Origin of the sequence: Paenibacillus polysaccharolyticus (assembly GCF_900102085.1) — a bacterium.
Lineage (GTDB): Bacteria > Bacillota > Bacilli > Paenibacillales > Paenibacillaceae > Paenibacillus > Paenibacillus polysaccharolyticus.
On sequence record NZ_FMVM01000015.1, the window covers coordinates 1 to 57671 of the forward strand.

Genomic DNA, 57671 nt, shown 5'->3' on the forward strand with positions numbered 1-57671 from the left:
TTTACGGACAAATCCGTCGCGTAAGTGTCTACTTTCTTGACATAGGTCCACAGGAGAGCTTATTTGGGCAAAATGAAGTGAGATCGGATGTTCTTATCGTATTTTCAGCAAAATAAGCTCCCTGGTGATCGTTACAATTTCAGAAAGCCCTATATCGTTCAAATAAGCTCATCTGAGATCGTTAGAATAATCAGGGTGAGGACAATGACCGTAACTACCTTCACCGGTATATAGGGGTGATCCGATATTCAGAAGGTGAGTCTCTTTATTTCCCACGCGCTTCCCGCGCACATAGAGTATAATAGGCAGGTATATGTTACATGTACGGTGCAATGCTGGTAAGTAAGATCATTCACATGGTTACCGAGACCAAAGTAACGTGAGCAGACTGCATTTCAAAACTAAACGCAAAAGAGGTAAACGATGAGTAAGCAGTATTTTAAAGATTATGGCTTGGGGGAAGAGATCGTCAAAGCACTGGACAGCCTGGGTTACGAGAATCCCACCGAAGTTCAGACCCGGGTTATTCCCGTTGCTCTTGAGAATCAGGATCTTGTGGTAAAATCACAGACGGGCAGCGGCAAAACAGCCGCATACGGTATTCCGCTCTGCGAGCTGGTAGACTGGAACGAGAATAAACCGCAGGCCCTGATTCTGACCCCCACACGGGAGCTGGCCCTGCAGGTCAACGAAGATATCACCAACATTGGTCGCTTTAAACGTATTAAAGCAACTGCGCTGTATGGACAATCTCCTTTTCACATTCAAAAAGCCGAGCTGAAACAACGGACCCATGTGGCTGTGGGCACACCAGGCCGAGTATTGGATCATATTGAACGGGGCACGCTGCCGCTGGATCGCATCGCATATCTGGTCATTGACGAAGCAGATGAGATGCTGAACATGGGCTTTATCGAGACGGTGCGAGCGATTATTCAGGCACTACCGCAGGAACGGACAACGATGCTGTTCTCCGCAACGTTCCCGGAAGATGTAGCGAAGCTTTCACGTCAATACATGGATACTCCTGTAGAGATCGAGATTAAAGCTAGCGGACTGACTACAGCAACGATTGAACATGCCGTGATTCGCACTTCGGAAGTGAACAAAACTGCACTGCTTCAGGACTTGTTGATTACAGAAAACCCAGACAGCTGTATTGTATTTTGCCGCACACAGGAGAATGTCGATAAGCTGTTCCGCGTGTTGGCTGATTTGGACTATCCGGCAGATCGTATCCATGGCGGTATGGAGCAAGATGAGCGAATTGAAGTAATGAATGCCTTCAGACGTGGACAATTCCGTTATCTGATCGCCACTGACGTTGCCGCACGTGGAATTGACATCACAAACATCACCCATGTCATCAATTATGATATCCCGCTTGAAAAAGAAAGCTATGTACACCGCACAGGCCGCACGGGCCGTGCAGGTAAAACAGGAAGAGCCTTCACCTTGGTCACGCCAAAGGATGGCAGACGTCTTGCGGAGATCGAATCCTACATTGGGTTTGAGATTCCTGTGGTCAAAGCCCCTTCAGAAGATGAGGTAGACCGCTGCCGGGAAGCATTCGAGAAACGCCTCAAGATCGCACCTGAACGCAAAAAGGACAAGCGTGAGCAGTTGAACCAGCAGATCATGAAGCTGAACTTCAACGGTGGTAAGAAGAAGAAACTTCGTGCAGTTGATTTTGTAGGTACAATTGCGAAGATTGAAGGGGTTAGCGCAGACGATATCGGGATTATCACGATTCTGGATAACGTGACGGATGTGGAAATTCTGAATGGTAAAGGTCCACTTGTCCTGGAAGTTATGCAGCATACTACGATCAAGCGTATGCAACTTAAGGTACGTAAAGGTCACAAAAATTAACGAAGAAGCAACGAAACAACGAACAACGAAAGAAGAAACAAATCCATTTCTTCGCTTATGAACTCAAATCAAAACCAGGGATAAAGACTTTTGAAGTCTGTCCCTGGTTTTTTATCTACATATAACAAATGCCATTCCATCTAGGACGGCTATAGATCTTAACTCATTTTTAAATCCCTACACCGTAATATTCAGATCTACTTTTTCTTCTTACGCACCGCTCCCTCGTGGATAAAATACCGAAACAGCTTATCCTCCGCGCTACCTTGATCATCCGTCACCTGAAAGGTCTCCGCATCCGCCGTCTTGTATACTCCTCCTGTCACAAAACTGAATACAGCCTGATCATCCTTGCCCCAATACCTGTTTAACATGACAAAAGATGCTCCATCGATGCCTTTTACGGTACGTTTGCCGTTCGCGTTATAGAGCCCCTTCCGGTCCTTGGCCCAGCTCTGGGGATCTGCTTCGAACAGATGAGTAAAGCTAGCACGATCTATCTTTTTATTGACTATGCCCCACAGATATACCTGATTCGCATCTGCAGCCCAACTCCCGGATGGTGTGAGCACTTCAAAAGTTGCCGCATCCGCTCCCTTGATTCGTTGAAGTACATCATCAGGATAACCGAAAGGCTGACTGGTACGTGCATACTGCGCATGATATACATGGTTCTGTTCTCTGGATAAACCCAGATGCTCCGTACCGCCTAACACTTCAAACGTTAGTGCATCTGCTCCCTCAACACGATACCCGTTGTAATACACATGCTGCTTGTCTCGACCAAATCGGCCTCCAAGTGACTCGAAGCTCTTCGGATCTGCTTCACGGATGATACGCCACTGAAAATAAACCCAATTCCGATCACGCGCAAACTGTTCGTCTAGCGGTTCAAATGAACTTCGATCCGCGCCGCGAACCAAATTAAAAGTTTCTTTAGCATCTCGCCTGTACCCACCGCCAGACTCTGTCCGATAGAATACGGAGGTAGCCGTGGCATACCAATCCCCCGTAAGCTGCATCGCATCATCTGCATGATGAGCGTAGTCAGCCTGCCACCAGCCCGGTATATCTGGATAATGCTCCCGGAGCCAATCTACGATCTCATGTTTATATTCATTGGCGTAACGAAGGCCGCTCGACAAGTGAAACAAATGATCCAGATCCGTACAGTAATCATGCTGCGCAATGGCTGAACTTGTATCCATTTCATCGAACACATGAAAATGCTGGCTGTCTTTGACGTATAGTTGATGTTTATCCTTTGCAAAATAAGGCGTCCCTGGCAACAGCTCGAAGCTGCCTGGATCGGAGGGAGAAACGGGCTTGTCCTCCAGATAGACATGCTGCGAATCAGAGCTGTAATCCTCGTGCACGACGCGGAACGCTTCCGTGTCCTGGCTGAACAAACTGGCCTTGTTCGTACGCGCATTGAACCACCATATACCCTGATGATCTTTTAGATAGGCAAATGTCAGCCAGCCTTTGGGGTAGGTCGATAAGACTTCGAAACCATCAGTAGTGATCCCGCCTTTGACCAGCACCGCGTCTCCGTCCTCTTTCTGCAAGACCACTAGAGCATTCGCATTGATCACAAAGCGATCCATAACCGTTCCTCCTTCAATCCATGGCTATATCGTCAGAAATTATAAATGTGAGCCACCACTGGCATCCAGACATTGTCCTGTCATCCAGCGACTATCCGCCGAGGCAAGAAATGCAGCGATATCAGCCACATCCTCGGGTTCTCCCCAGCGATTCATTACAGAGAGCCCGGCTGCATACGCCTGTCCCTGTGGGTTCGCAAGTGTTCCTTCATTCATCTCGGTGTTAATGATACCTGGTTGTATGGCGTTAACCCTGATCTGGCGGCTTCCCAGTTCTTTAGCTAGCAGCTTCGTGAACGTATCCATGGCCCCTTTGGTCATACTATAAGCAAACACTCCTGGTGAAGCTACGCGTGTAACAAAAGAGGATATATTGATGATACTCCCTCCATCCCGAAGCCTAGAGACGGCCTGCTGTGTCACAAATAGCGGTGCTTTTACATTAATTCTTATGACATCTTCAAAAGATTCTTCCGTCGTTTCCTCCAGGCTAAGGATCTGTCCTATGCCAGCGTTATTCACCAAAATATCCAACTTGCCTTCTTGCCCATGCTTCTGAACAGCAGCATCGATCTTGGAAAACAATGCATGAATGCCATCCAGCGTACTTAAATCCGCTCCGATGGCCTGCCCCTGTCCACCACGGTCTATGATGTGCCGCACCACACTCTCCGCTTCCGCCTGCCTTGTTGCAAAATGCACAAGAACGTATGCCCCCTCCTGTGCCAGACGGATCGCAATACTCCGGCCAATACTTCTGCTCGCACCTGTTACTACGGCTACTTGTCCTTCCAGTCTTCTGCATGTCTCGTTCATAACGTCATCCCCTTCAATGAATCATGTGACCTTCTCAAAGGCTCAGGACAGTTATATCACGAGACGACAATCACAATCTTGCTCTCTTATTCGAACGGAAATCCAATCATGCTTGCAGACCCATCCCGATGATGAAGCTGCTCGCGAATCTCTGTCTGATTGCTCACTTTAACGATCAGCGAAGGTGCGTACTGCTGCTGCATGATTTCAAAAGAAAACTCCGGACTGCACGATGAGGAAACCGTCTGAAACAACTGATAGAAATATAGGCCATTCGGTTCGTCTGAGCCTCTATACTTATACGGTGCCTGATAAATCAGGTAAGGTATTTGGGCCAGATCAGGCTTGTGAAATCCCTTTGTATCGTGATCCGACAGCAGATTTATCCATCGCGGGTCATCGACCATGTCCTCAATCAAGTTATAACGAGATGCCTCCATTTCCACATTCTCCAATATGAGTTCAGTCACATCGGCTGTACTCTCTCTCGCAAAACCATATACGTACCCTGCCTGACTCGGCTCCTCGCTATGATCGGTGCGGCTCAAACAGGCAAAGTACAACGCACGTAGCGGAGATGCTGTAAGTTCCAGCAAGTTCGTAGGCAGACCCTCATGGTGACACCAGGCTAACACATGCTCGCGCTCCCACTCTCCCGCTTGATCTGCCATTTCTCGGACATAATCATTTACTGCATCCACATAATATTCCGGGTTATCTCGAAGCAATCGCACTATTCCTGATCGAAGTAAAGACGAGGATTGAGTGGCATATCGCCTGTTTTCTCCGCGATAATAATACCCCTCCTGACCATTCGGTAACTCTTCAATCATCGCTATATAGTCTTTTATCGAATTTACCTCATAGTATACGGCATCATTCATAGCATCTAGCACCTCCAGCTCCTATATGTGTTTTATCCTTCATCTTCCTATAAACATACTACCATTTACATACGACTTCATCTGATCTTTGGCTTCATATCTTACAGAAAATTGAGGTAGAATTCATGCTCTTTCCGCTTATTCTCCATCAGATGTTGCTCTGTTCAGCAATTTCTGAATTGTTCACTTGCTAAATATTGTAAATCAACTACAATAGATTTGAAAACGCTTTAATTATTTTCGAATCTATATGGAGGTGTACGTAATGGGAAAACGTAAGACGGTCTGGCTTCTGGTTTTCACACTCGCATTAACGATGTTTGGTCTACATCCTGAACGAAGCAACGCGGCAAGTGTAGCAATTACCAATGGTACCGATTGGCTTGATACGGCTGGCAATCCCATTCACGCCAACAGCGGTAACATCCTGCAGGTGAGCTCAACGTATTACCTGTATGGTGAACACGCGGTAGGCGGTAAGTTTGACAGTGTGAACGTCTACACCTCAACGGACTTGAAAAATTGGACTTTTAGCAATGCCATCCTGACCAAAGACTCCGCGACGGAACTCGCCTCCAGCAAGATTGAACGTCCCAAAGTGATCTATAATGCCTCCACCAAGCAATATGTACTCTGGGCTCACTATGAGAACGGAACAGACTACAACCTCGGCCGCGTTGCGGTAGCCACAAGCAGTACACCCAACGGCAAATTTACGTATGAAGGCAGCTTCCGCCCGCTTGACTATGAATCTCGTGACATGACTGTTTTTGTGGACACGGACGGCACAGGTTATCTCGTAACGGCCTCCCGTAAAAACGGCGGTGCGAATGATACGATGGCTATTTTTAAGATGAATGCAAGTTATACAGGGATACAATCTTTCGAAGGATGGTTGTTCGAGAATGCATACCGCGAGGCCCCGGCTGTTGTGAAAAAAGGAAACCGCTACTACCTCTTCACCTCCCAGGCCGCTGGCTGGTATCCGAATCAGGGTGCGTATGCTACAGCTACGTCCATGACAGGGCCATGGACTGCACTTACGCCTTATGGCAACCCGTCTGCCTTCGGCTCCCAGATCCATGATATTGCCACGATTCAGGGCAGCAGCACCACTTCGTATATCTATATGGCGGATCGCTGGAATCCAATGAATCTGGGCGAGCACAAACATATCTGGTTGCCCCTCACGCTGAATGACGGCAATGGAACGGCATCACTGGAATGGTATACCACATGGAATATTGATGCAGCAACAGGTCAGATCACGTTACCTGCTCTCGTCAATCATGCCCAAGGCAAGACAGCCTCCGCTAGCTCGACAGCCTCTGGCTCGTCGCCTTCCCTTGTCAATGACGGTAACTATCAGACCTCGTGGGTGGCTTCTTCCAATAGTTGGCCTGCATGGTGGCAGGTCGATTTTGGAGCACCAAAGACCATTACGGAGATTAACACTTCGTGGTTTATGTATAAAGGTTCCGAGGGGTATTACAAATACAAAATCGAGATTAGCAACGATGGTGTAAACTACTCCACGCTGGATCGCACCAACAATCTGACATATGGTTTCACCACGGATGCTGTACATTTCACGGCACGCTATGTGCGAATCAATATGGTCAACGCCGTATTGTGGAACAATCCGGGCAATTGGTACACCCCAACACTGCATGAAGTCAAAATGCTGGGCCCATCCACGCCTGAAGCTACAGGCTACAGCCAGTTCGCTTCACACAATGTACCGGATCGCATGATCCGTCATGCCAACTATGTTGCTCGCATTGATGCAAATGTCACCCCCGCTCTGGATTCCCAGTTCCGCGTTGTACCGGGTCTTGCCAGCTCTACAGGTGTTTCGCTGGAGGCAATTAACTACCCTGGTTATTTCCTGAAGCGTAATGCGAGTAATAAAATTGTACTTGAAGCCTTCACAAACACCACTGCATATAAAGGCGATGCCACGTTCCTGATCAGCCCCGGCTGGGCAGACGGCACCAAAGTATCTTTGCAATCCTACAGCCAACCGGGATATTACATCCGACATTATGATTATGTGTTGCAACTGGATGCCGTGAATGCCGCCAGCAATACGACTACAAAAGCAGATGCTACGTTTGGGCGATTGAATTTCTAAGCAACAATGATGTTCAAATTCACCTTTCTCCATGCTCAGCAGACTATTTCCTTCACAAGAAATAGTCTGTATACCCATCAATTGAACCTATGATTCGAGAAACGAAAGATTAATTTGCGCCCATCCTCGTCTGCGGTCATGGCTACTTCTTCCTCGTACAAACCTTGCGTATAATTCGCTACCGTCTTGCGCCAGAAATGCTGACCCGTTTTGTTTTTCTCCCCTGGATTGGTGAATATCTCCCAGTTGCCCTTAAACATAGCGAAGATCATTACAGCCGCCTTCTCCGCGATACCCATTCCCCGATACGGCTGCAACAGGAAAAATTCATGCATGAAAAAATCGATGCCTGGCGCACAGTGAGGCGGTGTTGCCACCATTGCAAATCCAGCAGGTCTGTCCTCAGCCATGATCAGGAAGGGATAGAGACAGTCCGGCTTTTCCCACCATATATTTTGTACATCGTATTGGTCGTGTAATGTTCGGTAATCAGAACTCGCTTCGTAAATACCATGTACATTCGGTCGATGTGCCTCCTGCAACCCATAATGTCCAGACAGGTCATGCAGGTATAACGGATACATGTTTTTGATGATATATGCCTTATCCTGATTTGTCAGTTCCACTTGGATATTCATGTTTATCTAAATCACCGTTCCTTCCGTTGGTTACGCCCGCTTCCTTACTCTATATTAGTAAACGCGCTCTCTGGACTCTATTGTACGGATACTAGTGTCGGACAGATACGTAATATTCGTTTTCTAACCATTCCGTACATCTACATGTCCGCACATCAAAAATGCATAGTAAAAAGCCACATCCGATAGCTCGAATGTGACTTCCTTTTCATCCAATCTCAATTCATTTCTATTTCGCTTCGCTTTTTACAATATACAATTTTCTTAATACTCTCGATGGATAAACAATATTGCTCTGCAAGCTCATCGATCGTTGATCCCGTAGCAAACTTCTGGCATATCTCATTGTTCCGTTCCCGAATTAGTTGTCGACCGCCTGAATTCTCTCCCCATTTCTTATGGGTGTCCTTCGGCCTCGGAATATAGATTAATCCACCTGGGAGATGTCGCTGTATCTCTTCGAGCAATGCCTTCGGAAAGACGGCATCTGCATTCACATATTTCATCGTACTCCACTCCTTAAAAAGTTAATCTTTTAAGGTAGCAGAGCCTCACGAGGAAACTTCTGACTTCATCACGTCAATGATGGCGGAGATGGCTATTAGGCTCTATGCAAACAACCGCCGTTGTTCCTCGCTTGGACTCTGCATAGAGCGGGTGTTAAAACTTCTTATGAATCGAATCATGGTAGCCCCCCTTTCGCTGAATCGATATAAGATTACGTTAAGTCATGCCCCAGCATTTCGGGTAACACTTCTATATCTTCCATATGAGAAGCCAAAATCCTCTATTAATTCCTCTATTCGTTCCTATACTGCGCCAGACTTTGCTCTAACATCACACGAACCTGCTCCTGCAATTCCGGTGGCGATATCACCTTAACCTCGGGTCCATAGGAGAGTAGCCTACGCGCGGTAAAAGCAAACTCCGAATGCGGCACAATGCCGCACCACTTTTGCTCTGATACGGTCTTGAATAACGCATCCGATGCCGCTATTCTTGCCCCGAATGCTGTAAATTGCAGTACAACCTCTTCGCCATCTGTGTGCGCAGCCTGTTTCAGCCATGCTTTTAGTGTAGGGACAGATTCATCGATCTGATCCAGCACTGTAAGCTGCTTTATTCGATCCACACGATATAACAATACGCGATCGTTATGACGTGCAGGCATGTACCAATACCCCTGCTCATAATAGATGCCTATGGGATTTACGGTCATCTTTTTCCAGCCACTGCGAGCGTTGTACAAAAATGAAATCACTTTCTTCTCGACTGCGGCTGTTAACAGATCCGATGTAAGGGAATCGTGGTGATCACCCGGATGTTGCATAAAAGCTATGTGTTCCCGCAGCCCTACAATCCGTTCCTGTACATCCGAAGGCAGTGTAGAGAAATACTGTTCTGCCAGATGTCCACGAATCGAACCATACGGAAAATCAGGAACCATCTCCAAATATTCAAGCATCATAAACAAACCTAATGCTTCCTGCTGCGTCAGCTGCAGAGGTGGCAAAATGCGATTGGGCAGCACACGGTATCCACCGTTAACACCTACCTCCGTGTATAAGGGAAAGCCCATCGCCTGTAATGCATCCAGATCACGCTGGATGGTTCGAACCGATACTTCGAATCGTTCTGCCAGCTCCCGAGCCGTGAACTTATGTCTGGAATCCATGAGGCGCATCATCGCCAGCCTGCGTTGATTCATCATATCCCCACCTTAACTACGTCACTTTTTGTCATAGAAAAATTGTAACATATCCGAGCTATTCCACGAACGCGAAGACGTTATAGCATCCTTGAATGATTTTGCTTTGCAGGCAGGCTCTCCGCACATAGATGTAGAATATTAAGGCATCTACCATTAAATGTCGGGAGTTGAGACCAACAATGACCAGTAAAGAAATCTTTCCTGTAAATGTACGTGAGATTATTGATTACATAGAACATGGCGATGTATTGAAAAGGGCATATTTCCCCGTTACCGATTGCGTTACAACAGATGAAGACGCTTCTGAGGTACCAAATCCGTTTACGAATCTAGAGGAAGCCCTGCTATTTTACCAGGATCAAGATGTAGAACCACCTTATTATTTTCTATTAGACATCACCGCAGATGCCTCAGGAGATATTCCGCCCGCCTCTGGTGATCAGGAGAAGTCACTTGCCCGAGCGTTCATTATGTATGAAGAAGAGCAAGACTTCTACGGCATAATGAAGAAAAAATTAGAGGGACAGGCCCCGGAATTGGGACTGAAGCCTGATCAACTTAACCATCTCGCTGATATCATCAGCGGTGATCTATTTCAGATTGCGAGAGCCCGATTGTTATGCAAGGAGCCACATCCGTATTTTGAAGAGATGTTCAATGTCTATAAAAATCAAGGACTACCTGTGGGCTGGATCGGCAGCGAATCTGCCAGTGAAGGGCACTTCGTCATCTACACTCGTCCGAGACAGGAGAGATGATGTTGAGAGACCGGATTGCAGCCTTTCGAGGCTCCAGGCATTTTGAATTAAAATATGTCACGGATCACGTCATTGCGGCCATTGCGGTTCCAGGAACAGGATCATTAGGGAATGCAACCATCATTAATCTGGGCGATGCAACAATGGTCGTGGATACTTTCCTGACCCCGCAGGCCGCATCCGACCTGAAAGAAGCAGCCACTTCTATTACAGGGAAACCGGTAACCTACGTTGTAAATACACATTGGCACAGTGATCATACCTCTGGAAATCAAGTGTTTGTACCCGAAGCTCTCATCATCTCGACAACGGCTACCCGCGAGATTATGGATACCTTTTCAAGACAAAGAATAGCTCAATATCGGGAGAATACGGAGCAGATGAATCAGGCGATTCATCAACAAGAAATACAACTGCAGCAAGAGACCGATGAAAAGTTAAAACGAGAGATGGCCTGGGATAATGCCAGTGACCGTGAGTTTATGCAGATGCTCCCCGATCTGGTACATACCGTTCCCACGATAACCTTTGATCAACAGCTGGTGATTCACGGTAGTCAATGCAGCGTTCAGATCCTTACTTTGGGCGGGGGACATACCCAGAGTGACACGATCCTGTATATTCCTGAAGAGAAAATCGTTATTACAGGAGATCTGGTCCTGTCCAAACACCATCCGGTTTTGGCTAATGCCAACCCGCAGGAGTGGCGGCGTATATTGGAACAGATCGAGCAGCTTGGGGTGGAGACAATCATTCCCGGGCATGGAGATGTATGCTCTCTGCAAGAGCTTCATGATGTGAAAGGATATATTCAGGATATGCTGGCTCTGGTGACAGAAGCCGTGAAGACCAAACAATCTATAGATGATATTGAAGTACCACACAACTATAAGGAATGGTCGTTTACAACCTACTTCAAATCGAATTTAAGCAAAATTCACACGCTTATCACGGAGTCAGAAACATAAATAGTGTAGTTTATAAAATTTTGAAATTTGCATAAAATCAACATTGAATTATTTTCCATTACAGGGTATGGTTAAGAAGCTTAGCGATAAGCAAGTTCCTTACACGAAGGGAGAGGTTTTATATGGCTGCTACTTATATGAATATGGTGGTTCAGTATTAAAACCGAATAGCTGGCATATCTGAAAAAAGCGGGACGACTCCCGTATTCTTTGTTATGCCATCCAAAGTAACCTTTCGTGAATATTGCTGTTTGCAGATACGATGAAGGTCGTATCTTTTTTGCGTCCTGATGCCGCAGAACAGTAGCTTCTTAAGAGGCTGCTTGTTTGCGGCATTTTTGCGTCCAAAAACAACATTTAAAGGAGCTAACCTTATACCCATGATGAATTTAAAAACCTACGGATATATCGAAACAGAAGAGGTCCCCGATGGATTAATACCTGGAAGAATCACAGAACTTCGGCGGGAGCAATTCACGGTCATGACAGAGCTCGGTGAAGTCACCGCAGTATTGAAAGGTTCATTTTATTATCAGGCGGATATGCCAACCGACTTCCCTTGTGTGGGGGATTTTGTCCTGCTGCGCCACAACGATATCGGTGATTCCCTGATTGTTAAGGTGCTGCCCCGAAGGTCCAAATTCTCGCGTGCAGACTATGCAGGCCATGCTGCAGGCTATGCCAAAACGATATTGGAGCAGGTTGTCGCCACCAATTTCGATGTCGTATTTATCCTGACTTCGTTGAACCAAGATTTCAATGTGAATCGCATTCTGCGTTACCTGACACAAGCCAGACAAAGCGGTGGTAAACCGGTCATCATTTTGACCAAGGCAGACCTCGTTACAGAAGATCATGCCATGCTCACGGAAGTTAAACAAAGGATCTCCGATGTACCTGTTCACGTGATCAGCAGTCATACTCGCTTGGGGCTGAACGAACTGGACACTTATCTAGCACCAGGTCAAACCGTTGTATTTCTCGGCATGTCTGGCGTGGGTAAATCCTCTCTGCTCAATGCATTAATTGAAAATGACGTCATGAGAGTGCAGGCCATACGGGAGGACGACAGCCGTGGACGCCATACCACAACACATCGTCAACTCTTTATGTTGCCTTCGGGCGCAATGGTTATTGATACGCCTGGCATGCGTGAGCTTGGGCTTTTCGATGCTGACGAAGGTATTCATGCAAGCTTTGCCAATGTCGAAGCATTATTCGCTCAGTGCCGCTTTACTGATTGCCGCCATCAGACCGAGCCTGGATGTGCAGTTCTCTCAGCACTCGCGGACGGTTCATTACAGCATGAACGGTGGGAGAATTATATTTCCCAGCAGTCAGAGAACAAGTATGTACAACACAAAACGAACTACCTCATCGAAAAAAGAGCAAAAAACAAAATCAACAGGATTCAGAGTAAACAAACCAACAAAAGCGGAGGTCGGAAGAAATGAATAAGACGAAGATGACGAAAATAAAGATGCAAACGTTAACTCATGTTTTAAACCAATATTTTAAGAAGAACATTATTGTAGCGGACTATCATACAACCACTCTACATGGCGGAACTGTGGGTAACGTCAATCTGGTAACAGGAACAGCCGAAACCGAAGATGGCCAAAAGTTTCCTTACCAACTTGTACTGAAGGTTCAGAAACAATGGGAACGTTATAATGATCCCGGCTCCTGGCGCCGGGAATATGATCTGTACATGTCTGACCTCGAAAAAACATTCTCGGAAACCTTTCGCTGGCCCACATGTTATTACGCGGAGATGAATGCCGAGGAAAATGAATTTCAGCTGTGGCTGGAATATATCGATGGCGTATCTGGTCTTGATCTATCTGTTGACATGGTTGAACAGGCTGCGCTGGAATTAGGGCGTTATCAAGGTAAGCTATACGCAGAACAGCCCGCAGTGCTGAAGAGTCTGAACAACCTGAGCCATGCCGATCTCATGAAAAATACGTATCTGCACTATCGCTCATGGCCTGTCGTTTATGATTACATCCGTTCTGAAGACTGCGAATTCCCACTCCATATCCGGCAAATGTTGATCGATATGGATGAACACTCGGACGAAATGTTCGCTCGTATCGAACAGTTGCCACTTGTGTTAAACCATCGGGATTTCTGGGTGACCAATCTGATCTATGCCGATGGAAACATCGCACTCATCGATTGGGATACATCGGGGTGGGGATACTTTGGAGAGGATATCGCAAGCCTGGTTGCCGATGAGTGTGATATTGAGCATATGGTGGAATATTATCAGCGCTGTGTTCCTGCGTATTATAAGGGCTTTGCGGAATATGCCGATGCTCCCCCACTCGCCGATCACTGTGTACACGAGATGATTCTGTTCGTGTTCGGATACAGACTTGTCGAGGGTTATGTACATGCCGAGTCCGATGCGGCGAAGGAAGAAAACCTGCATATACTCCAGAAAATCTATGAAATGAAATATAGCCTGCTACAGGGATAAACGGTGCGGTAGTTCATTGCTTATCCATGCTTCCAGGCTCCCTCCTTGGCTGTACTTTAAGTAAATAAGCATTTAAACTACGTCAAGTATTGTCATAGTTATGGTGTATCTTACAGGTATCACAGGAAGGGAGCGATGAACGATGAATACTTCTAATTCAAAAACGATTCTTTACATTGCCATGAGCCTGGATGGATATATTGCCCGATTGGATGGTACGTTCGATTGGTTGCTTGATGTGGAAGGTGATGGCGGCGATAACGGCTATGCCACATTCTATGAAACGATTGGCAGTGTGGTTATGGGGCGTTCCTCGTACGAGGCAGTGCTTACCATGCCGGGAGACTTCCCTTATGCAGATCGTCCGACTTATGTGCTTTCTCGCTCAGAACAACCACCTGCACCGCATGTACAATTCACAACCGAGAGCGTAAAAACACTCATTCCCCAGCTGAAACAGTCTTTCGAGGGAGATGTTTGGATTTTAGGCGGAGGCCAGCTTGTTCAATCTGTGATCGAGCAGCAATTACTGGATGAGATTGAGGTGGCTATTATCCCGAAAGTACTGGGTGAAGGTATTCCCTTATTTCCAATGGGCACCGTACCGACCCTGCTGAAAACGATTCGTACCCAGACGCTTGGACAGATTATATCCATCCGTTATGAGGTGCAATGCCATCTTGCAACAGAGGGTTCATTAGAATTAAACGACCAGACTCGATAAAAACAACTCGAAGAAGACCGCACAGCGTCCTGCTGCGCGGTCTTTCTTCGTTACCCTTGGGTATATAACAACCATTGGGAGAATCTATATAAGTTGGAGAGTTCATTTACACAACTTGTATATTATAGAATTCGCCGAATGTACTCTGTTAAAACATCAGCCGACCGGCGATGTGATTGATCGCCAGGGTGTGACCTTGCGCCCATCGTTTCCTCGGTCGTATTTGGCAACTGAAGGATCGACACAGCATGATCTCTTGTTTGCCCGTGATAGGCATCCACCGCACGGTAGATGGCGGGAAGCAGAGAAGATCCAAGCATGCCATACGCCCAGATGATATGCGCTTGCGGGTTATTTTTTCGCAGCTTGATCAGAAAGCGCTCCACTGCATTCTCGAACTTGGCCAAGTCCGCCTCATGATACGTCCCGTCTCCGTTGAGGCGTTGCTTGTACACTTGTCCTGTGATTGGATCTGTCCACGCTGGAGACTGGAATGCACCATCGTCATTGCTACCCAGATTGACTACAATAACATCAGGCTGCCAGGAGCTAAAATCATGTGGCTCTAACGCGCCAAGTTGCTCATTTTGCTCTCCCTTCAGCAGACCGCAGACCTGTTCATAATACGCCGGAATATTGCCATTCGGATTGTTGTCCCAACTGCTCAGCACGCCCCATCCGCTCTGAGAAATGACACGGTACTCTGCATCTAAGGCCTCAGCCGTCATGAACGTATAATTGTGTAGTGCACTGAACCACATGGGTACCCAGTCCTCTTCTGTCTTCGCCCCAATTGCTCCTTCTCCCGAGGTAATGCTATCTCCGATAAACTCGATTTTAAGAGGTTTCTCTTCTACAGGTAGGAACGTGCCATCCGCCTTCACCGCATGAAACTGCAGACTGTTGCTCAGGTCACCACTCATCGCCTGTACATCCTTGATGATACGCACATTTTTGACCGCATTGGGGTTCATGCCACGAAATACACAGATCCAGGCTCTACCCCTGGTTAACATCTGACGGCTTACCGGAACACCATTGATAACAATGCTGATCCAGGGCTCAAGCAGATCATAGGAAGATTCTATTTCAACCCAAAATTCCGCACCCTGTACGTTCAATTCGGCTGCACTACCTGTCCAAAACAAGGTCAATGGTGACCGCACGGTCGTAGTTCTACCGTGTATTTTTACATGCGGCACATTCGAAATAGCGATAACCTCTAATTCTTCATTGGAGCTGTTACTCATAGGAACCCTCCTGTTCAATTCATGGTTATATTCTCACTTATCGGATACTACCACCCGGAATGGAGCATGCCCTGTTTCCGCATGAAGAAGCTGTGTGGGTTTGCGCAGACGCAGACTGCAGATCAGTCTAAATATAGCCCGCTTCTGTTCAACTTCCACCAATGAAACATCAATCCATAGAGGAACCAACGGGGCATGCCAGCATAGGAGATCCACTGCCTCATCCACTGTAAAGTGTCGATGCTCTACATTCTGCGGAGCAAGCACAACCAGCCGCATCATCTCGTCTGCACCGTTCAGCGATTTGTCCAGTTCGGGAGCAGGTTCAATGAGCAAGCCCATCTCATCATACTCCAGTTGGTCCCGCTCCCTAATCTCATCGATGGCCTGTAACAGATGTGCTCGGAAGATTACTTTATCCATCTGAGTTATTCGCTCCATAAACCCATGCCCTCCCTGGTCATGATATGTACTGACACAACTGATGAATCTATCTATATGTTTACACGGATACTCCAACTTATATAGACCTTTTATAATTATTATGCACAACAGCAAAAATCCCCTGCAAGCAACCCTGTTCAAGTTCATCATATCAGATGTGCTCAAGTCCATGGTTTGCCCGTAAGGGATATTTTCTTTTATTTTTGATTATCGGAGGAGAAAGGTAGCCTTTTCCGGCTTCTCTTCTGCGCGTTACAGCACCTTACCCAGGAATGCCTTGGTTCGCTCATGACGCGTATTCTGAAAAAGTTCCTCCGGTGTGCCTTCTTCGACAATATAACCGCCGTCCATGAAGATCACCCGATCTGCGACCTCACGGGCAAAGCCCATCTCATGTGTCACAACAATCATCGTGATTCCTTCATGCGCAAGGTTTTTCATGACTTGCAGCACTTCCCCGACCATCTCGGGATCAAGAGCCGAGGTAGGCTCATCAAACAACATCACACTCGGATTCATGGCGAGTGCGCGCGCAATAGCTACACGTTGTTGCTGTCCACCGGACAGCTGATCGGGATAGGCATCTTTTTTCTGAGACAGCCCTACCTTACCAAGCAGTTCCATTGCTTTTTTCTCATTTTCGGCTTTGCTCAGCTTCCGGATATGTTTGGGCGCCAGCATGATGTTCTCCAGCACGGTCAGATGTGGAAACAGATTGAACTGCTGGAATACCATGCCCACATTCGTGCGCAGCTCGTCGATATTGGTCTTCGGGGAGGTAACCTCCACCTCGCCAATCATGACCTTGCCTGACGTGACCTCCTCCAGTAGATTGAGGCAGCGCAAGAAAGTACTTTTGCCAGACCCCGAAGGACCAATGACACATACTACTTCCTGCTCCCGAATCGTTGTGGAGATATCCTTCAGCACCTCGTTCGCACCAAACTGCTTTCTTAAGTTCTCTACAATAATCATCGGATTGCATACCTCCTTTCAATGAATCGGGAAGCCCGTGATAACAGCACAATAATGATCAGATAGAACACACCGACTGTACCCCAGATTTCAAATGCCCGGAAGTTCGCGGAAACGATAATTTCCCCGCTCTGTGTAAGCTCCGCAATCCCTATCGCTGATAATAACGAAGTATCCTTAATCGTAATAATAAACTGGTTTACAAAAGTAGGAATCATACGCCGGGTTGCCTGCGGCAGTACCACGAGCCACATGGTTTTGAAACGACTTAGGCCTAGTGACCTTGCTGCCTCATGCTGCCCTTTACCAATAGATTCAATCCCTGCCCGGAAAATCTCCGAGATGTATGCACCAGCATTTAAGCTAACCGCGATAATGCCTGCCGTCATGGCCGGAATACGCATATCCAGAAACACCGGCAGACCGAAGTAAATGAAGTATACCTGCACGAGAAGCGGTGTGCCACGGATGATATCCACATAAAGCGAAGCCACCAGTCGCAACAACCGATTCAGGGAAGTGCTCATCAAGCCGGAGATCAGACCAATCACCATTGCAAAGATGAGCGAGATCACAACAATTTTTAACGTAACGACCGTTCCCTCTAACAGAAGAGGCAATGCGTCCAGTATGACTTGCCAGGAGGAATCCATCCGTACCACCGTTCCTTTCTACTTCGCTGCTGTTCCTAGATATTTTTCAACGATCTTGTCGTATTCACCGTTTGCCTGCAATTTTTTCAGTCCGTCATTGATCTTCTTCTGCAATTCAGCATCGCCTTTAGCTACAGCAATCCCGTAGAAGTCACCGTTCAAGCGGTCACCAACAATCTTAAGTTTAGAGTTAGGGTCCACAGCGATTTTATAAGAAACCACCGGGAAGTCTTCGAGTGTCGCATCCGCGTTTTTATTCGCTACTTCCTGATACATGGATGGGCTATCATCAAAATATTTCACGGTTGCGCCATAGGTCTTCGCATATTCATCAGCGAGATTCGCACCTGACGTTCCTTTTTTGATCGCAATTGTTTTACCTTTCAAATCCTGCGGACTCTTAATGTCGTTGTTATCCTCATTCACGATTAAGGACAGTCCAGCTTGATAGTACGGTTCGGAGAAATCCACAACCTTTTTGCGCTCATCCGTAATACTGATGCCTGCAATTGCGCCATCCAACTGATTCGCTGTAATGGCTGGAATGATACCTTTGAAATCCATCGGCTTGATCTCCACCTCAAAGCCTTCTTCTGCCGCAATCGCATTCATCAGGTCAATGTCGATCCCAACGTATTTTCCATCCTTCTGAAACTCAAACGGAGGATATGTTGCATCCGTACCAAATGTATATTTGGTTACTGCCGATCCACTTGCAGACTGGGCACTGCTGTCTTCTCCTGATTTTCCTGTGCCGCAGGCACTAAGTGCCAGAGCAAGAACTGAAGCCATAACGATGGATGCTACCTTTTTCATGGAAAAACCCCTTTTCCTGATTAGATTGGAATCGACCGAATCGATCATTTGTATTTATGTACGTATTGTATTTCTACACCTACGAGAACTTACGCAATCCTACACATTTTATTAACAACATATGAAAAATAAATTAACACAATGTTGTTTTTGACTACTTTTTTGTACAAAAATCTAAATAATTATATGAAAACCCTCGTTTTATGTAACTTTATATAACACAAAATAAAAAAAAGACCCTTGGAAAGGGTCTCTAGAATTTTGACTTACATATACCTGCGCTGTGATATGGATTTCATTCACTTACTATTCTAGCTATTTATTTTCTCTACTGTCTCCATGTAGAACACTTGCAGGAATTTCTTGATGTTTACCTTGCTCTTGTTGTCGCTCGCCTGCTCTTCTTCCATCGCCCGCATCTTCATACGCACGTCCTGAAAATCAAAATAAAGCGGCGCATAATGCTCAAATTTATGATTGCTGTAATCCGTAAGCCCAATGGAGGCGAGATTTGTCAGTGCCGTCAGAACCGTTCTGCGGATGCGCTGCTCCATAGCCTTGCACTCCTTCTCCACTTCCTTGGCCGTTAGCTTGTACTTCTGAGCCACAGCTTCATAGGATTCCTTCAGCGGCGGCAGCTCGGAGGCTTGCTTTTGCTCAATAGCGTACTCCATCAGAGCTACGATATCTTTGCTCCCACTCTCCCCGATGATGCCCAGATCCATTAATATGCTTCGCGCCGAATCTCGCACCGTTCGGGTCTGAGCTGGGGCCGGGGCCGGAGCTTCGACCAGATTCAGGCGAGCCATGGACTGTTTGATCTCCTGTACATATCGCTCATACTTCCATTGCTCATTCACTTTATTGAGCACATGCTCTACTTCCACCCGATTGATCGGTTTGTGAATGAAGAACTCAATCCCCTTCTGGTAGGCCGCTCCTACCATCTCTTTGTTGACCACCTGTGAGATCATAATAAATTTGCCGTTATAGCCGCTCCGCTTCAGGTTCGCCACGGTTTCAATCCCGTCTTGATCTGGCATCAACAGGTCAATCAATACGACATCGGGTTTGAGATCCAGAATCATACGCTGTCCTTCCAGACCGCCCTCGGCCATGCCTGCAAGCTCCCCGGTTCCACAATTCTCGATGATATCCTGTAGCATGCTGCGGCTCACCACATCATCATCCACGATCAGGATCGAAAGTGTCATGGGCATCGGCCTCCTTCATTAGATTGACCCTGGGGATCATGACTGTGAACACCGTACCCCGCCCGGATGGAGCGGCTTCTACTTGAATCTGTCCTTCCAGCGACTGAACGATATCACGTACATGGGAGAGACCAATACCTGTGGCAGCAATGCCAACTTCATTAAACTTGGTCGTATAACCGGGTTCAAAAATAACCCCGCGCTTCGCGTCAGGTACACCTTTTCCCGAATCGGTCACCACAAAATGCACATCGGCATCCTGTTCAAACACCCGTACTTGGATCATGCCCTCCTGCTCAATTGCTTCAACCGCATTAGCCAGCAAGTTATTCATGACCGTAAGCAGTGGGATGTAGTATGGAGACTCCCCTTCATATTGTTGTTCAATCTCGATCTTCACCTGTTTGTGCAACATCTCACTGTATTTCCGATTGGCCCTGCCTGCAAAATGTACCACTTCCGACAGACTCATATTGACCGTCTTCTCGTTATCATAAAGCTTCAACAATCCGGCCAGAATCCGCTGTGAATCCTTCTTCACTTCATGAATCTGTTGAGCAATGCCCAGGGTTCGCTGGCTGTATTCGTTCATGTCCTGCTCACGCAGATCACGATATAGCTCATAACTGTTAGCCGTAATACCTTCAATCGTATTCATCGCTTTTTTCAGGTAAAAAACTTCGCCATACAATCCCGAATTCACACTTAACATCTGTTCGATCCGCTTTTCTTGTTCTGCATGCAGGAGCCTAATCTGTCTGACCGCAAAACTGTTATACAGCCCGATGACAAAGTAACTTCGCAAACCACCTACAATCAGCAGATAGAGCCATTCACGCATATAAAAAATATTCGTCCCGCCCAGCACACCTCGCACGAATAACTCCACCAGGTTGGAGGAAAAATCTATACCGGTGATGATACCACCAAGCAATAGCGGGGGAATTTCATGAAAACGGTGTTTGAGCTTGCTTAGCCCATAGGCAAAGACCACATAGTATAAACCTGCTCCAAGGTTATCTTGCATGCTCTCTAGTACAGAGATGGTGTGTATATGGTGAATCAAATCAGCCGATTGAAAAGCTATGCTCGCTAGCCCCGTCAGGATTCCTGTTTTTATATAAGATAAATGGGGCATAATCATCAGCAAAAACAAAAGAATGCTGACCCCGAGGCCGATCCGGAAATAATCTTCCCGAAAGGGATTAATTTTGAACTGTGCACCTACGGACGTAGCCAAGGCAACGGCAACCATCTGCACATTCTCGTTTTTGACCCAATTGCGCATCCCTTAATCCACCTACTATCGCAACGTTCACAAGCCCGTACTGCTACGGCTTACGGCTCGTGCTTCTGATGTTAAATATACTAACATACGCGAGAAACATTAGAAATATTTAAAAATTGGGGATTGTGTCATTCCACTGTTAAACAACATAAAAAGGCTGGAAGTTTGACTTCAACAGCCTTTTTTATCCTTGTCTCCTACCTGCAGGTTTTCCGCTCAACGATTCTGGTCATACGTGAGTATTCCTTGGAGGTTAGGAGTTTAGCTATTCGATCCGAAACGAAACTCCGTAGCTACGGGTTATTCCGTTTCACTGTCAGGAATCTCGAAAGATACCGTGGTCCCCTCGCCCGGCTCACTTACAATGGTTAGTCCGCGGCCATAACGCTGGAGCAATCTACGGTTTGTGTTCGCGATCCCAATCCCGCCTTTACTGCTCCAGGAAGCTTCCTGTAATGCGGCGACTTGCTCAGTTTGCATGCCTTTGCCATTATCCTTGACCTCAATTCGGGTGTAACCCTCACACCGGTTAATGCTCAACCATATCGTTCCTCCGGCAGTACGGCTTAATAAACCATGTTTAACCGCATTCTCCACCAGAGGCTGAATGGATAGAGGAGGCAGACGCAGCGTGAGATTAGACTCCATGTCCAAGACAACAGACAGCCGGTCCTCAAATCGTGTTTTTTCGATAAACAGATACGCTTCGACGAGCTCCAACTCATGGGACAACCTCACTAATTCTCCAGTATTGAGGTAGTTAAAACTGATGCGGAGGTAAGATGAAAAAGCTTCTCCCAGCCTGCGCATATGATCCGTATCTATCTCGCTCAGCACCATCAGTGAATTCAGCGTATTAAACAAGAAATGAGGCTGAATCTGTGCCTGCAGATAGGCCGCTTCCATCCGCAGCCGCTCCTTGATAGACTTATTCAGCATCGTCAGTGCTCGTATCCGGTATTTAAGCTCCACGGCATCCACCGGTTTAGTAATATAATCATTGGCTCCGGACGCAAATCCGGTATAAATGTCTGGCGGCTGACTTCGAGCCGTGAGCAGCAGCACGGGAAGCTCTGACATGGAAAACTGCTCACGCACCTTCCGGGTCAGCTCATATCCCGACATGTAAGGCATCATTACATCCGTAATCAATAAATCCCACTGGCGTGTATTTAATAATTCCAGCGCTTCCTGCCCTGAACGAGCGGTTGTAATCAGACAAGGCTCATTAGAAAGAATACTGACCAGCACCTCAAGGTTAACCGGGTCATCATCAACAGCCAGAATGAATGACTTTCCTTCTGGCAAAAGAGGGGGCATTTCTTCTGCCGCTGCGGATTCGGTATGTTCTGAAGCAGTATGCTGTAACACAAAGCCGTTTAGTGCTTCCTCCATCATCTTGGAGCTTTGCTCCCACACGGCAGGCAGTGGCTCAGCCAGCTGCGGTTGCGGATCTCCCTGCTCGGCTGGCTGAGCCAGCCGCAGATCAAAGCTGAAAATTGAGCCCGCCCCTGGCATGGAACTCACGGACAGTGATCCGCCATGCAGCTCAACAAGCTGTTTGCAGATATTTAATCCAAGCCCGATGCCCTGTCCGTCCCGTTCATCATAGGGACCCTGCTCATACGGAAGAAAAATTCGCGCTTGCGTTTCCTCGTCCATACCTGTACCTGTATCGGCAACATGAATTAGAGCATGGCTCTCAATAAGCTCGGCACTTACCGTAATCGTACCTCCCTCTGTATGTTTAAGGGCATTATGCAACAGGTTATACATAATCTGCACAAGTCGCTTCTCATCGGCCATGACCTGAGGAAAACCTTCTTTAATGTCCATTTGCAGCTGCACCGGCTTTCGTTCAACCATGTATCCCAGCATCGTCATGATGCCAGGCACAACAGATTGTACGGATACCGGAGAACACTGCAGTGTAATACGGTGCTCTTTAAGTCGTACAACATCCAGCAGGTCGCCAAGCAGATGAGACATTCGGCGCCCGATCGTAATAAGCAGCTCCATATCCTCTACACTGCGCGCTTCAAGCTTTCTTTTTTCCCGAATAACGACATTATGAGCAATGTTAATGATTCCGTGCAGCGGTGTTCGCAGCTCATGCGATGTGTTCGCGAGGAACTGGTCTTTGATCTTGTCACCTTTTTGCAGCTCCTTATTCAGCTCTATAATTTCGTGGGCATTTCTAAAATACTTTTTGAACCAATAGGCCGAAAATCCCGTAATCGCAAACACGATATCCAGCGGATAATAAACGGTCATGTCGCCCCCGAACCTCCCCGCTGCGCTCCATAACAGGTTCGATATAATACCTCCAGCAGTTAGAAGCAGGAAGACCGTATCCCGATCCAGTGATACTCTAAAGATCATCGTTGCTACAATTGAAAAGAACCAGAACGCTGAGATCATAGTGAACAGGTTAATCACATAGTAATGACTCATCGCATAAACAACGCTGATAGGCACGACCAGAATGACAGCAATATAAGCTAAAGTGACAGCTGCATAAATTTGAAGCCATTTTTTTCGGATATGAACGAGAGCCAGTCTCTGGAATAACAGCAGGATACAAGCATTTTGCAACATTACACAGATGACCCGCAGCTTGACTCCCCATGTATAGTTTATCGGTAGCCACAGCATCAAGAGGTTATCATGACCAGCCATAATAATGAAACCAACCGAAGATGTAAGAATAGCTGAAACCAGCAAGGCCCGCTCTTGCGGATTGAAAGCATACAAAATACAGGCGTACATTCCATGCAGCATCAGCACAAGAAAGATCGCCAGTTGAAAACCAATGGAACACCAGCGTGCATATTCTACAGCAGCTTCCGAGCCGAAACGGACAGGTTTGCTAATCCCACCCTTATAAGGGCTGTCATAATTGGCTACACGAACAAGCAGTTCAATGGATGTCGTACCTTCCTGATCATAGGTGGCTGTAAAAGCCGTGCCCCTGGGTACATAGCTCACTTCATTGTCCGTCACTCGTCCCATACGATAAGCGTTCTCTCCGTTAATCTCGACATCGGATGCACTGCGGATATCTTTGAACCAGAAGGTCACGGATGTCTGAAGTGGATCAGTCAAAATACGCAATCGATATGTCGCATATCCAAGTGAATTCCCCCCATCCGGTTTAAGCTCCTCCCTCCAGTCCCCTGGAACCCGAACAAGCTTTCCTTTGGCATTCTCCCCTTTGTTCATAAGCTGCTGACCCGTTAATAGTTCATGCGAGTACAGCTCCCACTCTCCGTTCAGATACATCACAGGAGACTGTTCCAGATCGCCCCCTCGCAAGTCAATGACGCCATTCACGGCGCGATGTTCATCCGTAATCGGAAATAACTGAAACCACACCCAACGCGTACCTAGCAATACAGCAAAAATAACCAACATTATCCATATGTAGTGATAACGCTTTACCCATCCTTTATCCTGTGCCTTCATCCCATCGTTTGCCCCGGCTCAGTTAAGCCCAGCTTCCAGTCACGATACCAATGACGAATCTCTTCACTAATTGGAATGCCCAAGTCCTGCTCCATTCTGCTCATTAAGAGCCGGTATTGCTCTTCTACACCAAGGTCATGATTTATCTCATCATATAGTTTCATGAGCATGAAGTAGCTTTCTTCTTCGTCAGGTAACATCTGCTGAATCTGCTGCATGTTCTCGACTACACGTTCGTTCTCATCCTGCTTGAGATAATAGAGATTGAGTTGTCTCATATGGTACAACCACAGGTAACGTAATCTCTCCCGCTCAGGTTCAGCCCAAATAAAGTCGTATTGTCCAAAATAGGTGCCCTTGTACCGATATAATGCCTGTTCATAAGCTTGAACTGTTCCGGGCTGCACTTCCCTCCATGCTTTCATCTCCTGCTCCCACTGCTCACTGTCCAGCTGAGCATCCCCCACTTCAAGCTTGTATCCCGCTTCCAGATGCGCACTTTGAATTTTAATCATATCCATACCACAAGCCTTCAATGTCTGACGAACATGATACATCGTAGTGTAGAGTTGATGCGCTGTCTTCTCTTCTTCCATTCCCGGCCACATCAGGTCCAGCAGCACACTGCGATAAATAACCCGGTTCCGATGATGTAGAAGGTAGGCAAACAACTCCTGAGCTTTGCTGGTACGCCACTTGGCGATCTGCGGCTCTTTGCCTGGCAGTTTAAAGCTTATTTGATTGAAGCAGCAGATCAAGGGAACTTCTGTATCCATCACTCGCTGTTCACATCTGACGGCAAGCTTCTCCCGCACACGTTGCAACGTCCGCTTGAGACGTTCCGTCTGCACGGGCTTCATCACATAATCCAATGCCTGAAGTTCAAAGGCATGAACTGCATATTGATCATAGCTGGTGACAAAAATAATCTCAGTACCGGGCACCGCGACCTGAATTCGCCGCCCCAAGTCCATTCCATCTATTTCTGGCATATGGATATCCAGAAATACCACATCCGGCCGATGCAGCACAACACCTGCCATCACCTCAGCCGGATTCATATAGCTGGCAGCAATCTGAATGCCGCTTACTTCTTTCTCTAATAACTTTTGCAGTCCGATCAACGCAAGACGTTCATCATCAACCAGAATGACCTTCACAGGAGCTTCCTCCTCGACCCAGAGGTCTTAATTTTTATTTATACTATTATATCATACGTGTTTCCAAATCAGGTCCCTGTTTCCACTTTTTAATTTTCTGCAATTTAATTGTATAATGGACATAATGACAGGCCAGAGCCTGTTCTTATAGAGAGGAAGATCACACATGTCAGATGTAAATCAGAGTTTTGGACAAGCCCTTGTTAAATCCCTCGTAGGGGAGCGCGGACATATTCGCATAACCAAAGCACTGCCCGATATTGATGTGGAGCTGGCGGGACGTACGCATGAGGCTATGCCCTATACCATTTATCAATTGGTTAAACATATGCACTACTGGCAGAATTTCATGCTGGAGCATGTTGAGGGGCGCAAGCCGCAGATGCCAGCCAACGTAAGCGAGAGCTGGCCGGTAGAGACAGGCCCACAGGATGAAGCAACTTGGCAAGAGGATATTCAGGCATTCCTGGGTGGAATTGATCAAGCCGTATCCATCGCAGAAACCGCACAACTGAATGATCCGCTTCTCTTTTTCCCAGGCGAAACCAAAGGTGGATTACTGCGCAATATCGCCTCACATAACTCTTATCATCTCGGCGAGATTGTGCTGCTTCGCCGTTTCTATGGCGCATGGCCGCCTCCAGACGGCGGATTCCCGGCATAATAACGAAAGAACGTACGGGAAAACATCCTCGAATCTGCGATTGAGGAGTGTAAACTACAACAATGGCAGATAAAGGCCTTGCAACATAGGGTACACCGCAGACGAGAAGCCGCATGGGGGTGCACCCTGCGGCTTCTCGTTCATTTAGGATGTTTTTTTAATTGTAACTGCTTTTCATCTTTTGGCACGTAAGGCGTAAACCCGGTTGTTCATCAAAGTGTTTATCGCGTTAACCCTTGGATAAACGTTTCAAAGTTCGGTGCGAGCGGTGTAATCTTTCGCTGGTTCTTATCTACGTAGACGACCTCTGGCTCACCATCATTGCCGAAGGAACGATAGTCCAGCATGACAACCCCTGCTTCGGCAGGCGCTTTCGCAATGACCACCCCAATCTCGGGATAACCATCACGTTCAATCACAGCCCAGCTTCCTTCTTCACCGCATAGGGCATGACGTTTCTCGCGGCCGATCCCTAATATCCCCTCAATCTCAACATACCCGGTCTCTCCCGACTCTTCGTTCGTCACCGGGAAGAAGCGGTTATACGGAATGCCACCGTTATGTTCCTTCATCATCTCAATGTAAGAGGCAGGCAAGCGGAATACAAGTTGTTCTTCCACCGATTCAATCAAGCCATCGCTTGGCAGATCAGACACATACTGCTCCAGAGCCAATTCACTGTCATTCCAGAATTCACCGGATACGGGTACTGGATCATCATGGACTAAAGGCATAGAAGAGATCACTACCGGTTGCTCTTCGGCTGTTGTTTTTTCCAACTCACCGTCTTCGTCATCTTCACCCGTTACGCCCTCGTCCGCGTCCTCATCCTCTTCTTCCTCATCGTCCCTGTTGCGAATCCATTCCAGAAACTCCAGCGTATCTTCATCCCCCGGCTCCAGTTCGTCGGATCGTTCAAAAGCTTGCTCTGCCTTGTCGTATTGTTCCAGATAGTAATAAGCCAGTCCAACGCGATACTGCCAGAGTGGATCATCTGCTCCCTCTTCGGCCACGGTCAGGAATTGCTCCACAGCTTCTTCATAACGCTCCAGATTGTTTAAAGCCCGGCCCAAGTGATTCACTAGCTCATAGTCTCTCTCTTCCGCAGGAATCTCCTGCACTGCTTCTACAATTTTCTCGTACTCGTTTTGCTCATGCCAAGTTTCCAGTTGCTCCAATAATTCTTCGTTCATCATCGTGCCTCCGTTCCTTCTTCTCATCATTATGTATTGAAAATTATACCACTATACGGAACCGCTTCTCCAGCGAAGAGGGAAACGGTCTACATCGCAATGCTATTTATGATGAAAAGTATAAAAAAGCAGCCCGACCTCATGTTATCCATTCAGTCAGGCTACTCAAGCTATTGCTTATTTCGTTAATTCAGCAGTTCCACACAATCGTACACCCAACCTGCACTTAACCAATTGCCAAGGTCGCTGGAGCCGCTGATCGGTGTAATGGTGATTGTATTTGGGCCATTAACAAAGTGTGATGCGGGAATATTCCAGCTAAAGGTGGTATTGTTACCCCGGTACGTGCCGATGGTGAAACTACGAGAGTTCGGCTGAGCAGAAGGCGCTGGATTACTTAATGTGCGTCCATTAATAGTTACACTTGGTCGGCCATTATTGTAAGCAGCTGTGATACCGATATTCAGCACATGTGAGGAGGATGCCTGCGCTGCATTTAAGTTAAAATTCACCGTTGTAGGCGAGTTCTGACCCCGGAATTGAATAGCCGGAAAACGATTCGTTGCACTGCCCGGAGTATACGTTACCGGCCCCCAGCTTGGGTTGCGACTGTCCGAAGGATGACGAATCGGAATCGTCTGTCCGTTCAGGAATTCCCGCGGTGTCCCGTCCCAGTTCCCAATCCGCCAGATGCTGGAGGCTTTGTTCGGATCATTGTTGATGGTGCGGGTATTCACCGTTGTAGTTTGTCCCGCATTCACGTTCACATTTTCCGTGTATACGGCAAGCTCACCTTTATACACCGTCATGGTATATGTTCCCGGAATCATGCCGTACCTGGTAGCAGACCCGCCAGATGATGCATTTGCCCAATACTGAGCGTTGCTGTTCGCAAATCCAATCGTGTAGGCGTAACCTGCCTCCATGCCAGAAAGTCCATTCAACACCACATTACCTCGACTGCTCACCCATCCTTGCAGATTTAATCCTGACATCCAGCTAAAATCAGGTGCGGCAGGTGTTCCTCCAGTTGTAAAAATAAGGGCATACGGCCCATGCAGACCAAGACGCCAGTTCTCCGTCTGGGCATGCCCCGAGTTCATATAATTATAGACTTCCGTCTCAGAGCCGCTCTGGAACTGAATATCACGGAAGAAAGGCCCGCCTGAGCTTTTCTCTCGGTTGCCGTAAGCCATGAATACACCAACTCCGTTGCCCGTTACCCCTCGAACAGACAGGTCTTTCGCCTGATCGTTACCATAATATTTAGAAGCTGACTGTCCATTCGCGAATCCGAATACATCCTGACTTTCAATCGCCCCCGTATTACCCCTGTTGTTCGAGTTCACCGGCACACCGGTCAGCACACTCCCATTGCCGCGGAAAATATAGCGAAGCTCTCCAATAGACGGCTGTGCCGTAATATGGGTGGCCATATAGATGATGTTCTCGCCGCCGCGCGAAGCATAATAATGAGTCAGCGTGTTGGTTGAAACGCTGATCAACACCGTTGAACCCGAAGGTGATCTATTCCACATCACATTCGCGGATGACCCTAAACCTGAACCAATATGTGATCCTCTATTACTGTTCAGCTCCGTTCCGTTCATCTTGGCCGAGATGATATCCCCATTCGTTTTGTTGACCACATACACAAGTCCTGAACCGGTATTTACCTCGATTCGGGAACCATTGTCTGTCACCTGAATGGTGGCTGCATGGCTCTTTGAAGCAGGAAAAGCAAAAACGGAAGCAACCATGGCGATGAACAGTAGCATACTCGTCCATTTTTTTACCAAACGTTGAGTCATGTGAACATCCCTCCTGATTATCATCACATTATGAAGCGCTTACATTTTGATGTATGCAAACCTCTACGGTGGATTGTGATGTGCCACATCGTTTGATGTGTACCTCATAGTTGCAATACTTCGTAGCGTATTAACCTCCTTTCCCAAAACACCTTTTGATACGATTTTCTTACAGTTACATTATCATAATACCATTATATTACATATTCATACAATGATAAGCTTCCCGTCCCTATGAATGCTTCTTTTTCTTATTTGGTGTCCATTACAAGCTCGTATCGATCAAAAATCCGTCTAATCCATATTTTACTACAAACTCGGATGACATAGATGTCTACAGCATCATTCACAACAAAAAAACCGAAACGGCTCGCATATGCGAACCGCCCCGGCAATCTTGATCGATCATAGTAGGATGAGATGGGATGAGATTTGAATTACAGACCTGCAATCAATGATTTGATTGTGCTGTCGCTTTCCAGCGCACGGATGATGATCGTTACCGCTTCAGCGCGAGTTGATTTGCCGTTTGGCGCGAACTCGGAAGCTGTCAATCCATTAACCAGCTTCGCGGATGAAGCAAGTTCAATCGCTTCAGCAGCCCAGTTTCCGGCTTTTACATCACTGAATTTAGTCGGAGCATCCGTAGCCAACGTATTCAGATCGAGAACACGAGCAATGATAGCAATCATCTCGGCACGAGTGATCGTTGCATTCGGCTTGAAGGAGCCATCTGTGTATCCACCGATTACACCCTTATCTGCCAGAGCACCGATATATCCAGCAGCCCAGTTAGAACCTGCATCTTTGAAGCTATTTGCTGCTTTATTCTCACTAAGTCCAAAAGCACGTGCAATCATTGCTGTAAATTCAGCTCGTGTTACAGGAGCATTCGGCTTAAACGATCCGTTCTCATAACCGTTAACGACACGCAGTTTCAGGGCAATGTTAATATTTTCGTTAGCCCAGTGACTCGCGATATCACGAACGGCGAATTGTTGATTCTGGGTTGCCGCAATAGCATCGCTTACTGTTTTCAGCAAACTATCCGGGTTAACAACTCCAGATTTGAACGGACTTGTCGTTGTACCTGGATTAGGCTGTGTGCCCGTCGATGGCGTTGTTGTGCCTGGTACAGGTTGTGTTCCTGTCGATGGTGTCGTTGTACCTGGGCTAGGCTGTGTGCCTGTTGAAGGTGCAGTCGAAGAACCGCCGCCACCATTTCCTGGTGTAGTTCCTGTGTTGGTTGTATCTGTGATCACTAAAGCAATACGATTGTTTTCATATACAACTTGTGTGCTGTATTTTGACGGTAGTCCTTGGACGTTAACGGAGGAGAACTGACCCGTTCTTTGGTTTGTACCATGAGTAACTAGTGTGAACGTACCTGCACCCGGTACATAACCGTTACCAAAATTCACATCCAACTCCCCAGCTGCTTGAATCGTACCTTTCACATCAAGTACATCTGAAGCTGTCGCTACATTCAGTTCCAACACCCCTGTTGATCCTTGAGTGAAGTTCCCTTCAATGTTCCATTTTCCGTATACACTTTCGGTCACTGTACCGCTGTTGTTTGTAACGTTACCTGTACCAAATGCCGAAGGCGTGTCGCCTTCCAATGTACCTCCGTTGATCTCTGTACCACCGGAATACGTGTTGTTACCTCTTAATTTCAGGGTACCGCTGCCTTCTTTCGTCAATTTACCTGTACCGGAAATATCGTTTCTCCACACATCCTGTGCATTGAATCCGCCTTTAGCCGCATCCATCGTTACTTTCACGTCATGATTGAACGCACCGTATCCATCTGCAGCAGCAAACAAGTTAAGACGCCCCCAACCTTCTGGATCATCCAATACCGGATAACCGGAAGCAATAGCTGTTGTCGCCAGTACTGCACGACGTTGCTGGTCGGACAAGTAAGGCTGTCTGGTTTCAAGCAACACTTCTGCACCTTTAGGTACAGCAACAGGTTCGTTCGTTGAATCGATCTGCGGGAATCCATATGTTAAACGTTGAGTGTATTCTTCTTTATTCTTCTGATAATCCGTGAACCGATCTTCTGCTGTTCCATTTTGTTTCAACAGGATATCATGTGCCTGCTTGTACGCATCTTTTTTCAACTGTTGATTGTCTGGATCATTCAAAGCCGAAGCTGCAAATGCCGTCGCCAGTACACGTCCTCCCATAACATCAAGCGGTGAGTGCATGCCGGCTACAATCCGGTCATCTCCCATTTCAGATGCGCGTGTCATTAATTCCTGAAATCGCTCAGGAACAGAATATGCCAGTGCGATTGCTGCAAGGTAGGAGGCATTGGTGTGACCACTCGGGAATCCGCCGTCGTTGGCTGGATCACTATTTTTAACAGGGATCAGTGTAGGCACGATCACAGTGTCATCTTTCCAACGGAAAGGTCGCTTATATTGATAGAATTTCTTTGCTTGTTGTGTTGAGGCATAGTTCCCCCGCACTTTACCAATCAAATCTACCATACTACCAAGCTCAGAGTCGGAGTCTCCTCCTTTGTTGGAATCATTCGTATCTGTAAACTTCTTCGCTAATGCCTCTTGTGGAATATACGTGATAGAAGTGACCGTTCCCGACATCTCACGATATACATCCGTTAAAGCGCCCAAGCCCTCTACCGCTCCATACGTCTGGTTTCTTCGATCTGTGTAGTAAGCATCTTCTTCATCTTTTGCTGTGCGAGTTTCAGCACGATATACAACATAATCAATATTGTGGTCCAATACCAATTGATTGTGAACTATACCATTATCCCAAGACGTTCCCGGTGTCCATAGTTTAAGAAACTCCGAGAGAGTACCTATTGCCGGGTTGCCACCAAGAGTCATGCCAGCACCCGTGTTATTTTTGTACGTGTCTACAAAATATCCCCACTCTGGTTGAGGTGGCAATGGAATGGTTGTCTCATCTGATGCAGCGAGCACGTTGCTTGCGGCAAAGGTATTGGATAAAAGAACGACTCCCATCGCTGCGGCGAACAATCTCTTCTTGTTGCGTTTGATCACTTTCGTTTTCAAATTTGTCGACTCCCATCGTTTAATAGTTGGTCTCGGTACGGTCTCAATGTAGCATTGGGGCCGCAAAACCAGCAATAAAACAATTTCGTCATTGTATCAATTTCGACGCAATATCATAAATCCTCAACATTTTACATCAAGTTAATATAAATCGTGAACCTTACTGAATTCGGGTAGTGTATAATTTGGGCCGGGAGGAATGTTTGATGAAAAAGTGGAGCTCTGCATGGGCGGGACTAGCCCTGTCTTATGGTTCAATCGTCATCGTTATTGTGCTGCTGATCTGCTCATTTTTCTATATCTATTTCTCACGCAGTTACAATGAAGAATTAAGAAATAAGAATCAGCTGATTCTTGAAAATACAGCACGTACTATTGAAAGAACCGTACTCAAGAGGGTGCAACAGATGTATGTTGACCTCTCTCTTAATAAATCAGCCAATATTCGTCTCTTTGCCGATCAGGAGGATCGAAATGAATTAAATCAGGTGGTAGACCTGCAAGAACTGCTCAAAGCCAAGGTTGCTGCCAATACCGATATTGTTCAAGGCATTCATCTCTATTATCCTGCACGTAATATTATGCTCTCCTCGCTCTATGGACTGCGCTATAAAGCAGATCAGAGCGAAGGGTCTGTGTATTATGCGGACTGGCTTCAGGAGATGCGCACCAGTAAACATAACAGCCTGTGGACGCCAGTACGTCATATTCCAAAGGACATTTTCTCCAGTCAGACAAGCGAGAATACCAATGGTTTGTTTACGTATGCGCACAGCTATCCTTTTCGCTCGACAGGAGAAACCAGTGATGTCATTATCGCCATAGATGTCAAAGAAGAAGCCGTGAATACCATCATTGAGAATATGATGCCTTCCCAGTATCAACATACCGTGATCGTCAACGCTGCCGGGAATGCAGTGAGTCGATTGCAAGAACAAAGTTCCGGGCAGTCTGATATGTACGCGGCAAGTCTGAAAAAGGCGCTTAAGCTAGGCCATGCCAAAGGCAGCTTCGACGAGAAGATTGGGGATTCGCCTTATGTGGTTTCCTATCAAACCCTGCCATCGACTCAATGGATGATCTACAGTGCTACGCCATCCAGCTACTACTATGAACAGTCCATCATGATCCAGAAACTTATTCTTGGGATCTGTCTCATTGCACTGTTGATCGGGCTGATTTTATCCGCTGTGCTTGTACGTGCGAATTATAGTCCGATCAAACGACTGGTAGGCCGCATTAAGGATCTTTCAGGGACTACATCTCATCAGGTTACCAATGAATTTCGCCTGATCGATAATGCCTTTCTTCATCTCAAAGAACAAGTGAATCATCTCGAAGAGACTGTACATGCGAACAGCGCGGCTGTAAGGCACAAGGCTGTGCTTAACCTTTTGCAAGGTAATCCGGAACACAGGCCATGGAAAGAGGAACGTGCTGCTCTCGGTATCGCAAGACAATACAAGGAATACTGCTGTATGCTGATGAATACCGGTGCGGCAATTGCTGAAAGTGGCTCATCCAAACAGCCTGAGACCATTGCCAAACTGATGCACGGGCTGGAATGCTTGTCCTTGCAAGATAGCCGTCTCATTGCAGAAGAACTTCCAGATAAACGATTTGCCATCATTCTATGTACGGATGTGGCTTCAGAAGCATTATTGGACAAGTTCGCCGAGCTGCTGCTTGCAGAGACACGTCAGCAGTTGCAACCAGACATTCAGCTGTCTACAGGCTGTTGGGTCAAGGATCTCCGTGATATTCATCAGAGCTTCAACGAAGCGCAAGCCTTGATGAAATATGCTTATCTTTTGCCAGAACTGCACATTCTGAAAGATCATTCCCTGCTTCAGCGTGAGCACAGCCTGGATGAAATTCCGCAGACTTTGCTGGCCAAGTTCAGAGACAAACTTCAGAGCAGGCAACTTGATGAGGCTGTAGGCACCATCGAACAAGTGGTTGAACAGATGCGGGAAGGACAGTTTCCTGCGGATTATTGCCATTTTATCCTGTCAAATATGGTGTTTATCTACTCGGATGTTGCCAAAAACGTGCGTTATAAGCACCCGTTGCAGTTCGGACACCCTGATCTGTATCACGAATATACAAATCTGCATGATATATTGGCATACCGCAACTGGCTGACAGCATCGATCACCACATTTATAGAAGAAACCGAGAATCGCAACAGTGATCGAGCCGTCTCCACCATCGAGCTGGCGAAGCAATATATTGAAGCCAATCTTTCGGACGACCTCTCACTTGAGGCTGTTGGAAGCAAAGTATTCCTTAGTCCAAAGTATCTGAGCAAGCTTTTCAAGGAAGAAATGGGTGTCACCTACACCGACTATGTCACATCAAGGCGGATGGAGCAGGCCAAGCTGTTGATTGAAAACAACAACATGACCATTGACCGGGTTGCAAGCTCGGTTGGTTACGGCACAACCGCCTATTTCATTAAACGTTTCAAAGAAATGTACGGCTGTACACCGGGCAACTATGTACGCAATCTCTCTTCGGCAGCAATATCCGAGGCAGGATCATAAGGATGAGGAGGATGGATCGGATGAAGGTGAAGGAACAGAAGGCAGGAGCGAAAGTTCCTTATCGCTATCGGGTGTTTCTGACTACGGCACTGCTGACGTTGGCGGGTGTTATTCTTGGCGGATGTAATCTGCTGACCGGACCCAGTGCTGTAGTCGAATCAGAGCTGAACGGCACGCCATCCTCTCCTTCGGGCAAAGTCAAATATCACATCTCTTGGACGTTGCATCAGAATCTGCCCGTTCCGCAAGATGCCGAGATGTTGAAACAGGTGGAAGAGCAATTTGATGTAGATCTGGACATCTGGAATATGGAAAACAACAAATATGAGTCACTTCTCGATATGAAGTTAGCCCAAGGTAACATTCCCGACCTATTTCGTATCCGTCAGCCGCAGGATTTGTTGAAATATCAGCAGCAAGGGGTGCTTGCCGAGATTCCGGTAGAGACGCTGAAGCAATATGCCCCAAATCTCATGCGTATCATCCATGAACAAGCCCCGGCCTATGAACATGCAGGAGTTATAGACGGGAAGTATTACGGCATTCCTGTCATCAATCCAACGAACATCTACCGTACACCGGTGGTATATCGGCAGGATTGGCTGAACAAGCTGGGTTTGTCCATTCCGCAGACGCTGGCGGAATTCGAGAAGGTTATCTATGCATTTACCTTTGATGATCCCGACGGCAACGGCATCCAGGACACGTATGGTTTGTCTAGTGAAGGCATGAATGTGGTATTCGGAGCCTTCGGTCAGATTGTTTTTGCAGATCAACTATACTTCGGCACGAAGGATGGGAAGAAAGTTATTGGTGCGTTGCAGCCCGATATGAAGGAAGCACTGACCTACCTGCGGAAATGGTACAAGGACGGTGTAATCGATCCCGAGTTTGTCACTGGCGAGAATAAGGGCGGTTACAAACATCTGTCCCATGCGTTTATTAACGGTAAAATCGGGATGACCTCAATGGGTAACTACTACCACTGGGTTCAGGATGGCGATTATGAGGATTGGCATGTTGAACGTGACGGTAAAGTGGTGAAAAGCCCAGTCCAAGCAACTTTTAATGTAAAAGAATTAACGGGCAAGTTCCCTGAAGCTCGGGTTACTTTAGGCCAACCCTTCATCGGGCCTCACGGACAACGCGGTTCGAAAGGCAATGACATGTTGATGAGCTTCACCGCGATCGGAGCAGATGCGGTCAAGGAGCCGGGCAAGCTGGAGATGATTCTGCGTATTTTGGATGAGGTTAGTGCAAGCCCTGATCCAAATAAAGCAACAAGCATGACCTATGGCGTGCAAAATAAACACTGGGTCTGGACAACGGCCGAGCCGAAAAACATCGTCATTATGCCACCATATGACACCATGTTCGGGTATCAGAATACGATTGGTGCCAATATCGGCATGACGGTTCCGCTGAAAGAGACGGGAGAACGGGAACAATGGGCTTCAACGCTACACCTCGATCAGGACGGCATTTATAATGCGCTGGAGGTCGCTACACCCGCTCTGGCTAAATATAGCGATTCGTTAATCCGATTGAAGAACAAAGCCTATATCTCGTTTATTACAGGTGAGCGACCACTCCGTGAATTCGATGAGTTTGTACAGGAGTTCATGTCCGCAGGCGGTGCAGAAGTGGTGAAAGAAGCGAATGCGTGGAAGCAGTAGGGGAATGAGGATTGGAGGAAGTTTCTCGCAGGCGTGCCGGGGCAGCTTGTGAAGGGAAAGTGTCGCAGCAGGATTAAAAGGTGAAAAAATCCATTTCAGTGAGGTTTAAGACACGACCTAGGCAACACGCTCAACTCTAACGATCACCAGTGACCTTATTAGGCTGATTTTCACACATTTAGAAATCTAACGATCTCCAGCGACGCTATTTCGGCCAAAATGCATTAAAGATGATGATTTTCCACTGAAAAAACGCAAATAGCGTCATCTGTGATCGTTAGATTTTCAAACAGGCTCAAATGCTCCAAATAACGTTATCTGTGATCGTTAGCCGCTGGCCAAAGCTTCGGGGGGACCACCAGAATGACAGGGGTAATAGTCATACTTCACGCCCCTCCTTCTTGGCCACCGTCAAATATGCCCAATCTTCTCCACGCTTGATCGGACTGCTTATATCCGCTTGAAACTTGATGACTGCCTCGTCATACTGCCGTTTCTGCGCTTCGCTTAGACTCGCAACGTGTCGCTGTCTTGCCTGTTCAAATTGTGCCTCTGTTCCATAGCGATAGTAAAAATAAGGGCTGAAAATTCTATTTGCCTCTATCACACCTTGAGGATCAGGTATAAGCTGCTCGATTAATAGAATCTCGTGTTGTGTAATGTACTCCATCATCAATAGGAGGCTGTCCATAAATGCCTCTTTCCCCAATAATTCATACCACTTTATCTCCGAATGCTCATAGTAACTTTCCGGTAGACCTGTGTAGGACTTATGCTTGATATGCGTAACTTTACAGTGCAGCATAACTTCCATACTCGTTCCTGCTGTATTATGTCTATTGGCCTGCAAATAGAAGGATATCAACAATTCCTTCGTTTTCATCTCCAGGGCTTTGCGGGATTTGACAATCTTGAAGCCAGCGAGTGGCAACAAGCTCTGCAATGATTTTAATGTGAACTCGATCAATTCAGTGGACGATGAATGCTCGTTAAATGCATACTGGCCGAGAATGGAATCCACACTTGTATTTTGACTTGAGTTATTATTCATGTAGATTAGATCACCCCTTATAGTCACGCCAAGGTTACTATAAAATGGAACTCATCGTCAATTGAAGTCATGTTAACATGACTCTCTCATTGATATGTTCCTGCATAGCTTCTGAACCAGCCTAAAAAAGAGCAGCCTTATGACTGCTCCTTCTTCACCAGTTGCGCTAGTTGTGCTCGCACATACATACTCATGGACTTCCAACACAACACAGTACCCAACATTACCCAATCCACTCCAAATCATGCCGTCCTTGTACGGATCAAGCCAGATATTCCGCCATAATCTGCTCGATATCATACGGTGTCACACCTTCATCGACCGCATAGATGGTATCGGCCTGCTCCTTCGTATCCACCAGTTCACCTCTCGCCTTGGCATGCATCATGAACAAGTCATACAGGTGAGGTTTGCGTAATGAGGTCATTGCTTTCCCCATCAGCAAGATGCCTCCCCGATTGCCTTCCACATTGTTGTAATAGTCCGGATACCTTGTCAGCGCCAGATCCGTCCAGATGATCGTACGGTCGACCAGATCCAGAATGACGGGAATTGCAATCTGCGTATCAGCCGTAATATCGATCTTGTTCTCCACCGTGGATGGTTCATAGATTTCGCCCGAGCCGGGTTTCTTACGCATCATCCAGCCTGCAAAACATTCCGGCAAGTTGCAGTACGGATGACTGGTGAAGGAGTGAAGTGTGGTCACCACATACCTTCCGCCATAATTCACAATCGAAGGGATATGCAGATCAATAAACTCACTCGCCCCATAAGGTGCAGTCACAATATCGCCGCTGTGGACAGCCTTATATTTAACAGACTTCAGATTCGTATATGAAATATGTTCGACATAGTTCCAGTTCTTGTCATACATGATCGCAGACAGGTCAATATCCACACGCCCTGTAGGTGTACCATCGACCTCGCCTTCTTTCCACCAGCTGAAGAAACGAATTGTGTCGCCCTCCCCCATCGGGATACGGCTTCCTCTCACAATCGTTCGTAAGGCTTTGCTCGCGGAACGCTGTGAAAAAGGCACCAGATAATGCTGCAACTGCTCATCGACATACGTCTTCCCGAGCGAAGGGAATTCAGCGAATCGTGTGATCAGGGCCTGCTCGCATAATTGCACCACTTCCTGACACACAGCTTCGTCAAGCTCCGGTAGCTCATTCGGGATACCAACCGCCTTGGCGACATTGCCTTTCGGAAAAAACACTCGCATTTTTGACGCTTCATTCCGCTGTGCGAAATGCTGTCTCACCTGCAATAACACCGGCGTGGACACCTGCCCCGCTACCTCGCCAAAAGCGAGCAACACATATTCTTCATGCTCTGTTATGCGTAACATATGATCCAGCTTCCGTGCAAATTCACCCGGACGCTGGGACAACAGGTCAATCAGGCTCCAAATATTCCGATACTGGAATGCCAGTTCAATGCTACCGTTAAAGGTTGTAAACGGCTTGTTATTTCGCAGGATATCGAAGGCTTCCTGGCTCCGCGGATACCGTAGCTTGTATTCGGATGGGTGCAAAATCTCCCCCAGACGAATCCAGCGATCCTTGTAGCGCAGCATATCCTCCGTGATGGAGCCGCATTGCTCCAGTAAACTGAGGAGCAGGCGGCGCTCACGGCGTTTGAATTTACGAAAAGGCGTGGCTGTTGCCAGACTGACGTCCCCCTCCGACCAGGAAACTGCCAGTCGGAGTACATCGCTTGCCGTTTTAAAATAATTCCCGATACGTTCCATGCTTGCCAATTCATATTTCAATAGCACCGCAACAACGAACCCTACATTCTCCTTAAACGGAATCTCCTCAGGCAGCATGGTCTCAACATCACTCGGATCGGCATGTTTAAGCGCGTGTTTGATATCTTTTTTGTCCGTATCCGAGATGGAGCCATTCGCTTCGATTAACTGACGGATCAGCTTCTGGAACGCTTGCTTACTCCCCAGATCAATGATCCTCAGCTTCGTTTGCTCCAGGAAAGGAGACCGCGCGCCAGCAGCCATATCCGAAGACTCAAAATCACCCAGTGTATGATGTGTCAGGTAATAAAAAACAGCATTCAAGTACAGCTCCGCTTCGTCTGCTTCCATCACCTGCTCCGGGAATCCCGCATACATCGGTTTGTATTTCACATGAGCACCGACCATCACTTTCAGGTCTCTAACAAGTTGCTCTGCCAATGCTGTAAATTGTTCTTCGGACAGCGTTCGCAATGCCTGCATCAGCTCATTGGAGAAGGTAAACCCAAGAGACTCTATATTTTTGAGTACAGTCGCCAGAAGATTTTTGGGCAATCGATGCACCCTCTGTTGGTCAGGCTCGATCATTAATTTGCCGGCTCTGCGCACATAGATACTGTTCATTTTTATATTGCTGTAATTTACATCTTTATTGTTCATGATCAAAGAGTCCAGGAAAGCCATATCCCTAATTAACATTCGGTGGTTAGCTTGAGAAGGAAGGAATATGATAGCCTGGACGCCTCCTCTCTGATTTGAAATCTTCAGGAGAGCGGCGACCCTAGTAATCTCCAATGATGTAGAAGGAAGGACCGCCATAGCCTGAAGGCCAAGAGTTCGAGGTTCCGAAGTTCGTCACCCGAACCTTTGGTGAACTCATCATCTCAGATTTTGGCATCCATGAGCAGGGCAAAAGTATTACGACATGAATTTATACAGAGGGAGTGCTCGAACGGGTGTCGAATAGGATGCAAAGAATAGAAACCAGAGAGTACAATGAAGAGCGAGGCAGAAGTACAGGAATCCAACGTATTTATGAAATGAGGTTATCCGAAAATGAGACTCCACACTTTATATAATGAATATATTCGTCATAAATTCCATCTCCCCCCGGAACCCACACACGGAGATATGATAATGGCATTTGGTCAATATGAGGATGACAGTGCAGCGTTATTCTTTAATGATCACCCCGAGGAAACCTTCTTAGGCTGGATCGTCCGATTACGTCCGAAAGACCCCTACTATGGATCAAAGCCAGACTGGAAGCCCGTATTAGCTGAGACGTTTGAGCAACTGAATGTTTACGATGAGATGATTCTGTACTACCTGCTGTTCACGATCAATAGCACACTATCCATCAACACACACAACACCTACAGCGAGATGAATGATGTGATGAAAAAATATAGCTTCCTCCAGCTGTCCCATCTGCATGACATAACTTGTTTAAACGCTTCACAGAAGCAGTCGCTACGCGACTTTTTCTTCTTTATCTATCTCTACGCCCATCCGGTGAATGATGAGACTTTATACGCCTGTACATTTGACCAACAACGCTTGATTCATACCAATACGGGCATTCCACTCGAGTATTATTTCGTTGCTTATTATAATCACTACACCACACATCGCGACGAGCACGCGGAACATATCGTGATCTCAGCAGACGAGATTCAAGCCTGCAAAGCGTTAACTCTGGAGCTGTTACAGGTCATTGAGGGACGTTCCCCCAAGTTAATCATACCTTCTATTAAAAGTTTGGAGCCCGCCATTCAACTCATTAACGATGTCGATGGAATGCTCAAGCTATACAAGGATGATCCTGCGGCGTTTTGCCAGATCATTAGAGATTTGCTCGCACTGGGAGTTGCCGCTGAGGGTGCTTCGGTGAACTCCAGATCATATCGTGATTACTGTTTTACCGTGTTGCTTCAAAATTACGCTTCATATATCCTGTTCTTTGATTTCAACGAAATTCGAGTGCTCATAGATGCTTTCCAGGATACCCCCATGGAATGCCGTTTCATCATCAGCAAAATGTTCACAGACACCATTTTTCTCAATAAAATCATACGCCAGCAAGAGATTGATCTGAACGAGTATCCCGAGGTGACCCGATTTTTTAATGAACAGGCTACGGAGTGGTTTCTGTAGTACCCCTGCAACGAGTAACAATGAGTAACAAGTACTCTTGGCAGTGTCGTTGGGATAAAAAAACAGCCTCATTCATGAGGCTGTCACAAGGTACAACACGTTGATTTTTTCCATACGCCAAATATCCCAGTGAGCAGATGCTCATATATTCCTGGTTTTCCAATCCCGATACCATGATTCCACTTCGGGGCCAGGGTCTACTCCTGCCTCTTGTTGTAATGCTGCTGCCAATTGATGATACTGAGCAACCACCGGCTCTTTATTGCCTAACCGATCATACAACTTCATCAAAGAAAGACTGACCTCCTCCATCATCGGATCAAATTGCTGCATCTGGTGGTACAACATCAGAGCTTCATTAGGGTGTCCCGATTCAATGTAGTATTGCGCAAGCTTCAGCGCATGATTCTGCCAGAGCGCATGCAATCGCTGACGTTCCAGTTCCGCCCACGCGTAATCACCCTCACCGAAATACTTGCCTTCATACTGATCCGAAACATACCGATGCTCGGCAAGTGTAGACGGCGATAATGAAGGCAATCGGTTAAGACGGCTCTCCCACTCTTCCGCATCAATCCGGAGTTCGCCAGTTTCCAATATATAACCAAATTGTTGATAGCGTACCGAAATCCGGTCCTCACCCATGAATTCGTTCAGCATACCACGTAAGCGATGAATGCCACTGTGCAGGTTCGTTATACCTCTCCTCTCATCGAGCTCCGGCCATAACAGCTCAAGCAGGGTGTCACGCTTGATCGGTTTATTGCGATGATGAAGCAAATACGCGAATAGTTCTCTGATTTTGGTCGTTCTAAACTTCAGATGTTTGGGCGCCTCATTCGGATGCAACTGCACCTGAAGCATTCCCAAGCAACGGATTAACGTGCCTCGCTCTGCTGTGTCTTCGATCACGTCCATTGGTGCCGGTACAGCCCTGCGCTGATACATCTTCATCGTTTTATCCAAACGATTCCTTGTTACGGGTTTCATAATATAATCCAGCACTTCAAGCCCATAAGCCGTTAGTGCATGTTCGTTATATGCTGTTGTGAAAATAACTTCTGTTCTTGGAGATACCTCATGAATTCGTTCAGTTGCTTCGATTCCATTCATCCCCGGCATCTCAATATCCATGAAAACGAGGTCAGGCAGATGTTGCTTAATTTGCTCTATCGCTTCTTCTGCCTTCAAAAAAGAACCGATGACCTCGCACTCCTCTCTCTCGACTAACAATTTATTTAACCTGCTCAGAGCGAGATTTTCATCATCTACCAAAATCACTCTCATATGCACAGCCCTCCGACTCACTTGATGATCCTTTAATCTATAATTTTACCATAAACTTTGGATTGCGAACGCTATCAATTTGGTAATACGTCTAAAATTCGAAATAAAAAAAGGATGCTCATCGAACATGACGGTGCAGGAGTTAGACGAAACTTGTCGAAATTAAAATCTGCCATGAAACCAATAACGAATATAAAAATACCTAGATATGTCGTGTTGTCCCTTGTCTTTTTAACCATTTTACTTAGCTTTCGCTGGATATGGTCCGCCTCTTTTGCTATACCGGATCATCCAGAACCCGTTCGAGGCGTGTTGGATCTTCGCGGTTGGGACTTTGCTGACACTTCCCCGATCTCTCTGGATGGAGAATGGGGGTTCACACCCCATGCATTGATTTCTGGCGGAGAAGATAAACATACGAATTCAGATATGGGGTCGGACAAGCCTTCCACCTGGGTCCAAGTGCCGGGTGACTGGCGCAAGGCGTTACAACCACCTTCTGCTTCGTCATTCGGATATGGAACGTACCAGCTTCGTATACTACTCGACCCTTCGGTGAAGGAAATATCCCTCTGGGCTCAGAAAATTCAGACCTCATCCATCATTGAGATCAACGGAACGGTTGTTGCCCAGTTCGGTCAACCTGCCAGCAATGCCGAAAGCTATCAACCAGAAAGGACTGCATTTGTAACTTCCTATGCACTAGACAAGACGAGTGAACTCACTCTACTTGTGCAAACAGCCAATTTCGACGATCCATTCAGTGGAGGCATTACGCGTTCTCTATACTTGGGTTCTCCTGAAGCCATCGGAAGTGAACGGGGTTTATCCATTGATTTGCAGAAAATTACGTTCGCTATACTGCTTCTGCACAGCCTGTATGCCTTTGTCATGTTTCTATTTATCCGGAAGCAGCGGGCACTGCTCACGTTCTCTTTGTTAATACTGGCTACGGCCTTAACGGTTGTCTCTGACCATGACGGGCTGTTATTAAACTGGCTACCACTGAACTTCACTTGGATGGTTAAAGCCAAGGCGATTTCATATGCTTCATTTGCGCTTTTCCTTCTTATGCTGGCCAGAAGCTTTGCGAATCCGAATCATGGGCGAAAGCTCTTTCTTGCATATGCCGGTATTGTAGGAGGATATCTATTATTTTTGCTCATTGCTCCCGTAACGCTTGTGTACCAAGCACTTCATACTCAAATTCCTGATTTCCTGTATTTGTTCGCCATTGGTTGGTCTGTGCTCCTGTTCTTCAAAATGGCCGCAGCCAAACAAAGCGACGCAAGCTTTCTGCTCTTTGCAGCAATGAGCAGTATGTCCAGTGTGCTGTGGGGAATTGTAAACTCACATAACGAAATCACCAATGTGTATTATCCGATCGATGTTATTGCTGCCATATTTGGCTTTGCGGCCTACTGGTTCAGAAAATATTTCCGCAATGCCACTGAAATTGAAAAACTGTATGAACAGCTCAAAGTGGAAGACCAGCAAAAAGATCAATTCCTGGTGAACACCGCGCATGAACTGCGCACTCCCCTGCATGGGATTATTAACATTGCCGAAAGTATTGCGGTGCGCGAACAGCGTCAATCCGGAGGACAACATACGGAAGACATGAAACTGCTCGTCAATATCGGGAGACAGATGTCGCAATTGATTGATGATCTTCTGGATGTCATTCGTCTGAGAGAAAAACGCATCATATTGCAGAAAAAACCGTTATCCCTCGCCTCTGTCATATCCGGCGTCATTGGAATGTTCCGATTTATGGCGGAAGGCAAGCGAGTCCAGATCATCGTAGATACTCCCGATGGATTACCGCTTGTTCAGGCAGATGAGAGACGACTTGTTCAGATCCTGTACAATCTGCTGCATAATGCGCTCAAATTCACGGATGAGGGTACCATTACCGTATCGGTCAGGGCAGATAAAGATAGCGTCATTATGCAAGTTTCGGATACAGGCACGGGAATTAGCGAGGAGTTACAAGAACGAATATTTGAAGCTTACGAGCAAGGTACTGCTCAAGCACGTTTGAGTGGTGGGATTGGGCTCGGGTTAAGTATCAGCAAACAGCTCACAGAGCTTCATGGTGGTGAACTCACTGTACAGTCCGTGCTGGGACAAGGATCTACTTTTCAAGTTTCGTTGCCACGAAAAGATACACCTGCCTTAACCGAACAGACCGATCAGACGGAGCATTCGCGATGGGGTGTCCAGCATCTGAGTGAGGTCGCTGTGAGCCTAGATGAAGAGCAACATCCTGTGAACCCCGTCATACCTGGGAAAACTACTGCTCGCATTCTCGCTGTCGATGATGATCCGGTCAACTTGCGTGTACTCATCTCGATGCTGTCGAACGAACCCTATGATATACAACCTGCCACTTCAGCGTTAGAAGCCCTGGAATTACTAAATACGCAGTCATGGGATTTATTAATTGCCGATGTGATGATGCCTCATATGTCCGGTTATGAACTGACAGAGAGCGTGCGTAAACGTTATTCCGTATCGGAGCTTCCTATTCTGTTGTTAACGGCCCGAAACGAACCTGCTGATATTTATGCCGGATTCATGGCTGGTGCTACTGATTATGTGACCAAGCCTGTTGACGCTGTAGAGTTGAGACATCGCATTGGTTCATTGATTGTGTTGAAACAATCGATTGATGAGAGATTGCGGATGGAAGCCGCTTATTTGCAGGCACAGATCCAGCCTCACTTCCTGTTTAACACACTCAATTCCATTATGATGCTCAGTGAGATCGATACGGATCGAATGCAGCGATTGGGGGATGCTTTTATTGAATATTTGCAGACCAGCTTCCACTTTGTGAATTCGGAGAAAATGGTGGAGATCACCCACGAGATAGACCTTTCGAAAGCCTATCTCTACATTGAGAAGGAACGATTCGCAGAACGATTAAACGTAGTCTGGGACATTCCAGAAGACATCGATGTGATTCTTCCTCCACTCACGATCCAGCCGCTGATTGAAAATGCTGTTCGCCATGGTGTACTCAGCCAAGTGGACGGCGGGACGGTATGGATCCGCATCGTTGCCCAAACCACGGGCACACTGATCGAGATCGAAGATAACGGCTCAGGCATGCATCCGGAGCAGATTGAACGAGCGCTCGCATGGCCTAAACCGAATCCGTTAAAGCCTGGAGGCATTGGTTTAACCAATACCCATCGGCGCTTGAATCAGCTCTATGGACAAGGGTTAAAGATCGTCAGCTCCCCTGGGCAAGGGACGAAGGTTTCCTTTTTTATCCCTGACCAGACCGATATGGATTCGTTATAAGTTCATTTTAGGGAAAACCAAACCACAAAAAGCTGAGCCTGGACTTGATCCGGACTCAGCTTTTTTGATTCATTTCCTGGCTTCATGAAGCACTTTATCCATTACACATGCAATGCTTGCTTCTCATCCGACAATCCCAGCGATTTCGCCGTAGACAGATTCACCTCACGTAATAGATCGAGGTTCTCTGCAAGCGAGATGCCGTAAGACGGGATCATCTCTTTGATCTTTGGTTCCCATGCCTTGATATTCTGCGGGAAACAACGTTCCAGAATCTCCAGCATGACTTGAACCGCCGTCGAAGCACCCGGCGATGCGCCTAGTAATGCCGCAATGGAGCCATCTGCCGCAGTTACAACTTCGGTTCCAAATTGCAGTGTGCCTTTGCCGCCCTGAACGGTGTCCTTGATCACCTGCACACGCTGACCTGCCAGCACCATATCCCAGTCCTCACTCTTCGCACTCGGCACGAAATCACGCAGTTCCTTCATGCGTTGTTCCTTCGTTAACATGAGCTGTTGAATGAGATATTTGGTGAGTGAGAGTTCCTTCACACCCGCCGCAAGCATTGTTAAGAGGTTATGCAACTTCACCGAAGCAATGAGGTCTGCATTCGATCCGGTCTTCAAGAACTTCGGTGAGAAACCGGCGAATGGACCAAACAGCAGTGACTTCTGGTTGTCGATGTAACGTGTATCCAGATGCGGTACGGACATCGGTGGAGCACCTACGGAAGCTTTGCCATATACTTTGGCATGATGTTGTTCCACGACTTCCGGATTTTTGCACACCATGAAGATCCCGCTTACCGGGAAGCCACCGATATGTTTACCTTCCGGAATACCGGACTTCTGGAGCAGGTGCAGACTTCCGCCGCCGGCGCCAATGAAGACAAATTTCGCCCGATGACGTTCAACAGCTCCACTCGTCAGATTTTTCACGGTCAATTCCCATGACTTATCGCTTTTGCGTTTAATGCTCTTCACGCTATGTTTATAGTGGACTTCCACCTTTTGTTCCTGTAGATGTTTCAGTAGCATACGCGTTAAAGCACCAAAGTTAACGTCCGTACCGGAGTCAATCTTGGTCGCCGCTACCGGCTCGCTACTTGTGCGGTCTTTCATCATTAGCGGCATCCACTTCGCCAGCTCTTCCCGGTTGTCCGAGAAATCCATGCCTGCGAACAGCGGATGGTTTGACAAGGTGTCGTACCGTCTTTTCAGAAACTGCACATTACTCTCGCCATGTACGTAACTGAGGTGAGGAATCGGCATAATGAAGTCCCTCGGATTCCGAATCAGACGACTGTTCACCAGATAGGACCAAAATTGCTTGGAAACCTGAAATTGCTCGTTCACCTTAATGGCTTTGCTAATATCTACGGTTTTGTCTGGTCGTTCAACAGTATAGTTAAGTTCGCACAGCGCAGCATGCCCGGTTCCAGCATTATTCCACTCATTCGAGCTTTCTTCTCCTGCCGTGGCAAGCTTCTCAAAAACCTTAATATTCCAGTCTGGTGCCAATTCTTTAAGCAAAGTTCCCAAAGTTGCACTCATAATTCCGGCACCGATCAAGATTACATCTGTACTCGTTTGTCCCTGGCTCATGTCTACCGTCCTTATATCCTATATTTGCCAAAAGGATGTAAGCGTTATCGATTTGGCATTGGCTGCAAGCCCACTCTTCGAGGGTTCACGCCTTGTCTGAATGAATATAACCTTGAACTAGTGTATCAATAATATTGAGCAATTTAAATATGCAATTTCAAGATATTTGCTATTCCCTCAGTATACGCTAGTTTGCCGCGGTTCGTTAGCCCGGTTATAGGCCTGAAAGATTTATTTGTTCAAAGCAAAGAAGGAACTTTGCATTCGCTAGGCAAACGGCCTGTTTTTAAAACCTATGATTCGCTGTGAAAAAGAGTGCACAAAGAGCCGCATGCATCATAACCTTCGCATAACGGCTCTTATTATAGTAAGAAGTCAGTCCACACGCTCATACGCGCTATGTCTTCAGAATATCGAAATCAGTTCCTTCGTATACGGGTGGCGTTCCTCGGCGAACAACGCATCCGCGCCAAATTGGTCTACGATCTGTCCGGATTGCATCACGATAATTCGCTGGCTCATTCGGTGCACCGCCGCCAGATCATGTGAGATGAACACATAGGACAGGCCGAGAGATATACGAAGGTCGGTGAGTAGCTGCAGAATCGCTCCCTGCGAAATAACATCCAGACTGGCCGTCGGTTCATCCAGCACAACCACATCCGGCTCAATGCCGATGGCTCGCGCAATCGTAACACGTTGCCGCTGACCACCACTCAGCTCGTGCGGGTAGCGGTTCGCCAGTTCACTCGGCAGTTCTACGGCCTCCAGTAGCTGACGGATGTAAGCTTCTTTCGATGTATAAGTGAAGTGTGTGAGCTTCGCATCCCGACCTAGTTGCTCATAGGGATCGATCAAGGATGCTCCAATGGTAAGTTTCGGATTTAGTGCAGCCGAAGGATTCTGGAAAACAATCTGAATCTTGCGACGGTGCGGACGCAAACGGCGTCCATTCAGCCGGGCAATATCCTGCCCGCCAAGCTGGATCGAGCCATAATCTGCATCCTCAATGCGTAGCAGACAACGGGCTAGTGTGCTTTTGCCACAGCCGCTCTCTCCGACAAGACCCAGGCATTCGCCGCGATTCAGGGTGAACGATATAGCGTTGATGGCAGGGTGTTCCGCACCAGCATAGGTGCGGGTGAGCTGTTCCACGTGTAACACGACTTGGCTGGCTTGGCTTCTCACTCCGCACCCACCTCCTTCAAACCAGACTTCAATTCATGACTCAATACAGGAGCTGCTTCAATTAATTGGCGTGTATATTCATGCTGGGGATGATCCAGAATCCGGTGTTTGCCGCCTGATTCCACGATCTGCCCTTCTTTCATGACAGACAAGCGGTTCGCATATCGGCGCACATGCCGCCAATCATGCGTAATGAACAGGATCGCACAGCCCGTCTCGGCCTGCTTGCGTGCGAGTAGTTCCATTACGCGATGCGCGGACATGCTATCCAGCGCGGTCGTTGCTTCATCGGCAATAAGCAGACGTGGGGAGAGCATCAGCGATGTAGCGATGGATGCGCGCTGCAACTGACCCCCGCTGAGCTGAAACGGATAGCGGCGAAGCAGCTCGGGGCTGAGTCCGACAGACTCAAGCGCTTCTGCGGCACGCTTTTTACGGATCGTAGCAGACTTCTCTCCGTGTACCTTCTGATATTCATCAAAGTGTCCGCCAATGCTGCGAAAAGGTGTGAATGCTCCCTGATAGTCTTGAAAAATATACGAGATATCGCGTCCGCGCAATGCGCGTATCTCCTTCGGTTTCCGTTCGAGAAGGTTATTGCCTTCGAACAGGACACGTCCAGATGCGCGCAGGTTGGTCGGCAGCAGCTGTCCGATCGCCTGCGAGAGCAGGCTTTTGCCACTGCCGCTCTGTCCCACGAGCGCCATGAATTCCCCTTTGCGGACGGCAAGGGACACCTGGTCCACAATCGTCCGCTCTTGGCTGAAGATGCTCAGTTCCTCGATAGAGAGGATCATGACTGCACCTCCTTTTTCACATCAAACCGATCTCGCAAGTAGTCTCCCAGCATATTCGCCAGTAGCACAACGGAGACAATCGCGAGTCCCGGAAAGACCATTAGTTCAGGTCTGGACTGGAAATAAGGACGCGAGTCATTCAGCATCGCTCCCCATTCAGGTGTCGGCGGCTGTGCGCCGAGTCCGATGTAAGATAAGGATGAGATCAGCAGGATGATTTTGCCGAGATCCAGACTCGCCAGTACCAGCACATGACCTGCAATATGCGGTAGCAGATGTTTGGTCATGATTCGTGCATCGGACAGACCGTTCGTTCGGGCTACACGGATGTAATCCTTTTGCGACTCGGATAGGACAGTGCTTCGAACCAGACGTGCGTAACTCACCCATTTCACGATAACAATCGCCAGCACCAGATTGCCGATGCCTGCACCAAGCAGACCGCTCAGTACAATCGCCACGATGGTGTCCGGAAAAGCCAGAAAAGCATCTGCAATACGCATGAACAGCTTGTCGATCCAGCCGCGTTTGTACCCTGCGATTAGACCAAAAGGAATGCCGATAAGCAGTGCCGCACCGAGTGCAAGCAGGCTGTAACCCAGCGTCTGACCGCCGCCGAGAAGCAGACGTGTCAGTACATCACGGCCTAAGTGGTCGGTACCAAGCGGATGAAGTGCACTCATTCCTTGCAACCTGCTGCGCAGGTCGGTGAGGGTATGATCATGTTTCAGATATAGAAAGGCATACAGGGAGGCCACGATAACCAGCAATGCAAACAGCATGCCGATGATGGCCTGCCAGCTGTGCTTTTTTGTTTTGGTTGACTGCATGCACAGGGGCATCGTTTTCATCGGTGGGCCTCCCTTTCCTTCAATTTCATCTCTGGATTTAAATAACGGTAAGACAGATCTACCGCCGTATTCACCAGGAACACGACAACCGCCATAATCAGGATGTATCCCTGAATCAATGGATAATCGCGCTGGCGAATGGCATCAACCACCAGCTTGCCGATGCCCGGATAAGCAAACAGCACTTCAATCACCACAACGCCGCCAATCAGACTGCCCAGACTAACGCCAAATACGGTGATCACCGGGGGCAGACTGTGTCTGAACGCATGCAGGAAGAAGATACGCCCCTCCGAAAGCCCTCTGGCCCGGGCAGATCGCACAAATTCCTGGCTCAAAGAGTCCAGTAGGCTAGAACGTAAAAGACGTACATAAACGCTGGAGATAGCAAGTCCCAGCGTCAGTGATGGCAGAATAAGTGAAGTAAATCCGTCCCGTCCCATCGTCGGCAAACTGCCGAATTGCACGCCGAACAGGTCAATCAGGATGAGTCCCAGCCAGAAACTCGGAACCGCTGCGCCCAGAATCGACAGAATGCGGCTACCCTGGTCAATCCAGCTACCCCGATAGAGTGCCGACAGGGAGCCCAGCGGGATGGCCACGATTAGCATGACCAGCAGTGAGCCGATTGTCAGCTCGGCTGTGGCCGGAAGTGCGCGCATCAGTGTCTGCATCACCGGCTGGCCTGTTGAATAGGACACACCAAAGTCCATCCGTACAAAATCCAGTAGCCATCGGCCAAACTGCACGGGAAGCGAGTCATTGAAGCCCATTTCCTCGCGCAGTGCTTCAACTTGCTCCTTGCTCACCGATAATTCCTCAACATTCAGGATAGTCAGCACCGGATCGCCGGGAGCAAGTCGAATGAACAGGAAACTCACGAACATAATGAAGAGTAGAAATACAAATACCTCCAGAAACTTGCGAAGTAAAATTCGAAACATTACATCACATCCAGCTTGTTTGTGATCATGTAATATTCACTGCGTGTGGTGACCCAGTTTTTCACCTTTTTGCCGTTGTAGGCCACAATCGTTGCAGGATGCAGTACAAAGGAGTTCAGCACGTTATCATGTACGTAATTCGCTGCTTTCTCTGCCAGCTCCGCGCGTTTCTTCGGTTCAACGGTAAGATTCAGTTCGTCAATGATCTTGGTCAATGCAGGATCTTCCGATCCGCTGAAGTTCAGTGCACCCTTCGGATGGTATGTCGCATTCAGATAATAACCCGCATCCCCGCGTGGAGCGGTCAGATTACTGTATGTAGCGATGTCCCAGTCCCGGTTGGAAGCCATGTATTCTTCCGGTGCATCAATCTGACGAATCTGTACATCGATTCCGATCTTTTTCGCATCCGACTGGAACACTTGTGCAATGAGCGGCAGATCAGCGCGTGACGAATAGGTGAGTAATGTCAGCTTCAATGGTTTGCCGTCTTTGGTCATTACGCCGTTTTGCTGGGTGTAGCCAGCTTCGCCAAGATATTTTACGGCCACATCCGGGCCGGTCTCGGTTGTTGCATGTGTATATTTAGGTGCAAATGGCAGTGATGGCAGGAACGGGCCAATGGCAGGTTCGCCGTAGCCAAGCAGGATCGTATCAACAATGCCTTTACGGTCAATCAACGCATCCAGTGCTCGGCGGACATTCACATCCTTGATGCTCTCCCGCTGCATATTCATCGTCAACTGGTGCACACGGAACGTGGATGTGGATTCAACTTTCAACCCGTCGATGGCTTTGAGAGATTCCAGACTTTCCACTTCCGGGCGGTAAACGACGTCTACTTGACCGGACTTCAGTGCAAGTGAACGGGCGTTAGCATCTTCATTAAACGAAAATGTTACGGAATCCAGCGGCGAAGCCCCGTTCCAATATCCGTCATATCTGCTCAGCTCCAGCTTGCTGCCTGCCGTGAAAGAAGTCAGCTTGAACGGGCCTGTACCGACAGGCTTGTTCACAATATCCGGCTCACTAACGTCAATAATCGCCGTGTTCGGATTTACCAGCTCGGATGCAAATTCCGGGAACGGCTGGGTCGTTGTGATCTCCAGTTTGTTCCCCTCGGCTGTGATCGTATCCACCTTCAATGTATTTTGGATGGCTACGTTCTCCTTCAACGCCCGCTCCAGAGATGCTTTAACCGCTTCGCCTGTCATTGGTTTGCCGTTCTGGAACGTCACATTCTCGCGCAAGTTAATCGTCCAGTGCTGACCGTCTTTACTCTCCCAGCTCTCGGCAAGCCACGGCGCAACGGTCAGATTGTCCTCATCCAGACGCAAGAGCGTTTCCGTAATGCCCGCACGTAGCGGCACATAACTGGAATCCACATGCGGATCAAGTGAACTGGTGGAGAAGTTATATAGGAAGTGAACGTTCTTATTCCCTTGGGTATTGGTATCGCCTTGCGCCGCCGGGCTAGATGTTGATGCTCCGCAAGCGGTAAGTAAGACTGCCGCACTCAGGACCAAGGAGATTAGCGCCAGCAAAGGCTTCTTTTTCGTAAACAAGGTCATGCCCCTCTCTCATTCTGTTTCATATGTTTTTTAATCGTAATCATTATCATCTAAACAATGAGTATTATCTTATCGTAATGATTACGTTTTGACAAGATATTTTTGGTTGATTGGACGCAAAAAAATCCGACTCTCAAACGAGAGCGGATTGGGTATGTTTTTTGTAACTGAGATGCGTATTGGCTTTCCTTAATGACTTTCCTATTGCTTAAAGCCATTTTTTTTATTTCCCCTCTTAAATTTAGCTAATTTTCGACAATTTTATACAAATTCTCTTGTAATAAATTGATTCTTTTGGGTCTTGTTCCTTTTTAAAGTATTTAATAACATATAGTTACTATTTCGGATTTCTTATTACAGATATATCACCTTCATTTTTATCTGATTTATGAGTATAAGTAACAACATAATTTTTACCTTCTTCTATGACATTCCACAGATTTTCATCATCTAAATATAACTTGAAATTCTCAGAGTCTTCACTCTCGATATTTTTAACTTCAATCCAGTAAGTTGAATTAGAAGAAGACTTAGAAATGACAGAAACCAAAGCATCAGTTGTTGTTTTTGAAACACTACATGAACTTAATATTACAATTAAAATTATAAAAATAATTAAATTTAACTTTTTATACATTTATATCCCTCCTTAAATAATATCTTACTACTTAGAGGAGGTGAAGAAAAGGGATTTAAATCGTTTATAAAAAATACTATTTTAGGAGGTACCTTCACTATGAGAAAGCTAGCTTTTTCTTTTCTAACTTTACTATTAACTTTTTCCATATTATCAATTGATGTATACGCCTCAGATGTAAAATATTCAGAACAAGAACTTAATGAAATCCTTATCGATTCAGGTATGCCAGAATACGAGGTCAATGCTTATGATTTCGATTTAAAGGAGACTATTGTTAAAAATTCTGGTGAGAATTTAGAGTATGTCACCTCTTCAACTCAATCATTCATCCGTAATGAAGAGACCGGGGAACTAATAAACACCTCAAATATAATAACTCCACTAGCTGCGATTCCGAGAAGTGATCTTATTTTTAGAATTACCGTTTTTAACGGTGCTACATCTTCACAGAAGCAGATATATGGGAACTTCGAATGGTTAACTACTGGTAAAGGACCATCTCAGGGTCCATCAGGTATAAAAGATGATCGATTTTCAATTGCAATTCCTGCTGGATGGGAAATTCAGTCTGGGAGCTATGGTGCCGATATGTACAAAAGCTTTTTCAATATTAGTAATGCCACTTGGTTGGGATGGGTGAACGATGGTACAAACGGTTTTGCTAATGGTGGAAAACCAGCCTCAGATGGGTATAGCCTATATGGTGCATCTTGGGAATTGACTCCTGCCAATATCAATTACAGGTATAAAGGGACCACTTGGTTTACTATGAGAAAAGTCAACTCCTCGGCCGTGAACAGAGCAATTGTCTCATATATGGAAGCAAAGTCTAATCCTCTTGGTCAATTTGGTGTGTCTCTAGCATGGAAAGCTCTTGAGGTTACCTACACACCTACAAGTGGTAGTGTAAACACAGCAAATCAAGATATAACTTGGAAATAGAAACTACTAATCATAATAACAGGTTAACTTTCCTGCCCTAATAGAGTAATAGCTCTATCAAGTAGACAATAAAAAAGAGGGATTTTAATTACACGGCGACTTTCTCCCGGAACTCAATCGGAGAAGGCCGCCGTTTTTTTGAGAAACGTTCTTCATTGTTTTACGGTTCTTCCTGCGCTTTAAGATTTACACTTTCCTCTGGACTATGAAATGCTTCTTCGTCAAACGGCACTGGTAATTCTCAAGATCGACTTAAGTCTTTGAAACACCTAGAAAAACATACAGTTTTGACAGGCAATCATATACTTCATTGTTTATTTTTCTCCTGGAAGAAACATAATTTGCCTTGAGAGGTTATTCTGGATATGCTCCAACTGTTGTCTCGCCTGATCCACTTGATTCGATACGTGATGTAATTGCTCAGGGGTCACTTTGATTATACTCATACGCTTTCTCCGCTCATTCGAAATAGGATTATCCTATGTTAGCAGAAGTATGAGATACAAAACCATCCAGCTAACATCCTGAATTTACCTATAACCCAACATCCTACATACCACTCATCGGTGCTATAGTCCTAAATTCATATACCCATATTTCCAAGCACATCCTACCATTTTCAGTAAACCTCAAACAATACTTCCTCATTTACTGTCTAATTAATCAACTAACACCGTACAATAGTTTATTAATCTCCAATAAAAAGAATAGCCCTTGCACAGGCAGAGGCTACATTCGATTTCCATTCAACAGACTTCAGAACATATCATATTGACGTTTATTGTTGTGACCATGCTCTCAGTCCCGCGTCACTTAAATCTATCGGAGCCTGCTTAGACATATATTCGGCATTTGCCAAAGGGAAGACATATCTACCTGTTCTAATCTCACCATGCCGCATGCTAACCCTTCCGCCTCGTTCAATCAGAAGTATGAGAGGTTCATACAGATCACGAAACTTTATAGCCTCTTCATTACCGGACTCGACTAAGCTCAGCCATTCTAGATACGCTACACAAGTTCCTTTCGTAAAACTGTTCGTTAACTCGCCTAACCAAGGACATTGATCCATTACATCTAAAGTGGAATGATGTCCAAGTGCGCGAGCAGCATTGAAGAATGGGTAGGATGTTTCTAAATGATATGTAGTAATTAGTAATGCTACTCTGCGGATATATTCCTGCACCAATGCCATATTTGAGGGATCGTCTACTTGTGTAGAAACACTCCAGTCTATACGGCCTATTCTCTCTATCCCTGTCACGAGCAAATTCATGAATACCTCCATCTCTTATTCCTTATCTGACTATCCGCTCCCTGTTAATGTCCCACCAAATCTCTAGGCTCTTAGAATATGTACAAAATAACTTCCTCACTGTCAAAAGCATTAGGTAAAATCCGCTGTAAATGCTCTACTCTACCTTTCATATACTCCAGATCGGCTCCCTCCAACCGCTGGATAGCCCATTCTCTCAAACGTTCCAATTCATCCAGTGCATCCCCAAGCTGATGAAAGGCAATCTCGGAGCCGTCCTGTATAATCAAGATGCCCAGTTCATGAATAGCTCTCTCCCAGTGCTCATCATAAAAGTCCTGAGTGGAGATATTCTCACTAAGCGTTAGTTCCGATTCCCGGTCATCTAGTTCTCCGCTGTATCTATACAGCCCCACCGACATCATTATCCCTCCAGCCCATTACAATCTATAAGATCCAAGGAATTATCGCTAATATCTTGAACGGGGATCACCAGAGTTCTCCAATACATTAGTGGATATGCTGCATCACCTACTTCCAGTTCACCCTTTCGTATAGTAAACGTCCCACCTCGTTCGAAGAATTTCAACATTGGCTCGTGCAGATCAGCATTTTGAATCGCATCATCTACTCCTTGATCGATTAACTCGCCCACTTCCAGATAGCTATAACAAATGGCCTTCATATAGACATTATGAAGTGTATCCAACTGGGGACAAGCACGGTACACATCAGCATCTATCTCTCTTCCAATCATCTTGGCAAAGCTAAATAGGGGATAACCATCTGGGAATAGGCTCAGCTTGTCTAGGAATACATTCACACGTCTTAGATACTCACTGATTAATATGTGATGTGAGTTTTGGGGAGAGGAGTTATTCATTTGAAATGATATCGCCGACAAACGCTCGATCCCTTTAGCTAATGTAGCCCCCATATTGTTACCCCTCTCCTCGTGATCCTTTCAGAGTAATCCCGCCATGTCCTTTTCAATAAAATCGCCTTCCAGTGCATCAAAAGGCCAGTCATAGATGTCCGGGTTCTCTCGGCAATGTGAGTTTATGATAAGCTGACCGTTAGACCTCAAAAAAATCACTCCAGATGCACTGTCTGTCAGTGCTACATCCTTATCCAGATGTGCAGTTAGTTTATTCACCGCTTGAAAGATAACCCGCAGTGCTTCTTCTGGCGAATGTGAGAAAATCGTGATAGAGATACAATAGTTAATATCCAGACTCAACTCTTCCCTTGTAAAACTCACTGAATCATCATCCTGTACAATACAAGAAAAGGTAGCATTCATTAAAGTGTAGTAATCATCTTTGCATTTCATGCGAGTCTCTGGCGAAAATGAATGTATAGCACTCATTAATAATGTCGCTAGGTGTTTCGTATCTTGTTTATTGAAAACATACAATGCTAGTTCCATAAGAAGACCCATCCCGATCATTATTCTTCTAAGTTGTTTAAGTCGAGCGGTTCCATATCTATAAACTTATCGTACCAATGAT

General features: G+C 46.7%; 47 protein-coding genes (1 of these 47 running past the window's edge). 13 read left to right on the forward strand and 34 right to left on the reverse strand.

Features of this window, described 5'->3' with window-relative positions; all coding sequences use genetic code 11:
* Window positions 1–423 precede the first annotated feature (423 nt).
* Window positions 424–1872, forward strand: coding sequence for a DEAD/DEAH box helicase (locus tag BLQ13_RS20060; protein WP_090923418.1), 1449 nt, complete (start codon window positions 424–426; stop codon window positions 1870–1872).
* 197 nt (window positions 1873–2069) lie between these two features.
* On the opposite strand, the gene BLQ13_RS20065 is transcribed toward BLQ13_RS20060, so the two are convergent.
* From BLQ13_RS20065 to BLQ13_RS20075, 3 genes are all read right to left on the reverse strand, one after another.
* Complete coding sequence (locus BLQ13_RS20065) at window positions 2070–3479, reverse strand: DKNYY domain-containing protein (RefSeq protein ID WP_090923419.1); 1410 nt, start codon at window positions 3477–3479, stop codon at window positions 2070–2072.
* A 39-nt stretch (window positions 3480–3518) separates the two neighbouring features.
* Entirely contained in the window at window positions 3519–4295 is a 777-nt protein-coding gene (locus tag BLQ13_RS20070; protein ID WP_090923421.1) for an SDR family oxidoreductase, read from the reverse strand.
* Between the two features lie 86 nt (window positions 4296–4381).
* Window positions 4382–5179 carry an FRG domain-containing protein gene (locus BLQ13_RS20075; protein WP_090923423.1) on the reverse strand — a complete coding sequence of 266 codons (798 nt, stop codon included), beginning with the start codon at window positions 5177–5179 and terminating at the stop codon, window positions 4382–4384.
* Window positions 5180–5444: 265 nt separating this feature from the next.
* On the opposite strand from BLQ13_RS20075, the gene BLQ13_RS20080 reads away from it, so the two are divergent.
* Window positions 5445–7313, forward strand: coding sequence for an AbfB domain-containing protein (locus BLQ13_RS20080; RefSeq protein WP_090923424.1), 1869 nt, complete (start codon window positions 5445–5447; stop codon window positions 7311–7313).
* 77 nt (window positions 7314–7390) lie between these two features.
* Here BLQ13_RS20080 and BLQ13_RS20085 read toward each other — a convergent pair whose 3' ends face one another.
* The 3 genes from BLQ13_RS20085 to BLQ13_RS20095 all read right to left on the reverse strand — a co-directional run bounded on the left by BLQ13_RS20085 (window position 7391) and on the right by BLQ13_RS20095 (window position 9662).
* Window positions 7391–7951: a GNAT family N-acetyltransferase gene (locus BLQ13_RS20085; RefSeq protein ID WP_090923425.1), complete on the reverse strand. Its 561-nt coding sequence runs from the start codon at window positions 7949–7951 to the stop codon at window positions 7391–7393.
* A gap of 218 nt (window positions 7952–8169) precedes the next feature.
* Window positions 8170–8457, reverse strand: coding sequence for a CD3324 family protein (locus BLQ13_RS20090; protein ID WP_090923426.1), 288 nt, complete (start codon window positions 8455–8457; stop codon window positions 8170–8172).
* A 293-nt stretch (window positions 8458–8750) separates the two neighbouring features.
* A complete protein-coding gene (locus BLQ13_RS20095) occupies window positions 8751–9662 on the reverse strand; it encodes a helix-turn-helix transcriptional regulator (RefSeq protein ID WP_338060885.1) in 912 nt (303 codons plus the stop codon).
* A gap of 179 nt (window positions 9663–9841) precedes the next feature.
* Here BLQ13_RS20095 and BLQ13_RS20100 point away from each other — a divergent pair, with 179 nt between their 5' ends.
* From BLQ13_RS20100 to BLQ13_RS20120, 5 genes are all read left to right on the forward strand, one after another.
* Entirely contained in the window at window positions 9842–10420 is a 579-nt protein-coding gene (locus BLQ13_RS20100) for a hypothetical protein (protein ID WP_090923428.1), read from the forward strand.
* Window positions 10417–11388, forward strand: a complete 972-nt coding sequence (locus BLQ13_RS20105; RefSeq protein ID WP_244159394.1) for an MBL fold metallo-hydrolase — start codon at window positions 10417–10419, stop codon at window positions 11386–11388. The genes BLQ13_RS20100 and BLQ13_RS20105 overlap by 4 nt, the downstream gene beginning before the upstream one ends.
* A gap of 380 nt (window positions 11389–11768) precedes the next feature.
* Window positions 11769–12842, forward strand: a complete 1074-nt coding sequence (gene rsgA / locus BLQ13_RS20110) for a ribosome small subunit-dependent GTPase A (protein WP_090923429.1) — start codon at window positions 11769–11771, stop codon at window positions 12840–12842.
* Entirely contained in the window at window positions 12839–13873 is a 1035-nt protein-coding gene (locus BLQ13_RS20115) for a phosphotransferase (RefSeq protein WP_244159395.1), read from the forward strand. Before rsgA ends, BLQ13_RS20115 begins: the two co-directional genes overlap by 4 nt.
* A gap of 142 nt (window positions 13874–14015) precedes the next feature.
* Window positions 14016–14597 carry a dihydrofolate reductase family protein gene (locus BLQ13_RS20120; RefSeq protein WP_090923430.1) on the forward strand — a complete coding sequence of 194 codons (582 nt, stop codon included), beginning with the start codon at window positions 14016–14018 and terminating at the stop codon, window positions 14595–14597.
* Between the two features lie 122 nt (window positions 14598–14719).
* On the opposite strand, the gene BLQ13_RS20125 is transcribed toward BLQ13_RS20120, so the two are convergent.
* From BLQ13_RS20125 to BLQ13_RS20165, 9 genes are all read right to left on the reverse strand, one after another.
* Window positions 14720–15847, reverse strand: a complete 1128-nt coding sequence (locus tag BLQ13_RS20125) for an SGNH/GDSL hydrolase family protein (protein ID WP_090923431.1) — start codon at window positions 15845–15847, stop codon at window positions 14720–14722.
* A gap of 33 nt (window positions 15848–15880) precedes the next feature.
* The gene (locus tag BLQ13_RS20130) at window positions 15881–16288 is read right to left on the reverse strand and encodes a hypothetical protein (protein ID WP_090923432.1); all 408 of its coding nucleotides are present in this window, start codon (window positions 16286–16288) and stop codon (window positions 15881–15883) included.
* 255 nt (window positions 16289–16543) lie between these two features.
* A complete protein-coding gene (locus BLQ13_RS20135) occupies window positions 16544–17266 on the reverse strand; it encodes an amino acid ABC transporter ATP-binding protein (RefSeq protein WP_090923440.1) in 723 nt (240 codons plus the stop codon).
* On the reverse strand, window positions 17263–17919 hold the full coding sequence (locus BLQ13_RS20140; protein WP_090923441.1) for an amino acid ABC transporter permease: 657 nt from the start codon (window positions 17917–17919) through the stop codon (window positions 17263–17265). Before BLQ13_RS20140 ends, BLQ13_RS20135 begins: the two co-directional genes overlap by 4 nt.
* 18 nt (window positions 17920–17937) lie before the next feature.
* The gene (locus BLQ13_RS20145; RefSeq protein WP_090923442.1) at window positions 17938–18735 is read right to left on the reverse strand and encodes a transporter substrate-binding domain-containing protein; all 798 of its coding nucleotides are present in this window, start codon (window positions 18733–18735) and stop codon (window positions 17938–17940) included.
* A gap of 311 nt (window positions 18736–19046) precedes the next feature.
* Window positions 19047–19949: a response regulator gene (locus tag BLQ13_RS20150; RefSeq protein WP_090923443.1), complete on the reverse strand. Its 903-nt coding sequence runs from the start codon at window positions 19947–19949 to the stop codon at window positions 19047–19049.
* Window positions 19921–21237 (reverse strand): sensor histidine kinase, encoded by a 1317-nt coding sequence (locus tag BLQ13_RS20155; protein ID WP_090923444.1) that lies wholly within the window; start codon window positions 21235–21237, stop codon window positions 19921–19923. Before BLQ13_RS20155 ends, BLQ13_RS20150 begins: the two co-directional genes overlap by 29 nt.
* Window positions 21238–21537: 300 nt before the next feature.
* The gene (locus tag BLQ13_RS20160; RefSeq protein WP_420848952.1) at window positions 21538–24519 is read right to left on the reverse strand and encodes an ATP-binding response regulator; all 2982 of its coding nucleotides are present in this window, start codon (window positions 24517–24519) and stop codon (window positions 21538–21540) included.
* Between the two features lie 179 nt (window positions 24520–24698).
* Window positions 24699–25862 (reverse strand): response regulator, encoded by a 1164-nt coding sequence (locus BLQ13_RS20165; protein WP_090923446.1) that lies wholly within the window; start codon window positions 25860–25862, stop codon window positions 24699–24701.
* Between the two features lie 166 nt (window positions 25863–26028).
* Between BLQ13_RS20165 and BLQ13_RS20170 the strand changes: the two genes are divergently transcribed.
* Complete coding sequence (locus BLQ13_RS20170) at window positions 26029–26526, forward strand: DinB family protein (protein WP_090923447.1); 498 nt, start codon at window positions 26029–26031, stop codon at window positions 26524–26526.
* A 221-nt stretch (window positions 26527–26747) separates the two neighbouring features.
* On the opposite strand, the gene BLQ13_RS20175 is transcribed toward BLQ13_RS20170, so the two are convergent.
* The 3 genes from BLQ13_RS20175 to BLQ13_RS20185 form a co-directional block, all read right to left on the reverse strand.
* Window positions 26748–27719: an SMI1/KNR4 family protein gene (locus BLQ13_RS20175; RefSeq protein WP_090923448.1), complete on the reverse strand. Its 972-nt coding sequence runs from the start codon at window positions 27717–27719 to the stop codon at window positions 26748–26750.
* Window positions 27720–27904: 185 nt separating this feature from the next.
* Window positions 27905–29530, reverse strand: coding sequence for a rhamnogalacturonan lyase B N-terminal domain-containing protein (locus BLQ13_RS20180; RefSeq protein ID WP_090923450.1), 1626 nt, complete (start codon window positions 29528–29530; stop codon window positions 27905–27907).
* Between the two features lie 437 nt (window positions 29531–29967).
* A complete protein-coding gene (locus BLQ13_RS20185) occupies window positions 29968–32565 on the reverse strand; it encodes an S-layer homology domain-containing protein (protein ID WP_420848953.1) in 2598 nt (865 codons plus the stop codon).
* A 221-nt stretch (window positions 32566–32786) separates the two neighbouring features.
* On the opposite strand from BLQ13_RS20185, the gene BLQ13_RS20190 reads away from it, so the two are divergent.
* Window positions 32787–35126, forward strand: a complete 2340-nt coding sequence (locus BLQ13_RS20190) for an AraC family transcriptional regulator (RefSeq protein ID WP_090923454.1) — start codon at window positions 32787–32789, stop codon at window positions 35124–35126.
* Window positions 35127–35146: 20 nt separating this feature from the next.
* Complete coding sequence (locus BLQ13_RS20195) at window positions 35147–36802, forward strand: extracellular solute-binding protein (protein ID WP_090923455.1); 1656 nt, start codon at window positions 35147–35149, stop codon at window positions 36800–36802.
* Window positions 36803–37181: 379 nt separating this feature from the next.
* Here the strand turns inward: BLQ13_RS20195 and BLQ13_RS20200 are convergent, their stop codons facing one another.
* Together BLQ13_RS20200 and BLQ13_RS20205 are read right to left on the reverse strand one after the other, a co-directional pair.
* Window positions 37182–37853, reverse strand: a complete 672-nt coding sequence (locus tag BLQ13_RS20200) for a hypothetical protein (protein WP_090923456.1) — start codon at window positions 37851–37853, stop codon at window positions 37182–37184.
* 262 nt (window positions 37854–38115) lie between these two features.
* Window positions 38116–40269: a TerD family protein gene (locus BLQ13_RS20205; RefSeq protein WP_244159396.1), complete on the reverse strand. Its 2154-nt coding sequence runs from the start codon at window positions 40267–40269 to the stop codon at window positions 38116–38118.
* 477 nt (window positions 40270–40746) lie between these two features.
* Here BLQ13_RS20205 and BLQ13_RS20210 point away from each other — a divergent pair, with 477 nt between their 5' ends.
* Window positions 40747–41766: a hypothetical protein gene (locus BLQ13_RS20210; protein ID WP_244159397.1), complete on the forward strand. Its 1020-nt coding sequence runs from the start codon at window positions 40747–40749 to the stop codon at window positions 41764–41766.
* Between the two features lie 141 nt (window positions 41767–41907).
* On the opposite strand, the gene BLQ13_RS20215 is transcribed toward BLQ13_RS20210, so the two are convergent.
* Entirely contained in the window at window positions 41908–43053 is a 1146-nt protein-coding gene (locus BLQ13_RS20215; RefSeq protein ID WP_090923458.1) for a response regulator, read from the reverse strand.
* A gap of 153 nt (window positions 43054–43206) precedes the next feature.
* Between BLQ13_RS20215 and BLQ13_RS20220 the strand changes: the two genes are divergently transcribed.
* Window positions 43207–46365: a hybrid sensor histidine kinase/response regulator gene (locus BLQ13_RS20220; protein ID WP_338060886.1), complete on the forward strand. Its 3159-nt coding sequence runs from the start codon at window positions 43207–43209 to the stop codon at window positions 46363–46365.
* A gap of 101 nt (window positions 46366–46466) precedes the next feature.
* Here BLQ13_RS20220 and BLQ13_RS20225 read toward each other — a convergent pair whose 3' ends face one another.
* The 7 genes from BLQ13_RS20225 to BLQ13_RS20255 all read right to left on the reverse strand — a co-directional run bounded on the left by BLQ13_RS20225 (window position 46467) and on the right by BLQ13_RS20255 (window position 53960).
* Window positions 46467–47972, reverse strand: a complete 1506-nt coding sequence (locus BLQ13_RS20225; protein WP_090923461.1) for a malate:quinone oxidoreductase — start codon at window positions 47970–47972, stop codon at window positions 46467–46469.
* 405 nt (window positions 47973–48377) lie between these two features.
* Complete coding sequence (locus tag BLQ13_RS20230) at window positions 48378–49160, reverse strand: ABC transporter ATP-binding protein (RefSeq protein WP_090923463.1); 783 nt, start codon at window positions 49158–49160, stop codon at window positions 48378–48380.
* Complete coding sequence (locus BLQ13_RS20235) at window positions 49157–49957, reverse strand: ABC transporter ATP-binding protein (RefSeq protein WP_090923464.1); 801 nt, start codon at window positions 49955–49957, stop codon at window positions 49157–49159. The genes BLQ13_RS20230 and BLQ13_RS20235 overlap by 4 nt, the downstream gene beginning before the upstream one ends.
* A complete protein-coding gene (nikC, locus tag BLQ13_RS20240) occupies window positions 49954–50808 on the reverse strand; it encodes a nickel transporter permease (protein ID WP_090923465.1) in 855 nt (284 codons plus the stop codon). The genes BLQ13_RS20235 and nikC overlap by 4 nt, the downstream gene beginning before the upstream one ends.
* Complete coding sequence (nikB, locus tag BLQ13_RS20245) at window positions 50805–51752, reverse strand: nickel ABC transporter permease (RefSeq protein ID WP_090923467.1); 948 nt, start codon at window positions 51750–51752, stop codon at window positions 50805–50807. Before nikB ends, nikC begins: the two co-directional genes overlap by 4 nt.
* Window positions 51752–53323: a nickel ABC transporter substrate-binding protein gene (gene nikA / locus BLQ13_RS20250; protein ID WP_090923469.1), complete on the reverse strand. Its 1572-nt coding sequence runs from the start codon at window positions 53321–53323 to the stop codon at window positions 51752–51754. The genes nikB and nikA overlap by 1 nt, the downstream gene beginning before the upstream one ends.
* Before the next feature lie 337 nt (window positions 53324–53660).
* Window positions 53661–53960: a hypothetical protein gene (locus BLQ13_RS20255; protein WP_090923471.1), complete on the reverse strand. Its 300-nt coding sequence runs from the start codon at window positions 53958–53960 to the stop codon at window positions 53661–53663.
* A gap of 99 nt (window positions 53961–54059) precedes the next feature.
* Here BLQ13_RS20255 and BLQ13_RS20260 point away from each other — a divergent pair, with 99 nt between their 5' ends.
* Window positions 54060–54905 carry a hypothetical protein gene (locus BLQ13_RS20260; protein ID WP_090923473.1) on the forward strand — a complete coding sequence of 282 codons (846 nt, stop codon included), beginning with the start codon at window positions 54060–54062 and terminating at the stop codon, window positions 54903–54905.
* Window positions 54906–55219: 314 nt separating this feature from the next.
* Here the strand turns inward: BLQ13_RS20260 and BLQ13_RS29050 are convergent, their stop codons facing one another.
* From BLQ13_RS29050 to BLQ13_RS20285, 6 genes are all read right to left on the reverse strand, one after another.
* A complete protein-coding gene (locus BLQ13_RS29050) occupies window positions 55220–55351 on the reverse strand; it encodes a hypothetical protein (RefSeq protein WP_276326754.1) in 132 nt (43 codons plus the stop codon).
* Window positions 55352–55683: 332 nt separating this feature from the next.
* Window positions 55684–56181, reverse strand: a complete 498-nt coding sequence (locus BLQ13_RS20265; RefSeq protein WP_090923475.1) for a hypothetical protein — start codon at window positions 56179–56181, stop codon at window positions 55684–55686.
* A 71-nt stretch (window positions 56182–56252) separates the two neighbouring features.
* Complete coding sequence (locus BLQ13_RS20270) at window positions 56253–56585, reverse strand: hypothetical protein (RefSeq protein WP_139168924.1); 333 nt, start codon at window positions 56583–56585, stop codon at window positions 56253–56255.
* Window positions 56585–57097, reverse strand: a complete 513-nt coding sequence (locus BLQ13_RS20275) for a hypothetical protein (protein WP_090923478.1) — start codon at window positions 57095–57097, stop codon at window positions 56585–56587. Before BLQ13_RS20275 ends, BLQ13_RS20270 begins: the two co-directional genes overlap by 1 nt.
* 27 nt (window positions 57098–57124) lie before the next feature.
* Window positions 57125–57421 carry a hypothetical protein gene (locus BLQ13_RS28340; protein ID WP_139168925.1) on the reverse strand — a complete coding sequence of 99 codons (297 nt, stop codon included), beginning with the start codon at window positions 57419–57421 and terminating at the stop codon, window positions 57125–57127.
* 188 nt (window positions 57422–57609) lie between these two features.
* A protein-coding gene (locus BLQ13_RS20285; RefSeq protein ID WP_090923482.1) for a hypothetical protein crosses the window boundary here: on the reverse strand, window positions 57610–57671 show its 3' portion. It continues 430 nt past the right edge of the window; the window shows 62 of its 492 coding nt (coding positions 431–492); its start codon lies beyond the right edge, outside the window — the gene reads right to left on this strand; its stop codon occupies window positions 57610–57612.

What these genes read in the sequence shown, in the direction of transcription:
- BLQ13_RS20115 (WP_244159395.1), top strand. Translation starts at nt 12,839, where the DNA reads ATGAATAAGACGAAGATGACGAAAATAAAGATGCAAACGTTAACTCAT.
- BLQ13_RS20275 (WP_090923478.1), bottom strand. Translation starts at nt 57,097, where the DNA reads ATGGGGGCTACATTAGCTAAAGGGATCGAGCGTTTGTCGGCGATATCA.
- BLQ13_RS20160 (WP_420848952.1), bottom strand. Translation starts at nt 24,519, where the DNA reads ATGTATCTGAACGGAGAGTGGGAGCTGTACTCGCATGAACTATTAACG.
- BLQ13_RS20105 (WP_244159394.1), top strand. Translation starts at nt 10,417, where the DNA reads ATGATGTTGAGAGACCGGATTGCAGCCTTTCGAGGCTCCAGGCATTTT.
- BLQ13_RS20120 (WP_090923430.1), top strand. Translation starts at nt 14,016, where the DNA reads ATGAATACTTCTAATTCAAAAACGATTCTTTACATTGCCATGAGCCTG.
- BLQ13_RS20180 (WP_090923450.1), bottom strand. Translation starts at nt 29,530, where the DNA reads ATGACTCAACGTTTGGTAAAAAAATGGACGAGTATGCTACTGTTCATC.
- BLQ13_RS20095 (WP_338060885.1), bottom strand. Translation starts at nt 9,662, where the DNA reads ATGATGAATCAACGCAGGCTGGCGATGATGCGCCTCATGGATTCCAGA.
- BLQ13_RS20100 (WP_090923428.1), top strand. Translation starts at nt 9,842, where the DNA reads ATGACCAGTAAAGAAATCTTTCCTGTAAATGTACGTGAGATTATTGAT.
- BLQ13_RS20215 (WP_090923458.1), bottom strand. Translation starts at nt 43,053, where the DNA reads ATGAGAGTGATTTTGGTAGATGATGAAAATCTCGCTCTGAGCAGGTTA.
- BLQ13_RS20265 (WP_090923475.1), bottom strand. Translation starts at nt 56,181, where the DNA reads ATGAATTTGCTCGTGACAGGGATAGAGAGAATAGGCCGTATAGACTGG.
- nikA (WP_090923469.1), bottom strand. Translation starts at nt 53,323, where the DNA reads ATGACCTTGTTTACGAAAAAGAAGCCTTTGCTGGCGCTAATCTCCTTG.
- BLQ13_RS20260 (WP_090923473.1), top strand. Translation starts at nt 54,060, where the DNA reads ATGAGAAAGCTAGCTTTTTCTTTTCTAACTTTACTATTAACTTTTTCC.
- BLQ13_RS20195 (WP_090923455.1), top strand. Translation starts at nt 35,147, where the DNA reads ATGAAGGTGAAGGAACAGAAGGCAGGAGCGAAAGTTCCTTATCGCTAT.
- BLQ13_RS20150 (WP_090923443.1), bottom strand. Translation starts at nt 19,949, where the DNA reads ATGACACTTTCGATCCTGATCGTGGATGATGATGTGGTGAGCCGCAGC.
- BLQ13_RS20065 (WP_090923419.1), bottom strand. Translation starts at nt 3,479, where the DNA reads ATGGATCGCTTTGTGATCAATGCGAATGCTCTAGTGGTCTTGCAGAAA.
- BLQ13_RS20170 (WP_090923447.1), top strand. Translation starts at nt 26,029, where the DNA reads ATGTCAGATGTAAATCAGAGTTTTGGACAAGCCCTTGTTAAATCCCTC.
- BLQ13_RS20125 (WP_090923431.1), bottom strand. Translation starts at nt 15,847, where the DNA reads ATGAGTAACAGCTCCAATGAAGAATTAGAGGTTATCGCTATTTCGAAT.
- BLQ13_RS20255 (WP_090923471.1), bottom strand. Translation starts at nt 53,960, where the DNA reads ATGTATAAAAAGTTAAATTTAATTATTTTTATAATTTTAATTGTAATA.
- BLQ13_RS20270 (WP_139168924.1), bottom strand. Translation starts at nt 56,585, where the DNA reads ATGATGTCGGTGGGGCTGTATAGATACAGCGGAGAACTAGATGACCGG.
- BLQ13_RS20140 (WP_090923441.1), bottom strand. Translation starts at nt 17,919, where the DNA reads ATGGATTCCTCCTGGCAAGTCATACTGGACGCATTGCCTCTTCTGTTA.
- nikB (WP_090923467.1), bottom strand. Translation starts at nt 51,752, where the DNA reads ATGTTTCGAATTTTACTTCGCAAGTTTCTGGAGGTATTTGTATTTCTA.
- BLQ13_RS20210 (WP_244159397.1), top strand. Translation starts at nt 40,747, where the DNA reads ATGGCATTTGGTCAATATGAGGATGACAGTGCAGCGTTATTCTTTAAT.
- BLQ13_RS20060 (WP_090923418.1), top strand. Translation starts at nt 424, where the DNA reads ATGAGTAAGCAGTATTTTAAAGATTATGGCTTGGGGGAAGAGATCGTC.
- BLQ13_RS20080 (WP_090923424.1), top strand. Translation starts at nt 5,445, where the DNA reads ATGGGAAAACGTAAGACGGTCTGGCTTCTGGTTTTCACACTCGCATTA.
- BLQ13_RS20175 (WP_090923448.1), bottom strand. Translation starts at nt 27,719, where the DNA reads ATGAACGAAGAATTATTGGAGCAACTGGAAACTTGGCATGAGCAAAAC.
- BLQ13_RS20085 (WP_090923425.1), bottom strand. Translation starts at nt 7,951, where the DNA reads ATGAATATCCAAGTGGAACTGACAAATCAGGATAAGGCATATATCATC.
- BLQ13_RS20200 (WP_090923456.1), bottom strand. Translation starts at nt 37,853, where the DNA reads ATGAATAATAACTCAAGTCAAAATACAAGTGTGGATTCCATTCTCGGC.
- BLQ13_RS20090 (WP_090923426.1), bottom strand. Translation starts at nt 8,457, where the DNA reads ATGAAATATGTGAATGCAGATGCCGTCTTTCCGAAGGCATTGCTCGAA.
- BLQ13_RS20190 (WP_090923454.1), top strand. Translation starts at nt 32,787, where the DNA reads ATGAAAAAGTGGAGCTCTGCATGGGCGGGACTAGCCCTGTCTTATGGT.
- BLQ13_RS29050 (WP_276326754.1), bottom strand. Translation starts at nt 55,351, where the DNA reads ATGAGTATAATCAAAGTGACCCCTGAGCAATTACATCACGTATCGAAT.
- BLQ13_RS20130 (WP_090923432.1), bottom strand. Translation starts at nt 16,288, where the DNA reads ATGGAGCGAATAACTCAGATGGATAAAGTAATCTTCCGAGCACATCTG.
- BLQ13_RS20205 (WP_244159396.1), bottom strand. Translation starts at nt 40,269, where the DNA reads ATGAACAATAAAGATGTAAATTACAGCAATATAAAAATGAACAGTATC.
- nikC (WP_090923465.1), bottom strand. Translation starts at nt 50,808, where the DNA reads ATGAAAACGATGCCCCTGTGCATGCAGTCAACCAAAACAAAAAAGCAC.
- BLQ13_RS20155 (WP_090923444.1), bottom strand. Translation starts at nt 21,237, where the DNA reads ATGCGCAATTGGGTCAAAAACGAGAATGTGCAGATGGTTGCCGTTGCC.
- BLQ13_RS20075 (WP_090923423.1), bottom strand. Translation starts at nt 5,179, where the DNA reads ATGAATGATGCCGTATACTATGAGGTAAATTCGATAAAAGACTATATA.
- BLQ13_RS20235 (WP_090923464.1), bottom strand. Translation starts at nt 49,957, where the DNA reads ATGATCCTCTCTATCGAGGAACTGAGCATCTTCAGCCAAGAGCGGACG.
- rsgA (WP_090923429.1), top strand. Translation starts at nt 11,769, where the DNA reads ATGATGAATTTAAAAACCTACGGATATATCGAAACAGAAGAGGTCCCC.
- BLQ13_RS20225 (WP_090923461.1), bottom strand. Translation starts at nt 47,972, where the DNA reads ATGAGCCAGGGACAAACGAGTACAGATGTAATCTTGATCGGTGCCGGA.
- BLQ13_RS20070 (WP_090923421.1), bottom strand. Translation starts at nt 4,295, where the DNA reads ATGAACGAGACATGCAGAAGACTGGAAGGACAAGTAGCCGTAGTAACA.
- BLQ13_RS20135 (WP_090923440.1), bottom strand. Translation starts at nt 17,266, where the DNA reads ATGATTATTGTAGAGAACTTAAGAAAGCAGTTTGGTGCGAACGAGGTG.
- BLQ13_RS20145 (WP_090923442.1), bottom strand. Translation starts at nt 18,735, where the DNA reads ATGAAAAAGGTAGCATCCATCGTTATGGCTTCAGTTCTTGCTCTGGCA.